At 44.8% G+C, this 57671-nt stretch carries 56 protein-coding genes, 1 rRNA gene and 1 riboswitch (1 of these 58 running past the window's edge); of the genes, 21 read left to right on the forward strand and 36 right to left on the reverse strand.

Features of this window, described 5'->3' with window-relative positions:
- Nucleotides 1–70 precede the first annotated feature (70 nt).
- Nucleotides 71–1622 (reverse strand): 16S ribosomal RNA (locus L7D49_RS03175).
- Between the two features lie 535 nt (nt 1623–2157).
- A complete protein-coding gene (locus L7D49_RS03180; protein WP_238079375.1) occupies nt 2158–3030 on the reverse strand; it encodes a nucleotidyltransferase-like protein in 873 nt (290 codons plus the stop codon).
- A 210-nt stretch (nt 3031–3240) separates the two neighbouring features.
- On the opposite strand from L7D49_RS03180, the gene L7D49_RS03185 reads away from it, so the two are divergent.
- The gene (locus L7D49_RS03185; RefSeq protein WP_238079376.1) at nt 3241–3603 is read left to right on the forward strand and encodes a YgzB family protein; all 363 of its coding nucleotides are present in this window, start codon (nt 3241–3243) and stop codon (nt 3601–3603) included.
- Between the two features lie 81 nt (nt 3604–3684).
- Here the strand turns inward: L7D49_RS03185 and perR are convergent, their stop codons facing one another.
- The 3 genes from perR to bcp all read right to left on the reverse strand — a co-directional run bounded on the left by perR (nt 3685) and on the right by bcp (nt 5684).
- Complete coding sequence (gene perR, locus L7D49_RS03190) at nt 3685–4125, reverse strand: peroxide-responsive transcriptional repressor PerR (RefSeq protein WP_238079377.1); 441 nt, start codon at nt 4123–4125, stop codon at nt 3685–3687.
- A 120-nt stretch (nt 4126–4245) separates the two neighbouring features.
- Nucleotides 4246–5190: a D-2-hydroxyacid dehydrogenase gene (locus L7D49_RS03195; RefSeq protein ID WP_238079378.1), complete on the reverse strand. Its 945-nt coding sequence runs from the start codon at nt 5188–5190 to the stop codon at nt 4246–4248.
- Nucleotides 5191–5207: 17 nt separating this feature from the next.
- Nucleotides 5208–5684 carry a thioredoxin-dependent thiol peroxidase gene (gene bcp / locus L7D49_RS03200; RefSeq protein ID WP_238079379.1) on the reverse strand — a complete coding sequence of 159 codons (477 nt, stop codon included), beginning with the start codon at nt 5682–5684 and terminating at the stop codon, nt 5208–5210.
- Nucleotides 5685–5808: 124 nt separating this feature from the next.
- Between bcp and L7D49_RS03205 the strand changes: the two genes are divergently transcribed.
- Both L7D49_RS03205 and L7D49_RS03210 read left to right on the forward strand, forming a co-directional pair.
- A complete protein-coding gene (locus L7D49_RS03205; RefSeq protein WP_272493161.1) occupies nt 5809–7110 on the forward strand; it encodes a glutamate-1-semialdehyde 2,1-aminomutase in 1302 nt (433 codons plus the stop codon).
- Nucleotides 7111–7233: 123 nt separating this feature from the next.
- Entirely contained in the window at nt 7234–8316 is a 1083-nt protein-coding gene (locus tag L7D49_RS03210) for an FUSC family protein (protein WP_238079381.1), read from the forward strand.
- 40 nt (nt 8317–8356) lie between these two features.
- Here the strand turns inward: L7D49_RS03210 and nikC are convergent, their stop codons facing one another.
- From nikC to mutY, 9 genes are all read right to left on the reverse strand, one after another.
- A complete protein-coding gene (nikC, locus tag L7D49_RS03215) occupies nt 8357–9253 on the reverse strand; it encodes a nickel transporter permease (RefSeq protein WP_238079382.1) in 897 nt (298 codons plus the stop codon).
- 18 nt (nt 9254–9271) lie between these two features.
- A complete protein-coding gene (locus L7D49_RS03220) occupies nt 9272–10276 on the reverse strand; it encodes an ABC transporter permease (protein WP_238079383.1) in 1005 nt (334 codons plus the stop codon).
- A gap of 104 nt (nt 10277–10380) precedes the next feature.
- Nucleotides 10381–11979, reverse strand: a complete 1599-nt coding sequence (locus L7D49_RS03225) for an ABC transporter substrate-binding protein (protein ID WP_238079384.1) — start codon at nt 11977–11979, stop codon at nt 10381–10383.
- Nucleotides 11976–12989 carry an ABC transporter ATP-binding protein gene (locus L7D49_RS03230; RefSeq protein WP_238079385.1) on the reverse strand — a complete coding sequence of 338 codons (1014 nt, stop codon included), beginning with the start codon at nt 12987–12989 and terminating at the stop codon, nt 11976–11978. The genes L7D49_RS03225 and L7D49_RS03230 overlap by 4 nt, the downstream gene beginning before the upstream one ends.
- Nucleotides 12961–13983, reverse strand: coding sequence for an ABC transporter ATP-binding protein (locus L7D49_RS03235; RefSeq protein WP_238079386.1), 1023 nt, complete (start codon nt 13981–13983; stop codon nt 12961–12963). The genes L7D49_RS03230 and L7D49_RS03235 overlap by 29 nt, the downstream gene beginning before the upstream one ends.
- Nucleotides 13984–14123: 140 nt before the next feature.
- On the reverse strand, nt 14124–15869 hold the full coding sequence (locus L7D49_RS03240) for an ABC transporter ATP-binding protein (RefSeq protein ID WP_238079387.1): 1746 nt from the start codon (nt 15867–15869) through the stop codon (nt 14124–14126).
- 61 nt (nt 15870–15930) lie between these two features.
- Complete coding sequence (ntdP, locus tag L7D49_RS03245) at nt 15931–16473, reverse strand: nucleoside tri-diphosphate phosphatase (protein WP_238079388.1); 543 nt, start codon at nt 16471–16473, stop codon at nt 15931–15933.
- A gap of 179 nt (nt 16474–16652) precedes the next feature.
- Nucleotides 16653–17060 (reverse strand): gamma-type small acid-soluble spore protein, encoded by a 408-nt coding sequence (locus tag L7D49_RS03250; protein ID WP_269135842.1) that lies wholly within the window; start codon nt 17058–17060, stop codon nt 16653–16655.
- A gap of 68 nt (nt 17061–17128) precedes the next feature.
- Complete coding sequence (gene mutY, locus L7D49_RS03255; RefSeq protein ID WP_238079431.1) at nt 17129–18184, reverse strand: A/G-specific adenine glycosylase; 1056 nt, start codon at nt 18182–18184, stop codon at nt 17129–17131.
- 99 nt (nt 18185–18283) lie between these two features.
- Between mutY and L7D49_RS03260 the strand changes: the two genes are divergently transcribed.
- Nucleotides 18284–19267, forward strand: coding sequence for a metal-dependent hydrolase (locus L7D49_RS03260; RefSeq protein ID WP_238079389.1), 984 nt, complete (start codon nt 18284–18286; stop codon nt 19265–19267).
- A 37-nt stretch (nt 19268–19304) separates the two neighbouring features.
- On the opposite strand, the gene L7D49_RS03265 is transcribed toward L7D49_RS03260, so the two are convergent.
- Nucleotides 19305–19637 (reverse strand): YfhH family protein, encoded by a 333-nt coding sequence (locus tag L7D49_RS03265; protein ID WP_238079390.1) that lies wholly within the window; start codon nt 19635–19637, stop codon nt 19305–19307.
- The gene (gene recX, locus L7D49_RS03270) at nt 19615–20439 is read right to left on the reverse strand and encodes a recombination regulator RecX (protein WP_238079391.1); all 825 of its coding nucleotides are present in this window, start codon (nt 20437–20439) and stop codon (nt 19615–19617) included. Before recX ends, L7D49_RS03265 begins: the two co-directional genes overlap by 23 nt.
- A gap of 87 nt (nt 20440–20526) precedes the next feature.
- Here recX and L7D49_RS03275 point away from each other — a divergent pair, with 87 nt between their 5' ends.
- The gene (locus L7D49_RS03275; RefSeq protein WP_238079392.1) at nt 20527–21426 is read left to right on the forward strand and encodes a TIGR01777 family oxidoreductase; all 900 of its coding nucleotides are present in this window, start codon (nt 20527–20529) and stop codon (nt 21424–21426) included.
- Between the two features lie 130 nt (nt 21427–21556).
- Nucleotides 21557–22330 carry a delta-lactam-biosynthetic de-N-acetylase gene (gene pdaA / locus L7D49_RS03280; protein WP_238079432.1) on the forward strand — a complete coding sequence of 258 codons (774 nt, stop codon included), beginning with the start codon at nt 21557–21559 and terminating at the stop codon, nt 22328–22330.
- A gap of 393 nt (nt 22331–22723) precedes the next feature.
- Here the strand turns inward: pdaA and L7D49_RS03285 are convergent, their stop codons facing one another.
- Together L7D49_RS03285 and L7D49_RS03290 are read right to left on the reverse strand one after the other, a co-directional pair.
- Nucleotides 22724–23062: a hypothetical protein gene (locus L7D49_RS03285; RefSeq protein WP_238079393.1), complete on the reverse strand. Its 339-nt coding sequence runs from the start codon at nt 23060–23062 to the stop codon at nt 22724–22726.
- 135 nt (nt 23063–23197) lie between these two features.
- Entirely contained in the window at nt 23198–24379 is a 1182-nt protein-coding gene (locus L7D49_RS03290) for an MFS transporter (protein ID WP_336246367.1), read from the reverse strand.
- A 65-nt stretch (nt 24380–24444) separates the two neighbouring features.
- On the opposite strand from L7D49_RS03290, the gene L7D49_RS03295 reads away from it, so the two are divergent.
- The 4 genes from L7D49_RS03295 to L7D49_RS03310 all read left to right on the forward strand — a co-directional run bounded on the left by L7D49_RS03295 (nt 24445) and on the right by L7D49_RS03310 (nt 29519).
- Nucleotides 24445–24831 carry an OsmC family protein gene (locus L7D49_RS03295; RefSeq protein ID WP_238079395.1) on the forward strand — a complete coding sequence of 129 codons (387 nt, stop codon included), beginning with the start codon at nt 24445–24447 and terminating at the stop codon, nt 24829–24831.
- Between the two features lie 800 nt (nt 24832–25631).
- Nucleotides 25632–25808 (forward strand): SE1561 family protein, encoded by a 177-nt coding sequence (locus L7D49_RS03300; protein ID WP_238079396.1) that lies wholly within the window; start codon nt 25632–25634, stop codon nt 25806–25808.
- Nucleotides 25809–25828: 20 nt separating this feature from the next.
- Nucleotides 25829–27367 (forward strand): fumarate hydratase, encoded by a 1539-nt coding sequence (locus tag L7D49_RS03305; RefSeq protein ID WP_269135843.1) that lies wholly within the window; start codon nt 25829–25831, stop codon nt 27365–27367.
- 241 nt (nt 27368–27608) lie between these two features.
- Nucleotides 27609–29519 carry a heavy metal translocating P-type ATPase gene (locus tag L7D49_RS03310; RefSeq protein WP_238079397.1) on the forward strand — a complete coding sequence of 637 codons (1911 nt, stop codon included), beginning with the start codon at nt 27609–27611 and terminating at the stop codon, nt 29517–29519.
- 48 nt (nt 29520–29567) lie between these two features.
- On the opposite strand, the gene L7D49_RS03315 is transcribed toward L7D49_RS03310, so the two are convergent.
- On the reverse strand, nt 29568–30557 hold the full coding sequence (locus L7D49_RS03315; RefSeq protein WP_336246368.1) for a YihY/virulence factor BrkB family protein: 990 nt from the start codon (nt 30555–30557) through the stop codon (nt 29568–29570).
- Nucleotides 30558–30583: 26 nt separating this feature from the next.
- Complete coding sequence (locus tag L7D49_RS03320; protein ID WP_238079398.1) at nt 30584–30955, reverse strand: YtxH domain-containing protein; 372 nt, start codon at nt 30953–30955, stop codon at nt 30584–30586.
- Nucleotides 30956–31211: 256 nt separating this feature from the next.
- Here L7D49_RS03320 and L7D49_RS03325 point away from each other — a divergent pair, with 256 nt between their 5' ends.
- On the forward strand, nt 31212–32597 hold the full coding sequence (locus L7D49_RS03325; protein ID WP_238079399.1) for an alanine/glycine:cation symporter family protein: 1386 nt from the start codon (nt 31212–31214) through the stop codon (nt 32595–32597).
- A gap of 41 nt (nt 32598–32638) precedes the next feature.
- Nucleotides 32639–32860: a DUF1128 domain-containing protein gene (locus L7D49_RS03330; protein ID WP_207963085.1), complete on the forward strand. Its 222-nt coding sequence runs from the start codon at nt 32639–32641 to the stop codon at nt 32858–32860.
- 96 nt (nt 32861–32956) lie between these two features.
- Here the strand turns inward: L7D49_RS03330 and motB are convergent, their stop codons facing one another.
- Nucleotides 32957–33718 carry a flagellar motor protein MotB gene (motB, locus tag L7D49_RS03335; RefSeq protein WP_238079400.1) on the reverse strand — a complete coding sequence of 254 codons (762 nt, stop codon included), beginning with the start codon at nt 33716–33718 and terminating at the stop codon, nt 32957–32959.
- Nucleotides 33702–34517 carry a flagellar motor stator protein MotA gene (gene motA, locus L7D49_RS03340; protein ID WP_238079401.1) on the reverse strand — a complete coding sequence of 272 codons (816 nt, stop codon included), beginning with the start codon at nt 34515–34517 and terminating at the stop codon, nt 33702–33704. The genes motB and motA overlap by 17 nt, the downstream gene beginning before the upstream one ends.
- Nucleotides 34518–34705: 188 nt before the next feature.
- Here motA and L7D49_RS03345 point away from each other — a divergent pair, with 188 nt between their 5' ends.
- The 3 genes from L7D49_RS03345 (at nt 34706) to L7D49_RS03355 (ending at nt 36820) form a co-directional block, all read left to right on the forward strand.
- Nucleotides 34706–35938: an aminopeptidase gene (locus L7D49_RS03345; protein ID WP_238079402.1), complete on the forward strand. Its 1233-nt coding sequence runs from the start codon at nt 34706–34708 to the stop codon at nt 35936–35938.
- Between the two features lie 101 nt (nt 35939–36039).
- The gene (locus tag L7D49_RS03350; RefSeq protein WP_238079403.1) at nt 36040–36177 is read left to right on the forward strand and encodes a hypothetical protein; all 138 of its coding nucleotides are present in this window, start codon (nt 36040–36042) and stop codon (nt 36175–36177) included.
- Nucleotides 36178–36244: 67 nt separating this feature from the next.
- Nucleotides 36245–36820 (forward strand): beta-class carbonic anhydrase, encoded by a 576-nt coding sequence (locus L7D49_RS03355; protein ID WP_238079404.1) that lies wholly within the window; start codon nt 36245–36247, stop codon nt 36818–36820.
- A gap of 96 nt (nt 36821–36916) precedes the next feature.
- Here the strand turns inward: L7D49_RS03355 and L7D49_RS03360 are convergent, their stop codons facing one another.
- Both L7D49_RS03360 and L7D49_RS03365 read right to left on the reverse strand, forming a co-directional pair.
- Nucleotides 36917–37462, reverse strand: coding sequence for a GNAT family N-acetyltransferase (locus tag L7D49_RS03360; RefSeq protein ID WP_238079405.1), 546 nt, complete (start codon nt 37460–37462; stop codon nt 36917–36919).
- A 7-nt stretch (nt 37463–37469) separates the two neighbouring features.
- Nucleotides 37470–39272, reverse strand: coding sequence for a M3 family oligoendopeptidase (locus L7D49_RS03365; protein ID WP_418895846.1), 1803 nt, complete (start codon nt 39270–39272; stop codon nt 37470–37472).
- 161 nt (nt 39273–39433) lie between these two features.
- Here L7D49_RS03365 and L7D49_RS03370 point away from each other — a divergent pair, with 161 nt between their 5' ends.
- Entirely contained in the window at nt 39434–40147 is a 714-nt protein-coding gene (locus tag L7D49_RS03370) for a tryptophan-rich sensory protein (protein ID WP_238079407.1), read from the forward strand.
- A gap of 38 nt (nt 40148–40185) precedes the next feature.
- Here L7D49_RS03370 and thiT read toward each other — a convergent pair whose 3' ends face one another.
- Entirely contained in the window at nt 40186–40743 is a 558-nt protein-coding gene (gene thiT / locus L7D49_RS03375; RefSeq protein WP_238079408.1) for an energy-coupled thiamine transporter ThiT, read from the reverse strand.
- 83 nt (nt 40744–40826) lie between these two features.
- A riboswitch (TPP riboswitch) is annotated at nt 40827–40927 on the reverse strand.
- A gap of 102 nt (nt 40928–41029) precedes the next feature.
- On the opposite strand from thiT, the gene L7D49_RS03380 reads away from it, so the two are divergent.
- Nucleotides 41030–41371, forward strand: coding sequence for a magnetosome magnetite crystal formation protein family (locus L7D49_RS03380; protein ID WP_238079409.1), 342 nt, complete (start codon nt 41030–41032; stop codon nt 41369–41371).
- A gap of 108 nt (nt 41372–41479) precedes the next feature.
- On the forward strand, nt 41480–42226 hold the full coding sequence (gene map / locus L7D49_RS03385; RefSeq protein WP_238079435.1) for a type I methionyl aminopeptidase: 747 nt from the start codon (nt 41480–41482) through the stop codon (nt 42224–42226).
- Nucleotides 42227–42894: 668 nt separating this feature from the next.
- On the opposite strand, the gene L7D49_RS03390 is transcribed toward map, so the two are convergent.
- The 3 genes from L7D49_RS03390 to L7D49_RS03400 are packed head-to-tail and all read right to left on the reverse strand — an operon-like array spanning nt 42895 to nt 45804.
- Nucleotides 42895–44079, reverse strand: a complete 1185-nt coding sequence (locus L7D49_RS03390) for a DEAD/DEAH box helicase (RefSeq protein WP_238079410.1) — start codon at nt 44077–44079, stop codon at nt 42895–42897.
- A 59-nt stretch (nt 44080–44138) separates the two neighbouring features.
- Nucleotides 44139–45626, reverse strand: coding sequence for an amidase family protein (locus L7D49_RS03395; RefSeq protein ID WP_238079411.1), 1488 nt, complete (start codon nt 45624–45626; stop codon nt 44139–44141).
- A 22-nt stretch (nt 45627–45648) separates the two neighbouring features.
- The gene (locus tag L7D49_RS03400; RefSeq protein ID WP_238079412.1) at nt 45649–45804 is read right to left on the reverse strand and encodes a Fur-regulated basic protein FbpA; all 156 of its coding nucleotides are present in this window, start codon (nt 45802–45804) and stop codon (nt 45649–45651) included.
- A 190-nt stretch (nt 45805–45994) separates the two neighbouring features.
- Here L7D49_RS03400 and L7D49_RS03405 point away from each other — a divergent pair, with 190 nt between their 5' ends.
- Complete coding sequence (locus tag L7D49_RS03405; protein WP_238079413.1) at nt 45995–47728, forward strand: methyl-accepting chemotaxis protein; 1734 nt, start codon at nt 45995–45997, stop codon at nt 47726–47728.
- A 43-nt stretch (nt 47729–47771) separates the two neighbouring features.
- Here L7D49_RS03405 and L7D49_RS03410 read toward each other — a convergent pair whose 3' ends face one another.
- The 7 genes from L7D49_RS03410 to L7D49_RS03440 all read right to left on the reverse strand — a co-directional run bounded on the left by L7D49_RS03410 (nt 47772) and on the right by L7D49_RS03440 (nt 55480).
- The gene (locus L7D49_RS03410; RefSeq protein WP_238079414.1) at nt 47772–48986 is read right to left on the reverse strand and encodes a carboxylate--amine ligase; all 1215 of its coding nucleotides are present in this window, start codon (nt 48984–48986) and stop codon (nt 47772–47774) included.
- A gap of 126 nt (nt 48987–49112) precedes the next feature.
- Nucleotides 49113–49808, reverse strand: coding sequence for an RluA family pseudouridine synthase (locus tag L7D49_RS03415; RefSeq protein WP_238079415.1), 696 nt, complete (start codon nt 49806–49808; stop codon nt 49113–49115).
- A gap of 153 nt (nt 49809–49961) precedes the next feature.
- Nucleotides 49962–50426 (reverse strand): hypothetical protein, encoded by a 465-nt coding sequence (locus L7D49_RS03420; protein WP_238079416.1) that lies wholly within the window; start codon nt 50424–50426, stop codon nt 49962–49964.
- A gap of 28 nt (nt 50427–50454) precedes the next feature.
- Entirely contained in the window at nt 50455–50928 is a 474-nt protein-coding gene (locus L7D49_RS03425; protein WP_238079417.1) for a low molecular weight protein-tyrosine-phosphatase, read from the reverse strand.
- 109 nt (nt 50929–51037) lie between these two features.
- Nucleotides 51038–52399: an S-layer homology domain-containing protein gene (locus L7D49_RS03430; RefSeq protein ID WP_238079418.1), complete on the reverse strand. Its 1362-nt coding sequence runs from the start codon at nt 52397–52399 to the stop codon at nt 51038–51040.
- 1193 nt (nt 52400–53592) lie between these two features.
- Nucleotides 53593–54426 carry a glycerophosphodiester phosphodiesterase gene (locus L7D49_RS03435; protein ID WP_238079419.1) on the reverse strand — a complete coding sequence of 278 codons (834 nt, stop codon included), beginning with the start codon at nt 54424–54426 and terminating at the stop codon, nt 53593–53595.
- A gap of 157 nt (nt 54427–54583) precedes the next feature.
- The gene (locus tag L7D49_RS03440; protein WP_238079420.1) at nt 54584–55480 is read right to left on the reverse strand and encodes an STAS domain-containing protein; all 897 of its coding nucleotides are present in this window, start codon (nt 55478–55480) and stop codon (nt 54584–54586) included.
- A gap of 154 nt (nt 55481–55634) precedes the next feature.
- Here L7D49_RS03440 and L7D49_RS03445 point away from each other — a divergent pair, with 154 nt between their 5' ends.
- Nucleotides 55635–55760 carry a hypothetical protein gene (locus tag L7D49_RS03445; protein ID WP_238079421.1) on the forward strand — a complete coding sequence of 42 codons (126 nt, stop codon included), beginning with the start codon at nt 55635–55637 and terminating at the stop codon, nt 55758–55760.
- A gap of 43 nt (nt 55761–55803) precedes the next feature.
- Here L7D49_RS03445 and L7D49_RS03450 read toward each other — a convergent pair whose 3' ends face one another.
- Nucleotides 55804–56601, reverse strand: a complete 798-nt coding sequence (locus L7D49_RS03450) for a 3D domain-containing protein (RefSeq protein WP_238079422.1) — start codon at nt 56599–56601, stop codon at nt 55804–55806.
- A gap of 732 nt (nt 56602–57333) precedes the next feature.
- Between L7D49_RS03450 and speD the strand changes: the two genes are divergently transcribed.
- A protein-coding gene (gene speD / locus L7D49_RS03455; protein ID WP_238079423.1) for an adenosylmethionine decarboxylase crosses the window boundary here: on the forward strand, nt 57334–57671 show its 5' end (the start). It continues 484 nt past the right edge of the window; only the first 338 of its 822 coding nucleotides appear in the window; the start codon lies at nt 57334–57336; its stop codon lies off the right edge, out of view.

The raw sequence follows: 57671 nt of genomic DNA on the forward strand, positions 1-57671 counted from the left end.
TGAACCTTCAAAACTGAACGCAAAACGTCAACGTATGAACCGGAGGTTCATATTCCGTAATTATCCTTAGAAAGGAGGTGATCCAGCCGCACCTTCCGATACGGCTACCTTGTTACGACTTCACCCCAATCATCTGTCCCACCTTCGGCGGCTGGCTCCCGTAAGGGTTACCCCACCGACTTCGGGTGTTACAAACTCTCGTGGTGTGACGGGCGGTGTGTACAAGACCCGGGAACGTATTCACCGTGGCATGCTGATCCACGATTACTAGCGATTCCGGCTTCATGCAGGCGAGTTGCAGCCTGCAATCCGAACTGGGAACGGTTTTATGGGATTGGCTCCCCCTCGCGGGTTCGCAGCCCTTTGTACCGTCCATTGTAGCACGTGTGTAGCCCAGGTCATAAGGGGCATGATGATTTGACGTCATCCCCACCTTCCTCCGGTTTGTCACCGGCAGTCACCTTAGAGTGCCCAACTGAATGCTGGCAACTAAGATCAAGGGTTGCGCTCGTTGCGGGACTTAACCCAACATCTCACGACACGAGCTGACGACAACCATGCACCACCTGTCACCGCTGTCCCCGAAGGGAAAGACATGTCTCCATGCCGGTCAGCGGGATGTCAAGACCTGGTAAGGTTCTTCGCGTTGCTTCGAATTAAACCACATGCTCCACCGCTTGTGCGGGTCCCCGTCAATTCCTTTGAGTTTCAGCCTTGCGGCCGTACTCCCCAGGCGGAGTGCTTAATGCGTTAGCTGCAGCACTAAGGGGCGGAAACCCCCTAACACTTAGCACTCATCGTTTACGGCGTGGACTACCAGGGTATCTAATCCTGTTTGCTCCCCACGCTTTCGCGCCTCAGCGTCAGTTACAGACCAGAAAGCCGCCTTCGCCACTGGTGTTCCTCCACATCTCTACGCATTTCACCGCTACACGTGGAATTCCGCTTTCCTCTTCTGCACTCAAGTCCTCCAGTTTCCAATGACCCTCCACGGTTGAGCCGTGGGCTTTCACATCAGACTTAAAGGACCGCCTGCGCGCGCTTTACGCCCAATAATTCCGGACAACGCTTGCCACCTACGTATTACCGCGGCTGCTGGCACGTAGTTAGCCGTGGCTTTCTGACGAGGTACCGTCAAGGTACGAGCAGTTACTCTCGTACGTGTTCTTCCCTCGCAACAGAGCTTTACGATCCGAAAACCTTCTTCGCTCACGCGGCGTTGCTCCATCAGACTTTCGTCCATTGTGGAAGATTCCCTACTGCTGCCTCCCGTAGGAGTCTGGGCCGTGTCTCAGTCCCAGTGTGGCCGATCACCCTCTCAGGTCGGCTACGCATCGTCGCCTTGGTAGGCCGTTACCCCACCAACTAGCTAATGCGCCGCGGGCCCATCCTGCAGTGACAGCCGAAACCGTCTTTCAGAGTTCCTCCATGCGGAGGAACTGATTATTCGGTATTAGCCCCGGTTTCCCGGAGTTATCCCCATCTGCAGGGCAGGTTGCCCACGTGTTACTCACCCGTCCGCCGCTAACTTCAGGGAGCAAGCTCCCATCTGTCCGCTCGACTTGCATGTATTAGGCACGCCGCCAGCGTTCGTCCTGAGCCAGGATCAAACTCTCCATAAATCTGGCGACCGATCTGCAGCGCATTGCGTTGTCGACTTCACTCGCTCAGTCGGTCACGTACCGTAGTACGCTCCCTCCTTCGCTCGTTCGTCTCCTAGCACTGCACTACATCTCGGTCACCAGCAAGTACTTCTTTAATAGAAGAAACTCCGAAGAAATTCGAGTAGCTCGATTTCTGCTGGCATCATTTAAGATGTCAATTTTGAATCCGAAGATTCGTGTTTGTCGTGTTCCCGACGAGGTCGGGTTTCGACTTTATTGTTGACGTTTTGCTGTTCAGTTTTCAAGGTTCATTGTGCTTTTCTTCAAAAGCGACTTCTCTAATCTACCATTGCTTCCTCTTTCAGTCAAGCACTTTTTTTATTTTGTTTTTTCGCTTGTTTCAGGCTTGCTAAGTTGCTGTCCCAAGCGACGAATATTATATTAGCATGCGGTAACTAGAAGTGTCAACACGAAATCCAAAAAAACTTTTCAAAACCGTTTTCCATCGCCACTTGATTCGGCAAGCGGCGACTTCATACTGGTTCCGATCTCTTTACTGGGAAAGGGTTGCGCTGTAATCCCGGTGGAATACGAATTCATTTTTGGAATCGGATTTAACGATCTCAATTAATCCTTTCTCAACCAAAAACTCAATTAATACTTCTAGGTTAATGGAGTACATCCTCAGTTCCTCATGTTCATGAAGCTCTTGGATCGTCCAGCTTCTTTTAGCAGACATGATATCGAGGATATGCCTTGCTCCATCCATTGTTCTATTATGAATGAAAAACTCGCTGGCTAGGAACATTAATTCCAGTCGCTTCTCAATTGGTTCCTCGCTTAGAATAAGTTCTTCATACAATTTATAAATGGCAGGATCTAATTTCTTCACTTGCGACCACACTGTCACTTCCGGTGATAAGCCAGACTCTATAATCGCCAATCTCGCTAAATGATGGAGAGATTGTACCGCATGATGATAGGAGTCCATATAATCCTTCCGCTCAAAAAACGATTTTCCTTCCATGTAGGATCTGACCAACTTGGACAGTTCAATCCCCATCTTCACTCTTCTTCCATGGAAAGGATATTCTTTTAACTCTTCCTTGAGCTTCTCCACAAATTCGTTTCGATCAAAATAGATCTTGCCGTAAAAAAGCCAATCGACTACTTTTCTTTTCGTGCCTAGTAACAACCATTTTCGAAGTTGCTTTTCACTTATTACATGCATGGCCGCTTTTCCATTGCCATCTGTGTAATGTTTCGTATATATCGGTATCTCATTGTTCGAAGTGATAATAAGTAATATCTCATCAAATGTGTCTGTTACCGGGTCACCATCTGTACGTTTTTCCAACAGGATGACTCCCAAGGTTTCTGGCGAACTGGCCCGTTCTTGATAGATCGGTCTTAAAATCTGCTCCATCCTAACCCCTCCCTGTTTATTCACTTTCGACATCAATTCATCATAATCCTTCTTCACCTATTTCAGCCATGGAGACAATTATAATAGCTCTTCGATAAAAACGCATTACGTGAATTACATAGAATTTATGATATATTAGTTTAGAAGCATTATGGTATTATTTGAATTTCACTACCCGGCAATAGCATCGCCCTTTAGGAGGATTATTCATTGAAACCGTACAAAAATAAAATAAACAGGATCCGTTCGTTCGCACTTTCTCTCGTTTTCATCGGCTTTGTCATCATGTATTTTGGTATCTTCTTCAAAAACAATCAGCTCATTATGTTGATTTTCATGGTGATTGGTATGCTGGCCATTCTAGCGAGTACGATTGTGTACGCTTGGATCGGCACCCTCTCGACTCGAGCCGTTCAAATTGTTTGTCCGAATTGCGGCAAACAGACCAAAATGTTAGGTCGTGTTGATATGTGCGGCCATTGCAGGGAGCCGCTGACACTAGACCCAGCTTTGGAAGGCAAGGAATTTGACGAATCATATAATCGTCCCTCACGTAAAAAGGAAACAGAATAAAAAAATCCGGATCGCCTAGTTTGGCGGTCCGGATTTTTTTATTTTGTTGCAAGTTGAGCGGTTTCAGTAGCCCGCCCAACATTAATTCGCAGCTGCGTTGTTCGCACATTTCGGGCATGTTCCGTATACTTCCAAGCGATGTGAATTGACTTTAAATCCCGTTACGTGTGATGCCAGGTGTTCCACTTCTTCCAGTCCCGGGTGGTGAAAATCGACAATCGTGCCGCATTGATCACAAATAATATGATAATGATCATGTGTCACGAAATCGAATCGGCTGGATGAATCACCATAAGTAAGTTCTTTTACAAGCCCTGCATTACGGAAAACACGGAGATTGTTATAAACCGTCGCAACACTCATATTAGGAAAGTCGTGTTCTAATGCTTTATATATTTCATCAGCTGTTGGATGTGACTCCGAAGAGATTAGGAATTCTAATATCGCATGCCGTTGTGGTGTAATACGTACTCCACTTTCTTTTAATGTGACCAGCGCGTCTTTCAATGCGACTTCAGACATCGCTAACACCCCAATCCAAAAAGATTATCTCTTTATAATTATTATAATCAGTTTACTGAAAAGAGGTGCCTGCTGTCAACAAATCTGCTGAGCGAAGTATCATGTCAGGTCCTTCTATTATCAATAACCTCGTTCAGGATCCAATAAATTAATTAGCTGCCTGTCTCCTGATTGCCAATTCACTAAATTCTCCTTGAAAATTTCAAGGGCTCTTGGAACGTAATTTCTTGAATGGCTTGAAATATGAGGAGAGATGGTTACATTAGACAACTCCCACAATACGCTATCCAGCGGCAACGGTTCCTCTTCAAAAACATCGAGCACAGCATGTCCGATTTTTCCGGACTGTAAGGCTTCCACGATATCTTTTTCCTTAACAAGATCCCCGCGTCCGAAATTCATAAAAACAGCAGTGGATTTCATCGCATCAAAATGCCGCGCCGTCAATAAACCTTTCGTTTCAGGCGTACTTGGCAAAACAGATATGACAAAGTCAGCTTGCGGCAGCGCTTCTTCTAACCTGCTGAATTCAACAATATCATCCATCGAATCGACAGGTTTCCCGGAACGGTTGCAGCCGATCGTCTTAACTCCGAACGCTTTCAGCAGACGCCCAATTTCTGCCCCAATGGCACCCGGTCCGATAATCATCGCAGTAGAACCATATAACTCAACAGAATGGACTTTCTTATTCCATTCCTTTCGTTTTTGGTTTTCATAAATGGCGGGCAGAGAACGGCATAGCGCTAAAATATGCGCCAGCACCGATTCTGCCATTGGCGTCTTATGGATTCCTTTGACGTTGCTCACCACAATGTTCCGCTCTGCAATTGCAGACAACGGCATTTTTTCTACTCCCGCAGAAGCCACCATGATCCATTCTAAGGCGCTTGCCTTGTCCAATATGGCCTCATCGATATCTTCCCCATAAGTCACAATAATATTTGCATCTTCCACTTCTGCTTCCTTAATTGAAGGAGAGACGCTAAATGTTACATTGGGAAATTGCTTTGTCAGTTCTTCATATTGCGTGTCTTTTATTTTGAATGTAAATGCGGCCTTCAACCAGATTCCCCCTAGTTTTACGCGTTGATTAACTGCTCCAGTGAAGTTAAGACTTCTTGAATATGTCCTTTTACAGATACTTTTCGCCATTCCTTCACTACCGTGCCTGTTGGATCAATCAAGAACGTAGAACGTTCAATCCCCATATATTCTTTACCGAAGTTCTTTTTCAGTTTCCAAACGCCATATGTCTCCGCGACAGCATGATCTGCATCGACGAGCAATGAAAACGGCAATCCTTGTTTTTCAATGAACTTTTCATGAGATGCCCCGCTGTCCGGGCTGACTCCTAAAATGACGGCATTCAACTTGCCAAAATCCGCATGGGCATCCCGGAAATCGCAAGCTTGCGTCGTGCAGCCTGGCGTCGCGTCTTTTGGATAAAAATAAAGAACGACGTACTTTTCTCCAGCGAAGTCCTGTAATGACACGAGCTCCCCTTTTTCATCGGGCAATTGAAATTCTGGTGCAGGCATTCCTTCCAACTTCTCCATTATCATCACTCCTTTTCTTTCCTCCATCGTACCGGACACAACGTTCAGTTTCAATTTCTTTGGCGTGAAGCAGTATTTTTGTTTAAAATGGAATAGCAGTTATTTGAACGGAGGCTAAATGAATATGAACAGAACCAAATCAGAAGAAATCTATCGCGAAGCGTGCGAGCATATAGTCGGAGGAGTGAACAGCCCTTCCCGTGGATATAAAGCGGTCGGCGGAGGTGCCCCGACTGTTATGGAACGAGCGGAAGGTGCATACTTCTGGGATGTGGACGGAAATAAATACATCGACTACTTAGGTGCTTATGGCCCGATCATTACTGGCCATGCTCATCCTCATATTACTGAAGCAATCACACAAGCAGCCAAAACAGGGGTCTTATATGGAACACCTACCCCTCATGAAGTGAAATTCGCTAAAATGCTAAAAGACGCAATTCCAGGAATGGATAAAGTACGCTTTGTCAATTCAGGGACTGAAGCCGTTATGACGACGATCCGAGTGGCACGGGCGTATACAGGCAGAACGAAAATCATGAAGTTTGCCGGCTGCTATCATGGTCACTCCGATCTTGTGCTCGTAGCTGCCGGTTCCGGTCCAGCAACTCTTGGAACACCTGACTCTGCCGGTGTGCCTGCTTCCATCGCGCAAGAAGTGATTACCATTCCATTCAATCAACCGGAAGCATACCGTGAAGCGATGGACAAATGGGGAGAAGAAGTCGCTTGTATCCTCGTTGAACCGATTGTCGGCAACTTCGGAATAGTAGAACCGAAGGAAGGGTTCTTGCAAACTGTACATGAAATTGCAAAAGAAAAAGGGGCTCTTGTCGTTTATGATGAAGTCATCACGGCATTCCGTTTCCATTATGGAGCCGCGCAAACGATGCTTGGCTTTACGCCAGATTTAACTGCTTTCGGTAAAATCATTGGCGGTGGATTGCCGATTGGCGCATATGGCGGCAAGAAAGAAATTATGGATGAAGTCGCTCCATTAGGCCCTGCCTATCAAGCTGGGACGATGGCAGGAAATCCAGCTTCCATGCTAGCTGGAATCGCTTGTTTGGAAGTCCTTCAACAACCCGGCGTGTACGAGCAGCTTGATCGATTGGGTGCAAAGCTAGAGGAAGGCATTTTATCGCTGGCCCAAAAACACGGCATTCAAATGACAATTAATCGACTTGGCGGTGCGCTGACCCTTTACTTCACAGACCAAACTATCGAAAATTATGAACAGGCTGAAGCGACTGACGGTGTGACGTTCGGCAAGTTCTTTAAACTGATGCTGGAGCGGGGGATCAATTTGGCGCCATCCAAATACGAAGCATGGTTCCTGACAATCGCCCATACAGAAAAAGATGTAGAGGAAACCTTACAGGCAGTCGACGAGTCCTTTAAAGAGCTTTCCACTATGATAGACTGATTAAAATCATTTCTGGCAGTACAATAATTCAGTTTGTTTAGTTGTAATTCTGAGTACCGCGTATTACCTTATATAGAAGATGATTCTTTCATTTTGAAAATGGATAATAGAAAGGAAAATAACATGAAACTAGGTGCCCGCATATTTAAAACGGGTATTGCAATTGTGTTCGCTTTATTCGTTGCTGAAGTCTTGCATTTGCCTAACCCCGTTTTTGCAGGAATTGCAGCCATTTTTGCAATCCAGCCATCCATATACCGTTCCTATTTAACCATTGTGGAACAGATTCAAGGGAATTTGATCGGGGCTTCAGTTGCAGTTCTGTTTGCTCTCATATTTGGACACCAGACGATTGTTATCGGCCTTGCAGCAGTCATTATCATTCTTCTTATGCTGAAATTCGGTTTGGAGAAATCCATTTCTTTGGCGCTTGTAACCATGATCGCAATCATGGAAATTAAAGGGGATGCCTTCCTGTCATTCGCCCTGCTTCGTCTCTTGACGATTATCATTGGCGTCTTGGCCGCGTTTCTCGTCAATTTGGTTTTCATGCCGCCGAAGTATGAAACAAAGCTGTTCCAAGCGATTCATCAGACGCAAGACGAAATTATCCGGTGGATCCGCCTAGCAGGTCGGCAAGCTTCCGAACATATTGCCACGAAAAAGTCCTTAGACAAATTGAAAGAGCGACTTTCCCAAATTGACCAGCTCTATCTGCTGTTTAAAGAGGAAAGGAACTACTTCAAGAAGGGCACTATGGCGAAAACGCGGAAACTGGTCATATACAGACAGATGATTGCTACATCGGAAAGCAGTTATGATGTGCTGAACAGGCTACATCAATTCGAGAATGAACTGATCGCCTTGCCCGAGCACTTCCGCATGATGATCCAGGAAAGGCTGGATGCCTTGCTTACGTATCATGAACAAATTCATCTGAAGTTTGTCGGCAAGTTGAAATCGGATAAAATGAGTGAAAATCTGAATGGCGAGTTTCTGCAGCGTCATGAGGTAATGGAGATATTTGTGAAGCAGATCGCTGTCACGAAAGAGGAAGAAGAGTTTTCGGCTTATCATCTGCTCCATATTCTTTCGTCCATACTGAATTACGAAGAACAACTGGAATACTTGGATCGACTGGTCGTTTCCAATCAAAAAAGACATGGCCACGATATTAGTAAAGAGCTAAAAGAAGAAATATATTGAGAAAGCCTAGGGATCCAAAATGGATTCCTAGGCTTTTTCATTAGCTTTTCATTTTCGGGTCCAGCGCATCTCGTAATCCATCCCCCATCAGGTTAAAGCCCAATACGGTCAACATGATAGATAAGCCCGGGAAGATCATCGTCCACGGTGCGGACTGCAAGTAATCCTTCGAATCTGCCAGCATTTTGCCCCATTCTGGCATCGGCGGTTCCGCTCCCAGCCCAAGGAATCCGAGTGCAGCTGCTTCCAAAATAGCAGTTGCGACTGCAAGTGTTCCTTGCACAATGACCGGAGCCATCGAATTCGGCAAAATATGAGAGAATAAGATCCGGGCATCCTTCATCCCGATCGCTTTAGCGGCGGAAATATACTCTTCTTCTTTAATACTGAGCACTTTGGAACGAATCAGTCGGCCAAAGTTCGGCACATTGATGATCGCGATGGCAATCAATGCATTTTGCAGGCTCGGTCCTAAGACGGCTACAATCGCAATGGCCAATAATATAGAAGGAAATGCAAGCATAATATCGAAAACCCTTGAAATGATAGTATCCACCCATCGGCCGTAATAGCCTGCCACGATGCCGAGCATACTCCCGACAATGACTGAAAGGACAACGGATAAAAATCCAACAGATAAGGAGATCCTTGCCCCGTAGATGATTCTCGATAGGATATCCCTTCCGAAATCGTCGGTACCGAGCCAATGAGCGGAAGAAGGCGGCTGCAGACGGTCTGCATGACTCTGGTCATTGATCCCTTCCGGCGCAAGCCATGGAGCTAAAATTGCCACCAGAATAAAGAACAGGACGATTGCCATGCCGACAACCGCAATTTTACTTTTCCGGAAGTTACGCCAAGCATCCAGCCATGGCCCGGTCGTCTTATCTATTTTCGCTTCCGCAATTCCATCAACTTTTGGCGTCAATTCAGACATATGTATCGCCCCCTTCGATTAGTCATATTTGATCCTCGCATCAATCAATCCATATAATAAATCGACAACCAGATTAATCATGACGAATATGAAGGCAACGACTAAAATGCCAGACTGGATAACCGGGTAATCACGGAAATTAATAGCCTCGTATATATAGCGGCCGATGCCTGGCCATGCAAAAATCGTCTCCGTCAAAATCGCACCGCCGAGCAGCATACCCATTTGGAGGCCGATTACTGTCAGGACTGGAATAATTGCATTCTTCAACGCATGCTTATAAACGACCCAAAACATCTTCTGACCTTTTGCCCGAGCTGTGCGGATGTAATCCGAACGCATAACTTCGAGCATACTCGAACGGGTCATCCGGGCAATGATTGCCATGGGAATCGTTGCAAGGGCAATTCCAGGCAGTACTAAATGCCGCAACACCTGCCCTAATTGATCGAAGCGTCCTTGGATAATCGTATCAATGACATACAGATGCGTAATGGCATTTACCGGATCTCTCACTTCCTCGCGCCCAGAAGTCGGCAGCCAGCCGAGTTCAATGGCAATCCCCCATTGCCCTAACAGGCCGAGCCAAAAGATCGGCATGGAAACACCGACAAGTGCCAAAATCATTGCTGTGTAATCAAACCATGAATTTTGGAACCAGGCTGAAATGATACCTGCATTCATACCAATTACCACGGCAATGATAATTGCAAAGATTGCAAGTTCCAACGTTGCCGCCAGATGTGGCCAAATTTCGTCTGCCACGGGAAGCCGGGTGCGCATTGATTGGCCTAAATCGCCTTTTAAAATACCACCAAGATAATTAAAGAACTGCGAATACCATGGTTTGTCCAGGCCAAGCTTTTCATTCATCGCGGCTACAGCTTCAGGTGTCGCCTGTTGGCCTAAAATAACTTGGGCCGGGTTCCCAGGAATCGCCCGGATCATCATAAATACGATGAAAGCCATGCCGAGCAACACGGGTATCAACTGTAATAAACGTCTTCCTACATAGCCGACCATTCCTATTCACCTCTTTACCAATTAGGCGGACTCCTTGTAAGAAGGAAAAGGGAGGAAGCTGACAGCCTCTCCCTTTTTCATCCAGCCTATTACGAACTTTTTGCTTATTTCACTTCCACATTCATCAACATATCAGAACCAGTAGGATGTGGCTTGAATCCTGTCAGCCCCTTCTTCGCAGCTAATAGCGGAGTGGAGTGGGCGATTGGAACCCATGGAGCTTCGTCATGAATAATTTCTTGTGCTTGGCGGTAATATTCATTCCGCTTTTCTTCATCTACTTCTGTTTGTGCTTTAATGAAAAGATCGTGCATTTCATCGTTTTTGAAATATGTGTAGTTATTGCTTCCGATATTGTCTTCATCAAGCAAGACATACAGGAAGTTGTCAGCATCTCCGTTGTCTCCCGTCCAGCCTAACATGAACGCATCCGCTTCCCCTTTGCTCGCTTTATCCAAATAGGTCGCCCATTCATAGGAAACGATTTTCGCTTTTACGCCAATATCAGCCAAGTTGCTTTGGATAACTTCCGCTACTTTTTTGCCGTCTGGCATGTATGGACGTGGTACAGGCATTGCCCATAGTTCCATTTCAAAGCCGTCCGCAAGACCCGCTTCCGCAAGAAGTTCTTTTGCTTTTTCAGGATTATACTCATACGCTTCGATATCGTCGTTATAGCCTGAAATGGAAGGCGGCATCGGATTCTTCGCTACATTTGCACGCCCTTCGAAGAACGAATTGATGATCGTCTCTTTATCAATTGCATAGTTCAGTGCCTGACGCACTTCCTTTTTATCAAATGGAGGACGTGTTACCGTCAATCCCAAGTAACCTACGTTCATGGATGGACGCTCAATTAATTGCAGGTCATCATTGCTCTCAATTTTCTCGCCATCAGCAGGATTGATGCCATCCGCCAAATCGATTTCACCTTTAATCAGGGCATTCAATCGTGCAGAGTTATCAGGAATTGATTTGAACACAACCTTATCAAGCTTTGGCAGCCCTTTTTGCCAATAGTCATCGAATTTCTCGATTGTAATCGTATCATTTGCCTTCCATTCTACAAATTTGAATGGACCTGTTCCGACCGGATTCCGTTCGAACTGGTCATCCCCTTGTTCAAATGCAGTCGGGCTGGCAATCGCAAACATGCTCATCGCGATATTTTTCAAGAATGGCGCTTGCGGTCTTTTCAACTTGATGACGACAGTTTTTTCATCCTCTGCCGTAACAGAATCAATCACATGCTCTTCGTCCCCTTTGAATCCGCCAAACATGGAGCTGTAATACGGAAATTTATCCGCATCGCCATTCGCCCAGCGGTCAAAGTTTTTGACGACAGCATCCGCATTGAAATCGGTGCCGTCATGGAATTTGACCCCTTCTCTTAAATGGAAAGTGTATGTCAGCCCGTCATCAGACGTATCCCATTTCTCTGCTAATCCTGGTTGAATCGTTGTATCCTCTTCCCCGAAATTCAATAACGTTTCGAATAAGTTCACTGTTACTTTAAATGTCTCCCCTTCAGTCACTCTTGAAGGATCCAAAGATGTTGAATCGCCTCCACGACCAAAGACGAGGATGGAACTCCCTTTCCCCGATGAACTATTCCCGCCTTCACTGCTGCCACAAGCTGCAAGTATCATAGACAACCCAAGCAGCATGACTAATGATAAGGACAGGATTCTCTTTTTCTTCATACAGACCCCTCCAATTGTTTTATATCATTGCCGGCCTGTTCGTTATACAAATGACAGGCGACAGAATGACCTGATTTTTTCTCATCCAATACAGGTGTAACTTTTGTGCAAATCTCCATTTTATGCGGGCATCTCGTATGGAACGGACAGCCCGACGGCGGATCAGCCGGATTCGGAATATCCCCTTGGATGATGATCTGCTCATTTTTGAAATGAGGATCGGGAATCGGCACAGCTGATAATAAGGCCTGCGTATACGGATGAAGTGGCTCCTCATACAGTTGCTCACTATCCGCGATCTCTACGAGTTTCCCTAAATACATGACGCCGACCCGGTCACTAATATGCCGGACGACACTCAAGTCATGGGCGATGAATATATACGTAAGCTTGAATTCTTTCTGTAAATCCTGCATAAGGTTTAAAACTTGTGCCTGAATGGAAACGTCCAGTGCAGAGACCGGCTCATCCGCTATGATCAATTTCGGGTTTGTCATCAACGCTCGGGCAATCCCGATCCGTTGCCGCTGGCCGCCGCTGAATTGATGCGGAAAGCGTTTAGCATGATAACTGCTTAACCCAACAACTTCGAGAAATTGCTTTACTTTCTCTCTCCGTTCCTTCTTGGAAGCGATCCCATGGACGATCAGCGGTTCCTCGAGTATCCTTGCTATACTATGCCGCGGATTCAACGAAGCGTACGGATCTTGGAATACCATCTGAATGTCCCGTCTCACTTTGCGCATTTCATCATTCGTCAAAGTGGTAATATCTTTCCCATCAAATTCGACCGTTCCAGCTGTCGGAGATAACAACCGCATCAGCAATTTTCCCGTCGTCGATTTTCCGCATCCGCTCTCCCCGACAATGCCTAATGTTTCCCCTTCATTCACATGGAAGGAGACATCATCGACCGCTTTCACATGTCCGGAGATCCGGCCTAGCGGGCCTTTCTTTACTGGAAAGTATTTTTTTAATCCTTCAACTTTCAGCAACGGCTTCTCTTCCATGTGACTTCACCCCTTCCCCGTCATATAAGAAGCATCTCGTTCGATGGGCGTCCGAGGTCGTGTACAATTCCGGATTTTCCACTTTGCAACGGTCAAACGCAAATTCACATCGGGCTGCAAACCGGCAACCCTGTTTAATCGTCCCCGGCCGCGGAACATTTCCAGGAATGGAATAAAGACGGTCCCTTTTTTCACGCAAGTCGGGAACAGACTGGATCAGTCCCTTCGTGTAGGGATGCTGTGGGTGATCGAATAATGTCTCGGTTGGAGCCTCTTCAATGATTTGGCCCGCATACATAACAATGACCCTCTCGCACAAATCTGCCACTACACCGAGATCATGCGTAATCAGCAGGATGGCTGTATGTAAACGTTCATTCAAATCTTTCATTAATTTCAGGATTTGCGCCTGAATCGTCACATCGAGTGCCGTAGTCGGTTCATCTGCGATGAGTATTTTCGGATTGCAAACTAATGCCATGGCAATCATGACGCGCTGCCGCATCCCGCCTGACAGCTGATGTGGATAGTCTTTCATGAGCTCAGACGCCCTTGGCAATCCGACCATTTTCAGCATATCGACCGCTTTTTGCTCAATTTCCTTTTTAGAAAGCTTTCGCTCATGAATCCGGATCGCTTCGGTCATTTGATTGCCAATGGTGAATAAAGGATTGAGCGATGTCATCGGCTCTTGAAAGATCATCGCTATGTCATTGCCCCGAATTTGCCTCATCTCAGCTTCTTTCTTCTCGATGAGATTGGCGCCATCATACAGGATTTCACCGCCTACCACCTTTCCCGGTGGATTTGGCACAAGCCCCATGATGGACAAGGACGTGACACTTTTCCCACATCCCGACTCCCCTACAATGCCTAATACTTCCCCTTCCTTCAATTGAAAATCAATATGGTCGACTGCCGGTACTTCACCCGAATCGGTGAAAAAGGTAGTCTGTAAATCCTTCACTTCCAGGATTGTTTTCTTTTCTACCATCAGATCACCTTTTTCTACTTTTTAGAAATTCTGAAACATTGAATTACTCTTATTATACTTTTTGTAGGTTAAAAGGCAATATGAAATTCCGAAAATAAAAACACCACTGATAATTCTCTTTATCAGTAGTGTTTGATAGTTTATAAATTTTGGACTTGGAACAAGTTATAATAAATACCTTTCTGCTCCATTAATTCTTCGTGCCTACCCGCTTCTTTTAATTCACCATGATCGATGACAATTATTTTGTCCGCATGCGTGACCGTCGATAATCGGTGAGCAACAATGAATGTAGTCCGATCGTGGGCTAAACGCTCCAATGACTCTTGGATGAGCGCTTCACTTTCCAAATCCAAAGCAGAAGTCGCTTCATCCAAAATAAGCAACGGAGGATTTTTCAGGAAAACCCGGGCGATGGCAATCCGCTGTTTCTGGCCGCCTGACAGCTTGACGCCCCGTTCACCGACTTTTGTATCGTACCCTTCCGGCAAGGACTCGATGAAGTCATGGGCATTTGCCGCTTTTGCCGCAGCAATTACTTCTTCTTCGGTCGCATCCGGATTCCCCATCATAATGTTGCTCCGTACCGAATCGCTGAAGAGGATATTATCCTGAAGCACGATGCCGATTTGGTTTCGCAACGATTTCAGCTGGATATCCCGGACGTCATGGCCGTCAATTCGGATCGCTCCCGATGACACATCATAAAACCGTGGTATCAAACTGACAATCGTCGATTTCCCTCCTCCGCTCATGCCGACAAGCGCAATCGTTTCGCCTGGCTGAACAGTGAAGTTAATCTCTTTCAACACTTCCAGCCCTTCTTCTTCGTAAGAAAAGCTGACGTTGTCAAAATCAATGCGGCCCTCAATGACCGGCAAAGGTTTAGCCCCAGGTTTATCCGTAATGTCATACGGCTCTTCCATTAGGTCAAACACACGATCCATGGAAGCAAAGGACTGTGTCAACGTCGTTGAAGCATTTACAAGACGGCGCAGCGGGTTGTACAGCCGGTCGATATACGCAATGAAAGCGACCATTGTTCCGATGGATAATGGTCCATTGATTACTTGATACCCTGCATAGCCGATTACAAGCAAAGGCGCCACATCGGTAATCGTATTGACAACTGCGAATGCTTTGGCATTCCATTTCGTATGGTCAATCGCCTTTGCAAGGAAGTTGCCATTTGTTCCGTCGAAGTTTTCCTGCTCCTTCTCTTCCAAGGCAAAACTCTTAATAACACTCATACCGGCTACCCGTTCATGCAAATAACTTTGTACATCTGCGAGAGCTTGTGACCTTTTACGAGTCAGCTCCCTTAGCTTTCCAAAGAAATGCTTCACACTATATGCATAAAATGGGAAGGCAAGTAATGTAACAATAGTCAGCGGTACATCCATAAACAACATAATGACGACTGCTATGATGATGGTTGCCAGGTCAAGCCATACATTCATCAGCCCGATCATGACAAAGTTTTTCGTTTGCTCCACATCATTTATGACCCGGGAAATAACTTCTCCTGCCCTTGTGTTCGAATAAAACCGCAAACCAAGTCGCTGTAGATGAGAAAATAAATTCTGTCTGATGTCGTAAAGAATTTTGTTGCTGACATACTGTGCGTAATATTGGCGGTAATATTCGACTGGCGGCCGGATGATGAAAAACAGCAGCACGGTGCCCCCAAGCCAATAAAATAAGTAGCGTGTCTGTTCTCCCTTTGTCAGATCGTCCGCTCCGATAATGTCATCGAGGACAATCTTTATTAACAATGGAATGAACAACGGAATAGCAAATTTAACGATCCCAATGACGATGGTCAGGAAAATTTGCCAGTTGTATGGTTTTACAAATTTCATATACCGCTTGATACTTTCTCCCATGCAATCACTCCCTTCCAAAAACAACGGAAAGCCCACTGCTGCGTGCAGGAAGGCTTTCCGGTCATGGTTTTTTCACCTGTTTGTAAAATTCATAACGCGATGTCCAAACTTCTATGAAGTCCGGGGCAAACGGGCCTTTACGCTGTTTTATCCATACGAGAAGCTTATCCAGGTTTCGGCGCAAAATTTGATCGATGACATCCGGATAGTTCATCTTCTTTTTATGGTCCGCGTATTCGTCCTCATCCAGTATGACATAACTCATATCCGGAAATACTTTTACATCGAGATCATAGTCGATGTACTTCAGCGACTTATTGTCGTATACAAATGGCGAGCTCATATTGACGTAATAGTAGACGCCGTCTTCACGAAGCATGCAAATGATGTTGAACCAATGCTCTGCATGGAAATAACAGATGGAAGGCTCCCTTGTCAGCCATGTCCGTCCATCGGCTTCTGTGACGAGTGTCCGTTCATTGGCTCCGATGACAATATTGCGAGTCCCCTTTAACACCATTGTTTCCTGCCATACTCGGTGAATGTTTCCATCGTGTTTGTAGCTATGTACTTGTATCGTTTCTCCTTCTTTTGGAATCGCCATTTAATAACCACCTTCGGCCACCGGAAATTTTGATGCCCTTTTCTATTTTTTTATTATACCAATTGCCTCTTAAAATTTGAACAAAAGCGATTCCAAGTGGAAAAAGAATGAAAACGTATTCAAACCGAAAAAACCGACGGAAGCATAAATGCTCCCGCCGGCCGGTGATGTCAATCCAATTATTTTGTTTGGTTCCCCTGAGTGCCCGAAGCTTTTTGCTTGTTCATCTCAGCACGTTGATTCTGTTCCTTCACGTGATTTACATCAGTTTCGGAACCGAATTCTGAAGTCATGTTCTTGAACTGACCTTGGTTGTTCATTGCTGAACGACTGTTCTGTTCTTTCACATGGTTCACATCCGTTTCGGAGCCAAACTCAGCAGTCATATTCGAGAATTGACCGGAGTTGTTCATTGCTGAACTTTGGTTTTGTTCTCTCACATGTTGCACATCCGTTTCAGAACCAAATTCACTTCCCATAGAAGAGAACTGTCCTTGATTCTGAGCGTTCATCGCTGAACTTTGGTTTTGCTGCCTTACATGATTCGCATCTGTTTTGGCATTTTTGCTGAATGGATTTTTTGTCATGGATTTTCACCTCCGTGAACAATATGATGTGCACGTGAGGCGTTTTTATTCGACGGTATTTTTTTCTATTAGTTTTGGCTTACGACATCCCATAATTTAATGACAGGTATCGGTTTTGGCAACGCTTCAATTTCCTCTGCCGTGAACCATCTTGCCTTTTCTGAGATCGATCCGGCATCCGATGTCACCGCGACATACCCTTTTACTTCCCAAGTTAAATGAGAAAACACATGGTTAAAATCAAAAATTGCTGATACCTCATCCAATTGAAGGCCATACTGATCCTTTATCGCTAGGGCAGTATTTTCTTCTTGCAGTAGTTCGACTGTCGGGAACTCCCACATATTCGCAAGAAGCCCTTTCTCAGGACGCTGTTGCATGAACCACTTGCCGTTTCCGTCCGAAATAGCGAAAACAGCCAATGGGACAATTTTCATTTTTGTTTTCTTTGTTTTAACCGGCAATTCATCTTGCCGCCCTTCCTCAAAAGCAGCACAATATTCCCGGACTGGACAGAGCAGGCATTTTGGCCGTGGTATGCAGATGGTAGCTCCAAGTTCCATTAGGGCTTGATTGAAAGCGGAAGGGTCTTCTCTATAAATCAAATCCATAACAGCCTGCTCGAACGTTTTTCTCGTCCTCGGCAAAGCGATATCTTCTTCAATAAGAAGGATCCTTGATAAGACGCGCATCACATTTCCATCGACAGCATGTTCCGGAATACCGAATGCAATACTTAAGATGGCTCCCGCTGTATATGGACCGACTCCACGCAGAGAAGAAATTTCTTTTCTTGTTGTTGGTACACTGCCGCCATACGATTCCACTACTTCTTTGACACCTTGCTGAAGATTTCGGGCCCTCGAGTAATAGCCAAGGCCTTCCCACATTTTTAATAATTCTTCTTCTTTGGCATTCGCCAAAGCTTGCATTGTCGGAAACTTCGCCGTAAAACGTTCATAATAAGGAATGACAGTCTCCACACGTGTTTGCTGCAGCATCACTTCGGATACCCAGATTAAGTACGGATCCGTAGTTTTTCGCCATGGAAGGTCACGTTTTTCCCTGTAATACCAAGAAACGAGTGCCTCCTGAAATAATTTTTTTTGTTCATTCTTCTGCAACAACTTAACCGCCACCTTGCAAATACTTTTTGTTCGATAAAAAAAGGGTATATACTAATACTAAGAAGACACTGATGAACTGAAGGAAGGAGTGATCACTTGGATACAGGAACACATATTGTCATGAGTGCCGCAGTTTGCGGAATCGCACTTGCGGATCCTGTCGTTTCTTCAGATCCTGTGACCATGACAGCTGTTTTTGTCGGAATAGCCGGCGGTTCCCTCATACCGGATATCGACACCGTTCTAAAATTGAAGAACAATGCCATCTATATCCGGAATCATCGGGGCATCACCCATTCTGTCCCTGCTGTGCTGCTTTGGCCTCTCGTTATTTCAGTGTTGCTTTCGTTTCTGTTGCCTGGCGCAGATTATATCCATGTTTGGGCTTGGACATTTTTAGCCGTATTCCTCCATGTCTTTGTGGACATTTTTAATTCATACGGCACACAAGCCTTGCGCCCATTCTCCAATCGATGGGTCGCTATCGGGGTAATTAATACGTTCGATCCGATAATTTTTGGATTGCATATCATTGCAATCCTCGCCTGGCTACTTGGCAGTAACCCAGTATTCACATTCGCATTACTCTATGCCGTGCTGTTTGGCTACTATTTACTGCGCTTCGCGGTCAAAGCGGCTGTAAAGCAAGCCGTTTGTAACACAGTGCCTGATGCGACAGATATTTTCATTGCACCGACCATGCGGTTTTTCCAATGGCGCGTGGCCGCTTCGAATGAAAAATATCATTATGTGGGACGTGCCTATAAACGGTCCGTCAATATTTATGACCGCTTTGAACGGGAACCATTGCCTGATTCCCCTTATATCGAGGCAGCCATGAAAGATCGGAACATCAAAGCCTTTGTATCATTTTCACCCATTTACCGATGGGCCATCTCGTATGTTGGCGACATAGTGGAAGTCCGCCTCATCGATCTGCGCTACCGGAGCAAAGGGTATTACCCATTTGTGGCAGTTGCCCATCTTAATAAAGACTTGGAAGTCGTCAACTCCTACACGGGCTGGATTTTCTCCGAAGACAAGCTGCGAAAAAAATTAAAGTTTATCCCGAATTCATAAGAGCTGCCTATCCTAACCCAGGCAGCTCTTATTTCTGTCATTTACCGGATTTTAAAGGTTTTAGCATGGAAATCGGCAATGCCTCTTCAGCGCGGGATCCGCTCAGCCGGTATCCCCATGCAAATAGGCCCTTCAAATAATCCACCTTGAAGAAAACTCCTTCATCACCATCGATCCGATACACTTCTCCTGCAACAATCGATTCTCTATCGACCAAGTAGGATTGTACGATAACAGCTTTTCGCTGATAAACTGCATATTCGTTTACAATGCCGAGCTGCTCCGCTTTACGCGCCTTTTCCATAAGGCGGGCAAATTCGCTGCGGAGCTCGTGTTCTGTCATTTCACTATATTTCTTCTGACTCTCCATAATCCTCTGTCTCCTTCTTTTCAATAAACCGGTTAATCCGGTCCATCGGTATGCCTTTTTGATACATCGCCTGCTTCACCCGGTTGATCAATTGATAGCCCGAATGTTTTGATTGATAGCGACGCCATGCTTTCTCACCGATGGAGTCAGTCATCGCATCCCACTCGTCCTCTTCTATTTCCATCTCCAGGTTATCAATGACTTGATTGACCACCTCATAGGAGAATCCTTTACGTAATAAGGCGTTCTGGATTTTTTGTTTTAATTGCGCTGGAGGGGTGGAACGATTTCCGTTGACGGCTTTTTCCGCCAACTTTCTTGCTCGCGCAATCTGTTCCTCATTGGAATATTGCTCGATCACTTGTTGTTGTAATTCCTTCGCGATCCCTTTTTTCTGCATATCTTGCTGAATGGCTTTCGGTCCCTTATTCGAAGTGTTTTTTTGTGTTTGCAATAAAGCCTCCGAAAATACTTCATCATTTAAGAAACCGAGACGCTTCAGTTTGACGATTGCCTCCAGGATAACCGCCTCTCCAAACTCTAGATCCGCGAGCTTCTTCTTCACTTCAAACTCGCTTCGCATCCGGAACGATAAGTAGTGGAGCGCACGATTAAATGCCTTTTCAATTTGGTCTTCGTACTCGATTTCGCCTTTAGCCCAATCATCCACCTGCATCCCTTTCGTCAAACCAAATTTGACGAGCACGGATTCATGGACGCTGAATGCGTATACTTCATCGAGAAATATATTATATCGTTCGCTATCACGTTTTTGTTGTGTTATTTTCGTAATAACAGACATATAGGCATACCTCCCCGCTATTACTAGTATACAACGATGAGACATGGAGGTCAGCTTTCTGATTTAAGTCGAGAGGAGATGGCCGGAATGAGAGTGGTTATTGCCGGTGGAACAGGATTTGTCGGACGTCATCTTGTAGAGTTGCTGCAGGCGCAACAAGACGAAGTCATCGTGCTTACGAGGAAATCATCCCATACTTCGAATGGAGTCACTTATGTGCGATGGCTCGATGAGGATGCTTGTCCAGAAAAAGAAATAGGGACAGCAGATGCCTTTATCAATTTGGCTGGCGTCTCAATTAATGATGGAAGATGGAATCAATCCCATCGAGAAGCGATTTATAACAGCCGCATGGAAGCGACGGATGAATTGTTGAGAATCATATCATCGATGGAACAAAAACCTTCTGTTTTAGTCAATGCGAGTGCAATCGGCATTTATCCGACCTCGGAAACCGCTGTCTATATAGAACGTTCAACAGAAAAAGCAGATGATTTGCTGGGTACAACCGTAACAGCATGGGAAGACAAAGCTACTGCCGCTTCTGAAATGGGTATCCGCACGGTCTTTACACGGTTCGGAACCGTTTTCGGCAAAGAAGATGGAGCACTTCCATTAATGGTCATGCCTTATAAATTGTTCGTTGGGGGCAAGATTGGCAGCGGCAAGCAATGGATCTCCTGGGTGCATGTGGAGGATGTCGCACGCGCCATCCTGTTTGCATTAACACACGATAGCTTGGAAGGGCCTGTAAATGTCACCTCGCCTTTCCCGAAACGGATGAGCGAAGTCGGAAAAGCAATCGGTTCCACAATCGGCCGGCCGCATTGGATGCCAGCCCCTTCGCCGCTAATGAAAATAGCATTAGGCAAAAAAAGCAGCCTCGTGCTGGAAGGGCAATTTGTGCTGCCTGAAGTACTGCAAGAAGCCGGCTTCCAATTTAAATTTCCGGTTCTTGAAGACGCCCTAAAAGACTTGCTGGCGTAAAGTATATTTTTTCAAGAAACGCACATCCTAACAACAAAATCCTTGTGGGCGCTTGTCTTGAATCACGCCCTCGGAGTTTGGAAGAAAAAGGAGTGTGTTACGCGTGGAACATCATGGACCCGGGATTTTAATGGCCGCCTTCATCATCGTCGTTGGTGTACTATTTAATCCTTTTGCTGCTAGAGCTGAAGAGTTTCATTGGGGATTCAAAAAAGCGACCGGCGGCGTTCCGCCTGATGCAGGAGCCGCATTGGAATCCATTCTGGAACGTCACGGCGCCATCTATAAAGGAAAACCCGATGAGAAAATCGCCTACCTGACATTTGATAATGGCTATGAAAATGGCTATACGGAGAGCATTCTCGATACACTCAAAAAAGAGGAAACCCCGGCGACATTCTTTCTCACCGGCCACTATTTAAAAAGCGCCGCGCCTCTCGTTAAACGAATGGTGAAAGAAGGCCATATCATCGGAAATCACTCATATAACCACCCGAATATGGCGAGCGTCTCCCAACAAAAGGTGGAAGAAGAACTGAAGAAGTTTGACGAACTGCTGAACCAGACAGCCGGCGTCCAGCGAACCAACTACTTCCGTCCGCCTGAAGGAGTTTTCAGCGAAGCACTCCTCGCACAGGCAAATGAACTCGGATACCGTCACATCTTCTGGTCCGTCGCCTTTATCGACTGGCATGCAAACAAGCCGAAAGGAAAAGCCTACGCGTACAATGAACTCATGAACCAATTGCATCCAGGAGCGGTCATCCTTATGCACACCGTCTCTCCAGATAACGCGGAAGCACTCCCCGACTTTATTCGCGAAGCCAAAAAATTGGGCTACGAATTCCGGACACTCGATGACCTGGTTCTCGAGTACGAAAATGTTAACTCCATTTTGCATTAAGCATCCACTTTGTGGGTGCTTTTTTTGTTGGAGCGTCGTTTGATCCGTGGCTTGGATGACAGTAAGTCAATATATCCGGACGAACGCCAATAAGTCATTTTGAACGCCAATAACTCTGGATGAACGCCATTAAGTCAGTTTGAACGCCAATATCTCTGGATGAACGCCATTAAGTCAGTTTGAACGCCAATATCTCTGGATGAACGCCAATAAATCAGTTTGAACGCCAATATCTCCGGATGAACGCCAATAAGTCTTTTTGAACGCCAATAACTCTGGATGAAAGCCAATAAATCATTTAGACGTCAATATATCCAGATGAACGCCAGTAAATCCGGTCGAACGCCAGTATGTAGGATTAAACGCCAGAATAGAGAATTGAACGCCAGATAATCAGAACGAACGCCAGAATATAGAATTGAACGCCAGATAATCAAAACGAACGCCAGAATAGAGAACTGAACGCCAGATAATCAAAACGAACGCCAGAATAGAGAACTGAACGCCAGATAACCAAAACGAACGCCAGAATATAGAATTGAACGCCAGATAACCAAAACGAACGCCAGAATAGAGAACTGAACGCCAAATAACCAAAACGAACGCCAGATTATCGGGATGAGCGCCAGATAACCGGTACGAACGCCAAATTAGCTCAACAACGCGCCAAATTACTCTCGGCTCACGCCAAATAATATTTCCCTTATGCCAGTGCCAACTGACTAACCGCAAGAGTTAAAGATAAACGGGATCCATGCCAGTAATTAAATTGAAATGGACTCCAAAAATTAATTCGCCTGGAATCATAAATGACCGTCATATAAGGCGTTTAACAAGCACTCTGACTTTATTCCCAAGTGTCCACTTTCACCCAATCGCACGCTTCCTCCCTCTTCCTCCAACAAGTGCAGCGATAAATAACAATCCAAAGAAGATGGATAAAATCAAAAGAAAGCTCACGTTGGCGAAATGCTCTAAAAACAGACCGCCTATAAATGGGCCAGTCAAGCTGCCGATACTGAAAAAGATTCCGCATAGTAAATTCCCAGTCGGCAAGAGATCCTTCGGCGTTAAATCCGACATGTAGGATATACCGAGCGAGAAGACAGAGCCTAGGCAAATCCCTGTTATGAAAATGGCGATGAGAATAAATAAGACTGTGTTGCCCGCTAAACCTGCAAGCAAGAAGCCGACTGCTCCTCCAGCATAGGTGATCGGAACAATTGTCCGTCTCCCGATTTTATCGGACAACATGCCGAGCGGCAGTTGAGATAAAATGCCACCCAGTGAAAAAGTGGCCAAAATTAGGGAAACTGATCCCAATTCCAAGCCATTTCGCAAGGCATACACGGGGTACATGGCGTTGAGTGAGGATTCCAGAAAGCCATAACCAAATGGTCCTAAAAATGCGATGCCAGCGACTGCGATCGTCATTTTTGCCCGCCCTACAAAATGGCGTCCGCCTGCCTCGTTACTGGATATTACATCTGGAAAATCATTTTTCAATGTAAAGACGAGGGACCAGGCAGCCATGCAAAGCAGGCCGGATATGATGAAAGGCAGTCCTTCGAATACATGGACGAGAGGGGCAAATAACGGGCCAGCCCCAAATCCCACACTGAAAGACAAACCATAAACCGCTATATTTCTGCCAAGACGATGGCCCGGGGATGTGCTCGTTATCCATGTTTGAGTGGAGAAATGAAGAGCATGATCTCCGATGCCAATTAATAATCGCAAGATAAACCAGAAAACTACATGCTTCCAAAGTGGAAACAAAAGGAGCGATCCAAAAACGATGATTCCTCCAAAAATAATGACGGGTTTATACCCAAACCGCCGAAGCGGCGCTTCCATAAAAGGCGAAACGAGGAGTGTTCCGATGTACAGTCCCGTTGCATTTAACCCGTTCAGTGTACTGGATATTCCATCCCGTTCAAAGATGGCTGAAATGAGCGGTAATAACATACCTTGTGAAAAACCTGAGATCGACACGATGATGACTAAAATCCAAAAACGATGCCGTTCTGCCTGATGTGTTCGATCCATAAGCATTCTGCTCCTTAAATATTTGAATTTCTTATACAATGGTAGCATAAGGAGGAATGAAAACGATGAAATTTGAAATGACTGAAAACGGCTTTGAAACCGAAACATCCTATGGAAAACTAGCCATCTCTTCGAATGAGGAATATGGATTCAGACCTTTCCAACTGCTCGTCACTTCTGTCGCAGTATGCAGCGGAGGTGTCATGCGTAAAATTCTCGACAAAATGCGTATGCCCGCCGAACATATTTCGGTGGAGGCTAAGGAAATCGTCCGCAACCCAGATGAAGCCGACCGGATTGAAAAAATCCATCTCCATTTCACAATCAAAGGTTCTTCCATTGAAGATTCGAAAATGGATCGGGTTCTGGAACTAACAAGGAAAAACTGTTCCATGGTCCAATCCGTGCATGAATCCATTGAGATTGTTGAAACTTATGAAATCGCACAATAACAAAAAGGCCCAGTCATATCTGCTAGCAGATGATGGCTGGGCCTTTACGTCTGAGTAATATCTTCACTTTCCATTTGCATAAAGATGTCGTAGTCGGCCGGTGCAATTGCTGCCGTCCGTTCACGGATCCCCTCCTTTGTCATCAGGATGTGATTCGTCTCTACTCCTACGGCCTCCTTTACGATTGATTAAACATAGTATAACACAAAGATTTTATATTTCAAACAATTAGATTATTTTTAATTCTAAATTCCTATATCATTGATGTGGTGGTAATCAAGGAGGCGCTATGTGTAACACTGTATGAGCATTGCATTGTACAGCTCGCATCCCTCACATTTATAATGTATTACCTATGTTCAAACTCGCACTTCCTAGTTCTAATCGATTATAATCACTAAACATATCTCTGCCCCGCTCGGCATCACCAAATTATAAACGGGCAATTCCACTGCCATGTTGGCGAATTAAAAACCTAACTATCCTATCCCTTTCCAGACTTCCGAAGACCTTCTACTGTAAACCTCTTTTATTAACTAACACAAACGGCCAAACAAGGAATAACCATGAATTGCACTTCATTAACAAACTTCCATCGGATAGCAGCTTCCCCACCCGCGCATAACACATCAACACACACCTTTACCACTCCAAACCAAGCATAACCAACTACCAAGGAACGCATAATATCATAAAAGCTACACCTAACCATAAAAACACCTGACAGCTCTCATCGAGAGGACATTGAACAATTCGGCGTTTTCATATAGGATAGAAATGAATGAAAAGAGGTGTCTCGCTTGAATCATCCACAAAACAATGGACAAGTGGATCAGTTAAAAAGCCGTCTTCATCAATTCCTTGAAAAATTGGAATCGATTGAGCCTGAAACGGCGGATCTGCAAGAAATTGATCAACTGATACAATTAGTTGACGAACTCGAAAAACAGATGGAACAGCTTAAAACAGACAACTGAATAAGCAGGGGGAAATTTGAATGTACATAGAAAATCTCGAAAAGAGCATGTATGAACTTGTCTGCGAAACATCGACAAACTTGCCGAAGGATGTCCGCAGAGCGGTAAAAGCGGCAAGGGAACTCGAGAATGCCGGTACGCGTGCGGCCATGAGTCTTGATACGATAGCGAAAAATATTAATATGGCGGACGAGAAGCTTTCTCCGATCTGTCAGGATACAGGCTTGCCTACTTTTAAAATTAAGACGCCAGTCGGTGTAAATCAACTGGAAATCAAAGCGGCCATCCGCCGGGCAATTGAACAAGCGACGAAAGACGGCAAGTTGCGTCCAAATGCGGTTGATTCCTTAACGGGTGAAAACAGCGGCGACAATTTGGGTCTTGGCCTTCCTGTCGTGAAATTTGAGCAATGGGAAGAGAATCATATTGAAGTGAAGCTCATCCTAAAAGGCGGCGGCTGTGAGAATAAAAATATTCAATACAGTCTACCAGCTGAATTGGAAGGGCTTGGCCGCGCCGGACGCGACTTGGATGGGATTCGCAAATGCATTTTGCATTCTGTCTATCAAGCACAAGGGCAAGGCTGTTCTGCAGGATTTATCGGCGTTGGAATTGGCGGCGACCGGTCATCGGGCTACGACTTGGCCAAAGAACAGCTCTTCCGTGAAGTGGACGATGTTAATCCGATTCAGGAACTTGCGGAATTAGAGCGCTACATCTTAAAAACAGCCAATACACTTGGCATCGGCACGATGGGCTTTGGCGGCGAAGCGACGCTGCTTGGCTGTAAAATCGGTGTCATGCATCGCATTCCAGCGAGCTTTTATGTTTCGGTTGCGTACAATTGCTGGGCATACCGTCGGATGGCAGTGGACATCGACGCGAATACCGGCGAAATTCAGCACTGGCATTATAATGATGGCGACAAGCTAACTTTTGAGGAGCCGGCGCAAGATGATTCTGTCCAGTCGTCTTCCAGAGTCGTGGAACTGACAGCACCTATCACCGAAGAACAAATCCGTGATTTGAAAGTCGGAGATGTCGTTAAGATCAGCGGCCGCATGTACACGGGCCGGGATGCCATCCACAAATATTTATCAGATAACGATTCTCCGGTCGACTTGAACGGACAAATCATTTACCATTGTGGACCGGTTGTTTTGAAGAACGAAGATGGTTCTTATGAAATTAAAGCCGCTGGCCCGACTACTTCCATTCGTGAAGAACCTTATCAAGGCGATATCATGAAGAAGTTTGGCATCCGGGCTGTCATCGGAAAAGGCGGAATGGGACCAAAAACATTGGCAGCATTAGAGGAGCACGGTGGCGTCTATTTGAACGCGATCGGCGGGGCCGCACAATATTATGCGGACTGCATTAAAGCTGTTGAAGGTGTCGATCTTCTTCAGTTCGGCATTCCAGAGGCCATGTGGCATTTGCGTGTAGAAGATTTCACAGCTGTTGTGACGATGGACTCACATGGCAATAGTCTGCATGCCGATGTAGATAAATCCTCACTTGATAAACTCGCACAATACAAAGAAAAAGTATTTGCATAAGATGACAAGGCAGCAGTATCTCCAGCTAGATACTGCTGTCTTTTTTTACATTCTTTTTTATGCATATTGGTAACATTTCATAGTTTGCTATGCTATACTACTAACAGATAATAATTATTATAACATCATAATTATTATCATTAACTAACCAATAACCTTGTCACCTATTATTTTATAGGTTTAAAATAAATTCCTTATCGTATTCAACTTGATAAACATTCTCAATTAGGAGGTGCTTAGTTTGACAACTCAACCTATCGAAAAAGAATCCACTTCTTTTCAGTGGACTGCCCATTTAGAATTATTCGCCGCCCTATTATCCGGTCTTTTAATCGCCATCGCCTGGTCTATAGGGAAATCAGGCATGGAAAATGCTTCTATTATTCTATATATCATTGCATTCTTAATCGGCGGCTTTGCAAAAGCGAAGGAAGGCATTGAAGAGACAATTAAGGATAAGCAGCTCAACGTAGAGATGCTAATGGTTTTCGCAGCAATCGGTTCTGCCGTAATTGGCTACTGGGCAGAAGGCGCGATTCTGATCTTCATTTTCGCTGTAAGTGGTGCTTTGGAGACGTATACCCTAAATAAAAGTCATAAAGAAATTTCCGCCCTTATGGGTATGCAGCCTGAAGTTGCTTGGCTGATAGATGCAGAAGGAGCTGTATCTCAAGTATCCACCGACTCCCTTTCCGTGGGCTCCTTGCTGCTCGTTAAACCAGGTGAGCGCATCCCGGTTGACGGCATCATTGTGTCCGGCATGACATCGGTGGATATGTCCGCTATCAATGGAGAATCTGTCCCTGTCTCGAGGGGTGAAGGCGATGAGCTGTTTGCCGGAACGGTCAACATGAGCGGAGCCATTCAGATGAAAATGACGAAGCCAAGTTCCGAGACATTGTTCCAGAAGATCATTCAGCTTGTCCAAAATGCACAAAGTGAAAAATCCCCTTCCCAGCAATTCATTGAACGTTTTGAAGGGACTTATGTAAAAGTTGTCATTGCTACGGTGCTCATTATGATGGTCCTTCCCCACTTCCTATTCGGGTGGGATTGGACAACGACATTTTACAGGGCGATTGTCCTGCTCGTTGTAGCTTCTCCTTGTGCACTTGTTGCTTCCATTATGCCCGCGACGCTCGCTGCAGTTTCTAATGGGGCAAAACGCGGTGTCTTATTCAAAGGAGGATTGCACCTTGAGCATGTCGGCTCATTGAAAGCAATTGCTTTTGATAAAACAGGCACCTTAACAACAGGCAAGCCGATAGTAACAGATTTTATTGTACGAAATGGCAAAGACCCACAGGAAGTACTTGCCTTACTGGCGGCGATTGAGTCACAATCCAATCACCCTTTGGCGATGGCCATTACAAAATATGCAGTGGAACAAGGGGTTCAGATCCCCCGCGCTCCCCATATTGAAGACGTACCTGGCTATGGCATCCGAGCGTTCGTTGGAGCTGATGAGTTTTTAGTCGGAAACCCACGATTTGTCGGTGAAGACGCCGTCCATGGTTTCAAGGAAGACGTGGCAAAGAAGCTGGCCGGTGAAGGAAAAACTGTTATTTACATGAAAGACCAGGAAGGGATTGTAGCTTGTGCGGCTCTTCGTGACACATTGCGTCCAGAAGCTGCCGAAGCCATTCGGGATTTAAAACAGCTTGGCATTAGTCCCATTATGTTAACAGGTGATAACCAATTGACTGCTTCCGCTATCGCCAAGGAAGCGGGTGTTGAAAAATATGTCTCTGAATGTCTGCCGGAAAGAAAGGTAGAAGAAATAAAACAATTGCTGAACGAATACGGTACAGTCGGAATGGTCGGTGATGGCATCAATGATGCACCAGCGCTCGCTACTGCCACTTCTGGCATCGCGATGGGTGATGGAACAGATGTCGCACTCGAAACTGCCGATGTAGTACTTATGCAAAACGATTTAAACCGTTTAGCGTATGCCGTGAAATTATCCCGTAAAATGCAGCGAATTGTGAAGCAAAATGTGTTTTTCTCCATTTCGGTCATCGTGGTGCTCATTTTGTCCAACTTCATGCAGGTCGTCGATTTGCCTCTTGGCGTTATCGGCCATGAAGGCAGCACGATCCTTGTTATTTTGAATGGCCTGCGGATGCTGAATCCGATGAACAAGTCATAAAACAATCCACATAGAATCTATCAATCAGACAGAGAAAAAAGCAATGCCTTAGTGGATGGCATTGCTTTTTTTCTTTGCGATGATCGCTTGTTTGCGTTCAGTCAATACAGCGTTCAACTGGCCTCCAAGCATTAATATGATTGCGGAGAAATAGAGCCAAAGCATGAGAACAATGATTGCCCCGATACTGCCGTACGTTTTGGAGTAGTTTGCATAATTCCCTACATAAAACGAAAAGGCTAGTGACGCTACAATCCAACCGACAGTAGCAAACAAAGCTCCCGGAAAAACGCTCTTCAGACGGATTTTCATGTTTGGCACTGCCCAATAAGTGGCAGAGAAAACGATGAAAATAAGGATTGGGGGTAAAATCCATCGTAAACTTCCCCACAGTTTCATAAATCCTTCTTCCAGTCCAAAATAGGAAAACAACAGCGTTCCGATTTGCTGGCCGAAAACCGGCAGAACGAGTGCAACGATCAAAACGCCGATCAATGCGATGGTGAACACCACTGACATACCTCTAGCCACGAGGAAAGATCTTGTTTCCTCAACAAAATAAGATCTATTTAATGCTTTAGTCAACGCATTCATCCCTTTAGAGGCGGACCAGATGGTTGCGAGCAATCCAATGGATAATAAACCGCCGTTCCGGTTTTTCAGTATCTCATCAATTGTGCTTTTGATTAGCTGATAAACACTGTCTGGTGCATATTCCCTGACAAAAAGGAACACTTGCGATTCATCCAAATTCAAGTAAGGCAACAACGTAATTAGAAAGATTAATAGAGGAAACATAGACAACAGAAAAAAGAAAGCAAGTTGAGAACCGAGACCGGTTACATCTACTTTCTTTATTCTGACTACTAATTCCTTAAAAAATCCGTTTGCCGTCGTCACATCAAACTTTTGTAAATCTCCTTCTTTCACATCGTCCAAGAAATTCATGACTTTCGTATCCTTCATGAATCCATCTTTTTTATCCTGTTCGGCATAAACCGGCTTGCTTGCTTTGAAAGTCTGATTTTCGTTCTTCACATTAGACTCACTCCTTTCAAAGCCTTTTACTTTTTTGTCATATCCTCTTTCGCACTCTGGACAATTTCCTTCACTTCATCTTTTGATTCAACGACGGCATCCTTCGTGTTCATGACAACTTCTTTTACTTGCGGTGTCAATGCTTTCAGCTCTTCCACCTGCTGCTTTATATAGGAGGCATCACCGGCAAGCTGTTCGTATACCGACTGATACTTCTCTTTCTTTTCTTGTATCTTGCTCATCAAGACATCACGGTTTTTGGAATAATAACTGATTTCGGCAGCCATATCCTTTGTCGTTTTTGCCATATGTTGTCTGGTCGCCCGATCGAACAGGCTGATTGCTGCTCCGGCTAGAGCTCCAAATAAAATGAACCTTCCAAATTTGCTATTGCTCACTCTAATACCTCCAATTCCGACTAGTTTTGCATATATTATTATACCCTCTCTAGCCGAAAACAAACAAATTTCGCATGGAGTAAAAAAAGTACTTGACTAACGCGTTAAAGTTTCGGAATATTAACAATAGAACTAGTTATTATTAGTTTGTTAATACAAAGTGAGGATGCTTTGAGAGGGAGTCGATAAAGGGGGAAATGAGAGGTTGGGGTATATTTCACGAGCAAAATAAACTAGAAAAAACGGGGGTATTGAGATGGATGCAATCGCAGGTGCATTAGACAAGATCAGTGGATTGGTTTGGGGACCACCACTATTGATCCTCCTTGTCGGTACAGGTATTTTCCTGACAGCAAGGCTCGCATTTATACAGGTACGGCTATTGCCGTATTCCTTAAGGCAAGTTTTTTCAAGGAAACATGATAAGAAAGCTGATGGGGATATCTCGCAATTCCAGGCACTCATGACAGCGATGGCTGCTACCGTTGGGGTCGGTAACATCGTCGGAGTTGCCGGCGCGGTCGCAGCAGGCGGACCAGGCGCGATCTTCTGGATGTGGCTCGCCGGATTCTTCGGCATGGCAACTAAATATGGGGAAGCTATACTAGCGGTCAAATACCGTGTGAAGGACTCGAGAGGCCAAATGGCTGGCGGGCCGATGTATTATTTGGAGCATGGATTGAAACAGAAGTGGCTCGGTGTACTATTTGCCGTATTTGGAGCATTTGCTGCCTTCGGTATCGGGAATGGTACCCAGTCGAAAGCTGTGGCTGACGTTATGGCCAGTACTTTCAACGTACCTCACTATGCAACTGGAATCGGGCTTCTTCTTTTCGGAGCACTCGTTATTTTAGGCGGAATTAAATCAATCGGTAAGGTTACTGCATTCTTCGTTCCGATCATGGCATTATTTTATTTCATTGCAGGATTAATAGTTGTTGTTCTCAATTTCGATTTGGTACCAGGTGCATTTGCATTGATTTTCAAGGATGCATTTACAGGACAAGCTGTCGCAGGGGGAGCAATTGGTGCGGTCATCCGTTTTGGAGTAGCGCGTGGTCTCTTCTCCAACGAAGCAGGTCTCGGTTCAGCTCCTATTGCCGCTGCTGCAGCGCGTACGGATATGCCAGGGCGTCAAGCTCTCATTTCCATGACACAAGTCCTTTTTGATACTCTTATCATCTGTTCGATTACTGGTGTGACGATCGTCATGTCAAATAAATGGCAAGAAGGCGTAGCAACCGGTTCACTGACAGCTGAAGCTTTTGGCTCTTTCTTAGGAAGCGCAGGTCCGATTGTCGTGGCGATTGGTTTAATCTTCTTCGCTACTTCTACGATTCTTGGTTGGTCTTACTACGGTGAAAAGTGCTTCCAATATCTTTTCCCGAACAACAAGGCAGTTTTCGCTTATCGCGTTATTTTTGTACTATTCATTTTCGTAGGTTCCGTCATTAGTCTTGAAGCAGTTTGGGCACTTGCCGATGTATTGAACGGTCTGATGGCCATCCCGAACTTAATCGGTCTTCTTGGTCTATCCGGAGTTATCGTAATGGAAACAAAACGCTTCCAAGCGAAAATCAAAGAAGAAAAAGAAGCGGAGCGGTTGGGCAAATCATCAGCTGTTGACACAACGTCAAAATAATGAAATGATAAATCCTAAGCTGAAGAAAGGTAGGCAACCACATGGATTTATCAAACCCGACACAAGAAAATATTTCATACATGGTGGAGCAAATTAAAGAAAAACTCCGTATGGTCAATGTTGATGCGATGAAAGCTGAAAACTTCAACACATCACGTTACGAAGATCTTCACTATATGTACGAAATGGTCATGAAACGGGATACATTCTCACCAAATGAAATGCAGGCAATTGCTGCAGAACTTGGATCACTTCGTGAATAGCAAGACGGGCCGCCCCTGTGCATGACGCACTATGGGCGGCCCATTTTTTATCCCGAAAAAAAGCTTACGCACCCTAGCAAGGGCAGCGTAAGCTTTTTATTCAACCGGAGTACCGTCTTTCAGCACTAGTGGCTGGATCAACACTTCGACTCGTCTGTTTTTGCTTCTGCCTTCCGGCGTATCGTTTGAAGCGATCGGCTGGAATTCACCGTATCCTTTTGTACTAAACAGCCGAGGGTCGAGGTTGCTGTCGCGTACTAAGATTTTTAAAAAGTTGTAGGCCCGCATCGAGCTCAAATCCCAGTTGGAATCAAACTCGGCGGTATGGATCGGAATATTATCCGTATGGCCTGTAATAACGATTTGTCTCGGTTTTTCAAACACAAGCAGGTCGCCGATGTCCTTCGCAAGATTTTCGTATTGCGGGCTGATCGTCGCCATTCCCGTTTCAAACAAAATGCTGTCACGGATAGTGATGAGCAGTCCTTCATCCGTCAGCTTGGTCTGAAATTGATTCTCCAACTCATGAACTGCGATATATTCATCCAGTTTATCTTGGATCTCACTTAATGAACGCTGGTCCTCCAAATAAGAGGAGTTATCATTCTCCTGCCCTGCCTGGTCTTTTGGAACCGGTACAGTCGTTGGGGAGGAGTTGTCCATCACCCCACGCCCGCCATCGAAAATTTCGTTGAAAACGGAGGAGATTTGGCTAAATTTCGCCTCGTCCACTGAACTGGATGCAAATAGCACGATGAACAGCGCTAAAAGCAAAGTTAATAGATCCGCATAGGGCAATAGCCAAGATTCATTAATATGTCCCTCTTCGCTTTTCCTTTTCTTACGTCTCTTCGACAACCTGGCCAGCCTCCTTGCCTTCTGAATTTTTCGCAGCCAGTTTGCGACGTTCTTCCATGGATAGATATGAGGCCAATTTTTGTTCGATTACACGTGGTGCTTCCCCTTCAAGAACCGATAAGATTCCTTCGATCATCATCATCTTTTGTCTAGCTTCCTCTTTAGACTTACGTATCAATTTATTTGCAAACGGATGCCACAAAACATATCCCGTAAAAATACCAAGTAGTGTCGCGACAAACGCAGCGGAAATCGCATGGCCAAGTGCATCGATGTCATTCATGTTTTTCAAAGCAGCAATCAAACCAACAACCGCACCAAGTACACCGAGTGTCGGTGCATATGTGCCCGCCTGGCTGAATATTTGGGAGCCTGCCGAGTGTCTCTCCTGCATCGCTTCCACTTCTTCCGTCAAGACATCACGAATATAGTCAGCGTTTTGGCCATCAATCGCTAGGCCCAACCCATTCTTCAAAAAAGGATCTGAAATTTCATCTGCCTTCGCTTCGAGGGAAAGCAGCCCTTCCCGTCTTGCAATATCCGCCCAGCCGGAAAACATCCGGATCAGGTCTGCATCTGAAGTGAGCTTCTGTTCTTTGAACAAGACACCGAATAGTTTAGGAATCCGTTTCACTTCGCTCTTTGGGAACGCGATTACAACAGAAGCAGCCGTTCCGGCAATGATGATGAGGATTGCAGCCACATTCACCAGGTTATCCGGAGTGACACCCTTTAACGTCATACCGACCAACAATGCCACAACTCCGAGTATCAATCCAAATACCGTTGTTAAATCCATAATTGTACCTCCCATATCTACCTATCTACTTCTTCTTATTTCGACATTTTAAGCGAGTTCTTTAGATAACTTCAGTAACATTCTTGAAATATTTATTCCATGTACATTCCTTTTTCACAATTAATATTTGCTCTAGGGCATATTGAATTGGTAGAATAATTACAAAGACTGAAAGGAGTTTTTATATTATGTCTACTTTTAATGAAAAACTGGCAAACTACGCTGACTTAGCGGTTAATGTAGGTGTCAATATCCAGCCCGATCAAACGTTATACATAAGCGCCTCGATCGAAACTGCAGAGTTCGTGAGATTGGTAGTGGAAAAGGCATATGATGCCGGTGCGCGCCATGTGATCGTTGACTGGGCCGATGATAAAATAGCTCGGTTGCGGTATGAAAAAGCACCTGCTGATTCCTTCTCCGATTTTCCGGAATGGAAAGTTTTAGAACGTGAAACGCTTGCGAAAAATGGTGCCGCTTTCATGAGCATTGTCTCTCAAAGCCCTGACCTTTTAAAAGGCATTGATCCATCCCGTATTGCGGATGCGCAAAAGGCGGCTGGCCAAGCACTTAACAAATATCGTCAAATGATGCAGGCCGACAAATTTAGCTGGACTGTCATCGCGGCTCCTTCAAAGGATTGGGCGGCTAAAGTCTTCCCTGAACTGCCGGAAGACCAGCAGGTTGATGCGCTGTGGGATGCTATCTTCAAAGCAGTCCGCGCGGATGTAGAAAATCCAGTAGAAGCTTGGAAGCAACACGATCAAACGCTCCATACGAAAGCAGATTATTTAAATGAAAAGAAATATAAGACGCTGCATTACACAGCGCCTAATACAGATTTAAAGATTGATCTTCCAGAAGGACATATTTGGTGCGGTGCCGGCAGTATCAACGAACAAGGAAATACGTTCATGGCCAACATGCCGACGGAAGAAGTCTTCACTGTTCCGCATAAGGATGGCATAAATGGCTATGTCACCAATACAAAACCATTGAGCTATGGCGGTAATATTATTGACGGATTCAAAGTGACATTTAAGGATGGTAAAATTGTGGAAGTGTCAGCAGAACAAGGCGAAGATGTCTTAAAACGCCTGATCGACACAGATGAAGGTGCCAAGAGCCTTGGAGAAGTTGCACTTGTTGCCCATAATTCACCGATTTCAAATTCCGGTTTACTGTTCTACAATACTCTGTTCGATGAAAATGCATCTAACCACTTGGCAATCGGAAGTGCCTATGCATTCTGTATTGAAGGCGGAAAGACAATGTCTACCGAAGAATTGCATCAGCATGGGTTGAACCAAAGTATTACACATGTCGACTTCATGATCGGCTCAGCGGAGATGAACATTGACGGCATTTTAGAGGACGGCACTACTGATCCAATCTTCCGTAATGGGAACTGGGCCTTCTAAAATACGCCACAATTACTTGGAAACAACACTTAATAAAAATTATCTTTTGTAGTATAATAGGGGTTGCATGGAACTATCATTGATAGAGAGGGGTCTTGAAGATGGGCTTAATGTTTACAACAGTCATCGGTTATATGGTCGTCCTCGGAATCGCTGCATACTTTACAATGCACTACCTTGGAAGGGCTCTTAATTCTTCAGATGCTGAGAAGATCGACCCGAAACCAGACGTGAAATAAGAGTTGCCAATAGGCGACTCTTTTATTTTATAAAAAACTTATTTTTCCGAAGAACGGAGGCTGTATTATGACCATTTTATCTGAAATTCTAGAGTTTAACAGAGAGTTTGTAAACGAGAAGCAATATGAGCAATATGAGACTACGAAGTTTCCTGACAAACGAATTGTAATTCTAACTTGTATGGATACCAGATTGACGGAATTACTCCCTAAAGCGATGAATTTAAAAAACGGTGATGCAAAGATAATTAAAAGTGCCGGCGCTGTCGTCACCCACCCGTTTGGGGGCATCATGAGAAGTATTCTGGTTGCTGTCTACGAATTAGGAGCGGATGAAGTATATATCATCGGTCACCATGATTGTGGCATGAGCTCAATCGATACAGACTCCATTGTCTCTAAAATGGTCAATCGGGGTGTCGATGAAAGCCTGTTCTCTACATTGAAATATTCTGGTATTAATATGAAAGAATGGCTGCGCGGATTCAGTGATGTAACTGAAAGTGTAAAACGAAGCGTAGACGTTGTCCGCAATCACCCACTGATGGATAAAAGCGTGCCTGTTCACGGCCTTGTCGCTCATCCTGACACAGGTTTGCTTGATATGATCGTTGACGGCTATGAACTTGCCGCCAAACAATGACACGATATTTCCCGGGAAATGAAAAAGTCGATTCCTTTTTTACAGGAATCGACTTTTCATTTTCGAAAGGATTTTCCGCAATGCGGCCTTGCCCTTTCAATACTCATCTTCCAGCATAGCGTACATGTAATGGTCTTCCCAAACACCATTAATGAACAGCAGCTTGCGCAATAAACCTTCTCTTGTATATCCCGCATTTTCCAACACTCTGACCGACCCGAAGTTTCGGGGAGAAACGAAAGCTTCGACTCGATGAAGGGAAACCGTCTCAAAGGCGAACTTTGTCACGATTTTGACCGCTTCCGTAGCTAAACCTCTTCCCGTCTCCCTTTCATCAATCGAGTACCCTACAAAACCGCTTGAAAAAGGCAATCTTTTAATACTATAAAGGGATATATGACCGATAAGCCGGCTCGTATCCGAGTCGAATATACCGAAATTGTATTCCCGACGATCCCTCATCTGATAGAGAGATTCCCGAATCTTGTCACGCTGAACAGATACCGAGTAATAACTCTTATCATGACGCGGTTCGAACACTGTCCAGTATTCTTTGTTTGCAATGAGCAACTCGGTAAAAATACTCGCATCCTCTTCCGTTAATATCCGTAAATAACATGTTTGCCCTTCAAGCAGTATCAATGACCATTCACCTTTCCTTGGCAGTTAGATTTAAGAACTCCTCCACATCATTCACGCACAGCGCTACGCCCTTCGCCCAGAATTCCTGCTTTGTAATATCCTCGCCAAGGTGTTTCATAGCAAGATCCTCAACAGACATGACTGCTGTGTCACGTAACAATGCAATATACTTCTGTTCAAATCCTTCCCCTTCTGCCAGCGCTTTAGCATAAATGCTCAACGAGAACAGATAACCGAATGTGTAAGGGAAGTTGTAGAACGGCGTTCCTGTAATATAAAAATGGAGCTTAGATGCCCAGAAATGAGGATGCGTCGTGCTTAGTGCACCACCGTATGCTTCCTCTTGTGCCTCTGACATCAGTTGGTTCAATCGGGAAGCCGGTACAACGCCATTCTTACGCTCCTCATAAAATCTTGTTTCAAATAAGAAACGAGCATGAATATTCATGAAAAACGCGACACTGCGCTGGACTTTATCCTCAAGCAATGCGATCTTTTCTTCTGTGTTTTCGGCAGCCTTCACGGATGCATCCGCCACAATCATCTCGGCGAACGTAGATGCCGTTTCGGCAACGCCCATAGCGTACTGGCGGTTCAATGGATGGACCGGACGAAGTGCGTACGAATGGAACGCATGCCCAAGTTCATGTGCCAGCGTAGCAACATTCGACATGGAGCCGCTGTACGTCATGAAAATCCGGGATTGCTCAGAAATCGGCATACCTGTGCAGAAACCGCCAGGGCGTTTATTCGGACGATCCTCTGCTTCGATCCAGCTATCTTCGAATGCTTTGCGTGCAAAAGCTTCCAGCTCAGGACCAAATGCGCCAAAATGCTTTAAAATAAATTCCGCACCTTCCTGGTACTCCATCTTCTTTGTAGAAGAAGTGACCGGTGCATCTAAATCGAACCAGTCCATTTTGTCGGTTCCAAGCAATTCAGCTTTCCGGTTTAAATAATCTACGAACGGTCCCTTATTCGCACTGATGGCACCCCACATAGCATCGAGTGTATCCTGACTCATGCGGTTGCGCATCAACGGTTCCATCAAGACAGAATCCCATCCCCGCTTTTTATACGTGGCAAGTCGGAAGCCTGCTAAATGATTCAACGTCGTTGCAAAGAAGTCCTCTTTTTCTGTCCAAATATCCTCTAAAGCTTCAAATGAAGTCTTCCGGACAGCACGCTCCTCATGAGAGCTTAAATTGTTTGCTTGTCCAACCGATAGAATTTTCTCTTCACCATCCACCGTCACCTTAACCTTAATATCACCGACTAATTGGTTGTAAAACTGACCCCATCCATGGTAGCCGTCCACGCTCAAAGCTGTAATCAGGCTTTCCTCTTCTTGAGACAGCTTCATCTTCACTTCTTCTCTCCATTCGTTAAGGATGAAAGTGAAGTCTTTCAATTGATCTGTCTGCAGCAATTGCTCCCACACGTCAGTTTCCGTTTGAGCTAGCTTTTGTTGCAGCCCAAGATCAGCTGTAGCAAATCGTGCGCTTAAAGACATGGTTTCCGCTTGCAGTACAAGCGCTTTCTTATCTGTCGTGTCAGCTGCGAGGAAGCATCCGATAACAGCTCCCGCTTGTCTCAAATGCAACGTCGTGTCTTTTACCTCTTCAAGCAGTTGCAGAACCCGATCGGCATCTTCTTTTGAATTCGGTGTCTGGAAAGCCTCAATGCTTTTTTCCAATACACTTATTTTATTCGATGCTTCGTCCAAATGCGAGCGAAGTTCTTCCGACTCACTGCCCCCTTTAAAAAACACATCAAGATCCCATACTTGAGAATATGCTAATTTAGTCAACGTCATTTCCCCCAAATCATTTAGTTATTTTTTCAACAATTCCGGTTTTATTATACCATGAATATTCGGGAATCGAAATAAACGATTTGTTAAGGAATCTTCATACTTTCACGGGCACTTTTGCTCATTCCTCTGTATACTTAGGGATAGGAGGATTACGTATGGCAAAATCACTTATTATGGCGCTTTCCCTGCTTGCACTCATCCTATTGACTATTATCGGGAACTTCGTCTCCATCAATGGAAGTACAACAACTGAAATTACCAATCGGATCCCCGTTCTTTTTATTCCGGCTAACTATGTCTTCATCATATGGGGCGTCATTTACGGGTTGCTCTTTTACTGGATCTTCAAAGGGACTTCCGATAAACGTCTGAGAGTAAGAAGAACTGTACTTTTCACTTCCGCATGCGCTTCTCAAATCGCTTGGATCCTGTTATGGCATTTCGAATTGTTTAGCTGGGCGCTTCTAGCCAAAAGCATGTTGGTGGTCCTGTTATTGCTCCTCTACTTCACGTACCCGAAACGAGAGAACACAATAACCGGCCGTGTACCGATTGCCGCGTTCCTTGCCTGGGCTTCATTCGGATGGATTACCAATCTTAGCTATTTGCTAATGCTTCATGAATGGAGCGGCTGGGGTTTAAGTGACCCCCTCTGGACGGTTATTTACATGACGGTGGCAACAGCTGGCGCGTTACATTTTATGTACCACCACAGAGATTATGTATGTAATCTGATCTTCATTTGGAGTTTCATCGGAATTGCTGTGAAAAATGGGACGGAGGAATTGTTCGTTTCGGCAGCCGCCATTTTCTTGACGGCCGTGCTGGCAGCAAGCTTCCTGTTTGTCAGAGAGATGAAAAGGGAATAAAAATGCCACTCTTCCTTTGTAGAAGAGCGGCATTTTTTCTATGTGCGTTGTATGAGGCGCGGTGCAGTTGTGAACAATAATACAGCAGCCGCCGCACAGATGATAATGGATGGGATCATGTACCAACCGTTATATACAAGCGAATATATCCAGACAGGCTGATCTCCGGCGTATTCAGAAAAGAATACCACGCCGCCGATCACATGTGCCATATATCGGAGAAGACCTCCCAAGACGGTTCCTACAATGATTGCAGCTGCCATGGAACCTTTCTTGCCGGCCTTTCTGCTTTTATTAAGCCACCCGAATGTGACTCCAGCCAGCCCGACGAATGTATAAGCACCAAAGTAGTCAAGGAAGGCTTGAACTGGGTGGATGACATAGCCTCCTATAATCGCTTGTAGAATCCCAGTCAATAGTCCCGTTAACATTCCTCCAACTATCCCCCAACGATATGCCATAATGATGACCGGCAGCATGGAAAGAGTCACGGACCCTCCTTGGGGCATCTTAAACAATGTAAGATTGTCGAGCACAAAAGAAAGTGCTCCAAGTATTGCAACTTCCAACAACAACTGTAGACGTTTACGATCCAATCTACTTCTCCTCCTCCTAGTTTTGGAGGGATACGGGCAGACAAAAAAAAGACATCCCGGATAGAACCGAGACATCAGATCATGTCAGTTTCCATCCACATCCCTACGCAAGTATGAACTTACAGGTTCGAAGGGTCAGGACAAAATGTCCACTCTCAGCCAAAGGGCCCCCCTTGTGGTCTTGTAATTCAATTGTCGACTTCATTGTATATGATAAATGACTTATAAACAAGATGATTAGAAGAAGCGTTTATTCTCTAAGTCTTCTGTTAACGGAGGTATTTCCATGGACAATAATAAAATCCTTTCCGCTCTATGCTATTTCAGTATTTTTTTCGCACCACTTCTACTGCCCGTCATCGTTTACTTTATTACAAACGACCGGGAAGTGAAAACACACGCCAAACGTTCATTGATTTCCCATTTGGCGCCTGTTGTCGTCCTTATTGCAGGGTTCGTCATCCTGTCTCTTTCTCTCGTCTCCTTTGAGAATCGAATGACCAGCTTAATGACCGGCCAATTTGATTTCTGGAGCCTGGTTCCATTCCTCTTCATGGCTGTTTACGGCGTCCTGTCACTCGTAATCATCGTTTGGAATGTATACCAAGGGGTAAAGGTGCTGAGATAAGACAGCCCCCTTTGCATACAATAAAAAAAGCATCATCGCTTTGCGAACTCCCATCGTATGATATAGTAGTGGATGGAAAAGTAAGGCGGAAGAAAGGACTTGGAAACGATGATAGTAAAAACAAATGAAGAAATAGAAGCGTTGAAAAAAATAGGGCGCATTGTCGCTGAAATACGGGAAGCCATGAAAGAAGCAGCTGTCCCTGGCATTACAACAAAAGAACTGGACGAACTCGGCGGACGCCTGTTCCAAGAAAAAGGCGCAGTCTCAGCTCCAATCGACCAGTATGATTTCCCTGGGTACACATGCATCAGCGTCAACCATGAAGTAGCGCATGGCATTCCAGGCTCCAAAGTGATCCAAGACGGCGACCTCGTCAACATCGACGTATCCGGCTCATACGGCGGCTACTTTGCTGACACCGGCATCTCCTTCGTGGTCGGCACCCCGGATGAAAGAAAACAAAAACTGTGCGACGTCGCCAAAACTTCATTCGATCGCGCCATGACAAAAGTCAAAGCCGGCTCCCGTCTGAATCAAATCGGAAAGGCTGTCGAGCGTGAAGCAAAAGAGCACGGCCTCACCGTCATCAAAAACTTAACGGGCCACGGAATCGGCACATCCTTGCACGAAGAGCCCCAGCATATTCTGAACTACTATGATGCATGGGACAAAGCCTTGATGAAAGAAGGAATGGTCCTCGCCGTGGAACCCTTCATCTCGGAAAAAGCTGAACATATCGTCGAATTAAGCGACGGCTGGACATTCGCGACACCAGACAAATCACTCGTCGCCCAAATCGAACACACCATCATCGTCACCAAAGACGAACCAATCATTTTGACGCAATTGTAATAGAAAAAGACCGACATTGTTCGGTCTTTTTTTATTGGATTCTCCGGTTAATAGAGAGTGCGGGAAAATATACGAGCGGTTAGCGAGGATATACGAGAGGTTCGGAACCACTTACGAGCGGTCATTTGAATAATCGAGAGGTCTGGGAATTATACGAGCGGTTGCCCAACTTATTCGAGAGGTATAGAGAATATACGAGCGGTTACCTCACTAATACGAGCGGTTCGGACATTAAGCTTAAACAACATATAAAACGAGAATCATCTTTGATTTCCAGTTGCTAATAAAAGGCGTGGAAAATATACGAGCGGTTCGCGAGGATATACGAGAGGTTCGGAACCAGATACGAGCGGTCTTTTGCATAATCGAGCGGTCTGGGAAATATACGAGTGGTTGACTAACTTAATCGAGAGGTACGGAGAATATACGAGCGGTTAACTCACTTAATCGAGCGGTTCGGAATTTCTCGAGATATCAGCTAGGGCCGCAGTCACAGCTAGGGTTCAAAGGAAAACGTACGAGCGGTTACCCAACGTAATCGAGCGGTTCGAAAATATACAAGCACTCCCCTGTTTAAACGAGCACTTAACTAAATATACAAGCATTCCCCAAGCTTAATCGACCCACCCAATCAAAAAGGAGACCCTCTCAGGCCTCCTGTTTCCTGCTTATTTTCGTTTTTTCTTGCCTTGCGCTTTACCTGCGTTTGTTTTTTGGCTGGATGGCTGGGCTTTTGTTTTTGCGTTGCCTTCCATCAGCTTGCCTTGATACCAGATTTTCTGAACGGGCTTGAATTCTTTTGTGAGTTTTCGGTAGTCCTTCTCTTCTGGATAGGATAACAGCGTCAGGACTTCGCCGTCTTGTCCGGCACGGCCTGTGCGGCCCGACCGGTGTAAGTATTGTTCAATCGTATGCGGCACGTCGACGTGGATGACGTGTGTTAATCCATCGATGTCCAACCCTCTGGCTGCCAGGTCCGTAGCGATGAGGATGTGGATGTCCCCTTTTCGGAAGGCCTCCAATGTTTCTTGCCGTTCGAATTTACGCATATCCGAGTACAATACGGCAATCGGGGCTTCATTGTATTGTAGTTTGATTTCTTTCATGCGGAGCTGGTCGACATTGTTCATGAAGGCCAGGGCATGGATTCCTTCTACATGGGAAAGCCCGCGCAACAAATTCGTTTTGTCGCGGGCGTCTGTTTTGATGAAGGAGTGGACGACATTTCCTGTGAGTGGCATATCTTTGATCGACACTTGCAAACGGATTGGATCGTCCATCAGTTTTTTGGCGACGATTTCAATTTCGTCCGTAATGGTTGCAGAGACGACAATGACTTGACGTTTCGGGCTGGATGCTTCGATCAAGTTTTTCACGAGTACGCGATAATCTCTGGAGAGCAACTGGTCTCCTTCATCCAACACGATGTATTCGATGTCGCTCATCTTCAATCGTTTCGCTTTTACAAGTTCGACGAGACGGCCGGGTGTTCCAACTACAATCGTCGGCTTCTTTTTCAGACGTTCGATTTGGCGCTGCATGTTGGCTCCGCCAATCAATTGAGTTACTGTAATATCGGTACCTTCCACCCATTCTCGGATGACATTTACAATTTGGATAGCCAATTCCTGTGAAGGCGCCATAATGAGGGCTTGCGTTCTTTGTTTCGAGCCGTCCACTTGCTGCAGAATCGGTAACACATAGGCAAGTGTTTTTCCGGTTCCTGTCGGCGACTCGGCAACAATGTCTTTCCCATCCAACATTTCAGGTATCATCTGATTTTGAATAGGCGTTGCCTCGGCAAACTTCCATTTTCTTTTGATTTCATCGTCCATTCTATCTAAAAAGGACATGTGCATCCCCGCTTTCCAATATTCCTCTTAGTTAATAATGGACTTGATTTGATTACATTTCAACTACTTTCCTTACTGGAGCTCGCTTTTATCTCACTTGGCTTTTTTCTTCCCTGAATCTTTTGTTCATATGCATAGGCGTAACCGATGAGATCATACTCCGAAAAGGCCGGTCCGCAAAACGTCAGGCAGAACGGTTCCCCTTTTTCTGTGAAGGCAGACGGCACCGTAATGGCGGGATATCCGGCTGCCGCACTGAAGCTGCATCCATGATCCTGCGGGAGGACGAGCACATCAATTTCATTTTCATCCAATGCTTTGTCGAGAGCTGTTTCCTTCGCTAAATGCCGATTGCGCAAAAGCGCTTCCAAGTATGCTGGCTCGGTTAGCGTTCCACTCGTTCTCTCCACTTTCTCCAGCATCACTTGTCCGAAACGAAGGGTCTCATCCGGGTGGTTTGTATTGTATTCAATAATATCTTTCAATGAACGGATTTTATTCGTGTCCGGCGTTTGGGCCAAATACTGGTTCAGCGCGACCTTAAATTCATATAGGAGCACATCGTAGCCGAGGTCATCCTCCATTGCCCCGAGATCAATATCATCTTTGATAATGGCTCCGGCCAGTTTCAATTGTTCCAATGCCTGATTGAATAAATCAGTTTGCTCAGATGAAATTTCACGCTCAAAGATTTTCCGCGGGATGCCAATGCGAACGTCGTTCAACGCATCTTTGCGCAAAGCCGACAGCCAGTCCGTCTCTTGGTAACGCACAGCCTTTCTCGTAATGGGATCAGCTTTGTCATAGCCGACCAGGACGCCAAATGTGATGGCGGCATCTTCCACAGTTCTTGCCATCGGCCCTGCTGTATCCTGTGTAAATGATAGCGGAATAATGCCGTTGCGGCTGATCATTCCGACGGTTGGCTTAATTCCCACTAATGCATTTTGTGCAGATGGATTAATGATCGAACCAGATGTCTCCGTACCAATTGCAACTGCCGCCATATTTGCAGCGATTGCCGCCGCTGATCCCGAGCTGGACCCGCCCACATCAAACGAGCCATACGGATTCAGCACCTGCCCGCCTCGCGAACTCCATCCATTCGTCATGCGATCCGACATGAAATTCGCCCATTCCGTCATATTCGTTTTGCCGAGAATGACAGCACCCGCTTCGCGCAGCTTACATACTAAAAACGCATCCTCCGCCGCATGAAAATCCTGCATGGCTAAGGATCCGCAGCTTGTGTGCATTCCATCTGCCGTATTCATATTGTCTTTCAATAAAACCGGAATCCCATGCAGAAGAGAACGAGGCCCCTTCTCTCTCCTTTCTTCATCGAGCGCACATGCTGACTGCAACGCCTGGGGATTGATCTCCAGTACTGCCTTCAATTCATTATTTTTTTGACGTATCGCATCTAAATAGAGCAAGGTCAATTCCTCGGATGTCAATTGTCCCTCATTCATCTTCGTTTGCATATCGCGGATTGTCGCTTCTTCGAGCCATTTCTGGCTAAGCTGCTGCAATGCTTCGTTTAACATTCCATCACCCCGAACCCCTCGTTTAGTCGTTTACTTTCTTCATATATTGTTTCATCAATTCATATAAGGACAATTCATACAGTTGCTTTCCATTCACTTTAAATATGCCATTATCGACCAATGTATCAATGATTTTATCACGTTTTCTGTCAAATTGAATATCTTCGATCTTTCTCATCTTACTTTTTCCTCCTAACAAATCTGCCTTTATGTAATTCCTCATTTACTATTCCTGTAAACCTTTTCAACGGTTTGTAGAAAAGATTGAATTCAATTTATTTTCATTCTAAACTCTTCAATTTTAGGTAATTAGTGCGATATATAAAGTATAGACCTAAATATGTATGATTTAGGAAGGAGACTGAGGGATGAGGCATTCCGTACGTAATAAATTGGTTGCTTTAGGTGCGCTGGTCATTTTAATTCCATTGCTCGGTGTGGGTATTGTAAATTACTTTATTGCCAAACAAGAACTGGATCAGGTTGGGCAGCTTGGTTTGGAAAATGGGACGTACGCCATCGTCGATATGATCGGCATATTGGACAATGATGTGAAGAATGGCCGTCTTACATTGAACGAGGCACAGGAGATAGCCCGTGAAATAATGATCGGCAAAAGGAGTCCGAATGGAAAGCGCTCCATTACCAATCCAGCTAAATATGGCGAGAACTTTTATTTCTATGCGATCACTGAAGATGGCCTTCTGGAAGCACACCCAAGCATGGAAGGGGACAATATTTATGACTTCCAGTCCGACGACGGCCGTTATTTTATAAGAGAAGTGATCGAGAAAGCGCAAGAAGGAGGAGGATTTGTAAAATACGATTGGCCGACTCCGACAAATCCTGATATCGTCGCTCCCAAAATCACATACAGTCTGGTCGATCCACATTGGGGGTGGATCATTGCAGCGGGAACCTATGAAATGGATTTTAATGCAGGTGCACAAAAGGTCCTTTATTTTACATTAGGCACCATCTTGATTGCCTTGATCATCGGCATCGGGTTATTCTGGTTCTTCTCCGGCAGGATGACAAGCTATATTAGAAAAATTATGCATATGACTTCCAATATCGCTGAAGGGAAATTATCAAGCCCTTCCATCCCGGTCCGCACGTCTGATGAACTCGGCATTCTGGCCACTAATGTGAACGATATGAAAGAAAGCTTAAACGAGATGGTTGGCCATACGCGTGATTCCTCGATCAAAATGCGAGGTTCTTCCGAGATGTTAAGCGCCATTACAGAAGAAACGACAGCTGCAGCGAATGAAATTCACCATGCCATCAATGAAATATCCAAGGGGGCTATCGTCCAGGCGGAAGAGGCGGATACCGCCATCGGAAAAGTCGAGCATCTATCTGATTTAATCAACCAAACCACGACCCGCTATGCGCAAATCCTTACGGAAATGAATGACATGACCAAACTCCAAAAGTCAGGTACAGAACAGGTGGGACAGCTAGGAATGAACTCAGAATCATTCCGCCATGAAATTGATGGACTTCAGCATAATTTCATCCAATTGGCACGGCGCATGAATGAGATCCAGGCAATCGTCCAAACGATTTCTGCCATCTCGGAACAAACCAATTTACTGGCTCTTAATGCCAGCATCGAAGCTGCCAGGGCTGGCGAGCATGGCAAGGGCTTTGCCGTCGTTGCGAATGAAGTGAAGAAATTGTCGGAGGAAACGAATGATGCGACCAATCGGGTTCGGGATTTACTGTCCCATATTAAACAAGACACAGGGTCTGCCGAGCAGCAAATGGAACAGACGCTGAAGTTGGCAATCGGTCAGGCGGATCTTGTTAATGAAACTAAGTCTGCGTTCGATATGCTGTCATCCTCCCTTCATGATATTTCCTCCTTGCTTTCCGCTATGGAGCAGGACATGAACATGATGGATGATAACCGGCAAGTCGTCGTGCAGGCCATTTCCCAAATTGCATCGGTAGCCGCCCAGTCCGTTGCTGCCACAGAGGAGATTAACGCTTCCGTCGATGAACAGAAGAACGCAATTGAAAGCATTATGCACTCTTCCTTGGAATTGCACAGCGAGGCGGAACGGATGCATGAGCTCGTCGAGCGTTTCACCTAAAGTAAAAATCCTCCTGCCCGCGAGCGAGTAGGAGGATTTTTGATTACCATGTATTGTTTTTGTACTTTTTATAGTAGTTCACCTGGCGCATGAACAAATATAATTTCCGTTTGAAGCTCTTGTCATGCTTATAGAATAAAGGGTTCGCATACTTGCCCTGCCGGAGCAGCTCTTTAATTTCCTCACGGACGTCCGGGTTATCAACAAATTTGCGCAAGACAATTTTCGGCACGACCGTAAACAGAAATTTCTCTTTCAAAAGAGTGAGCGGCTTTGATTTACCGTAAATCAAGTCGTCGACAAAATTCCGTGCCAAGTTATGTCCGCAGGACGTGATGTAATAGCTGGAGCGTCCTTGGCGAATGTTCACCTCGAACACTTTAAACTTCCCGTCACGATGATCATACTTCAAATCAAAGTTTGCGTAGCCCACATAATCCAGAGCTTCCAGGAAATCTTTCAGCTTCAGCATCATTTCCTCATTGTACCGGGTGATGACTGATGTATAATTGCCGATCGCCGTCAACGTATGCTCCTGCAGGACGACTTGTCCAAACGTGATCAATTCCGTATTACCTTTGCTGTTTATGTAGAAAACCGAGTCCCACATATACGTATCATCACCAGGAATAAAATCTTGGATGATGAGATCTTCTGTGTACCCGCTCGCTTTTATCGTCTGGATGACTTTTTGAATTTCTTCATAGGAATCCACTTTGTACACTTTTTGCATTCCCGGGAATGGATTCTTATAATAGAGAACGCCATTGCTCGGTTTAATGATGACAGGGAACATGACTTCCTCTTCAAACGGCTTGTCCTCTAAGCAGGAGTGGAAATAAGTTGCAGGCGCATCAATGCCATGCTCTGCACAAAGCTCGTAAAAATTCTTTTTGACGAGCAGTTGGTTCATCAAATCTTCCTGGATGTAATTAAATACGTAATCTTCCCGGAGCGCCTCCTGATTTTCAATGATCATTCGGACATACAAATCGTTCGTCCCGATGAGGATCAACTTCTTTTCCGGCTCACGATATTTTGCCGCCACTTCCTTCAGAAAACGAACGAACACTTCTTTTTCGCCAAGTTGCGCATTGTATTCGATCACTTGGGGAATTGTGCTCAAATTTGTAAAAGATAACGGTTCCTTGCCGACTAGAATCGGATGGATGCCATACTCTTCATGAAAAGAAATGGCCATATTATATGCATTTATGTCTGTTCCGATAATAATCGGAATAAAAGGATGGTTTGTCATTGGTGCCCTCCAGCTAACTATTGTCTTTTTAAGTGTAGGGTTCCTGTTTTCAGCTGTCAATGTTTAACGGGAGCAATGGGAAGATGGTGCTACTGGACTTCCAAAGCCCTCACATTGCCATGTACCTTATCTCGCATACATGCTTGTTTCCTTCTGAAGCGCATTCCAAGGATGGACATTCGGAGGCATGGACTCAAACGAGAGCCATTCCTTTGTAGTCGGATGCGGGAATTCCAGTCGATGTGCCCACAAGGCAAGCTGCTCACCTGGCCGGTTGTGCTTCTCTCCGTATTTTTGATCTCCATACAATGGTGTTCCGCTTTCCGCTAATTGCACCCGGATTTGATGCGATCTCCCCGTTTGAAGTGTCACCGCAACTAAACTATGATTCCGCGCATGATCTAACACTTCATAAGAAAGAATCGCCCGCTTGGCCCCTTCCCGCTTGGAATTTGTCACATAAACCTTATTCTTCTTCGTATCTTTCCATAGGAAATGTTCCAGCGTCGCTTCCCGCTTGCGGGGTTGTCCATGAACAACTGCCAAGTACTCTCTTCCCATGTCCCCTTTTCGTAAAACATCAGCCAGACGAGAGGCCGCTTTTGACGTCTTGGCGAATACCATCACACCGCCAACCGGCCGATCCAGACGATGTACGAGCCCAAGAAACACATTGCCCGGTTTTTGGTAGCGTCTTTTGATATCATCTTTAAGCAGGGATAACAAATCGGGGTCTCCACTTGCATCCTCTTGCACAGGCACATTTACTGGCTTCTCCACGACTAGCAGATGATTGTCTTCATATAAAATGTGTATGTGCATTCCGCTCTGCCCCTCTTCTCCCTAACGTTGGGCAAATCGCCTGTAAATCACTTGTTATCATTGTCAATCTCCTCCATTCGTGTTCAGTATACTATAGCTCTATTACTTTTGGGCATAATAAAAGAGATTGCGATAAACGGCAATCTCTCCCTACTACTCTTGAGCTAATCCTTTGTAATACACGGTTTCTAATTGCAACCCTTCGCCCGTCCTGTTAAACACAAAAATATGGCGGGACACCCCATTCTCATAAAACTCAGAAGGCTTATGCACTTTCATATCCAATAGCACATCATACACTTCGTCACCCTTTGAACTAAACTCCGGGTCACTTGTTGCTTCCATGCTCACAAGCTTTATGTCCTGAATCGTATGGATCCCTTCCTTCTCGGCTTGTTTTTCTTCGTCAAGCAGGAATGACAGCAAATCCTCTTTCACTTCAGCATCATAATGGAAGAGCTCCACATATTCGTTCCAGTTTCCCGCTCTTATATTCTCGATATACTGATGAACGATTGTTTCTGCCTCGCTTTTGGGTGAGACTAAAACTTTTGACGTAAAAACCAACAAAATGATGAATACGATCAAACCGAAAAACTCAAGTGCTACTCTTTTCACTTGCTCCCCCCTTGTCGGCGATGCTTCCTTAAATCGAATGCTCCATCCTGATTTTATCCAATAAAATCCGGCACCCCTCTATCACCAAATCATATGTCTCTTGAAAATCTCCTGTAAAATACGGATCTGGTACATCCATGCTGCGTTCAGTTAAGTCAAGCAGGCGGAAAATCTTCGGGTGATCCGGTTGCCCAAGAAGATCCCGCACGTTCCGGATGTTGCTAGTGTCCATTCCGATGATGTAGTCAAATTGGTCAAAATCAGTACGGCTGACTTGCCGTCCCGCCATCCCTTCAGTAGAAATGCCATACTCCTTCAACTTAGCAACCGTTCCTTTGTGAGGCGGTTCTCCAATATGCCAGCTACTTGTCGCTGCCGAATCAACTGAAATAGCGCCATCCAACCCCTCTTCCATCACCATATGCCGAAACACAGCTTCCGCCATCGGGGAACGGCAAATGTTGCCAAGGCAAACGAATAATACATGGACTTTTTTTTGCATGCCCACTCCACTCCTTTCACATCTTCTTTTCATCTTGGCATATTTGTGAAAAAACTTCAAAAACATAACAAAAAAACCTCCGCTTTCGCGAAGGCTCCTCTGTTTACTGTCAGTTCCCTTTACCGTATTGAGCGCGCTTTGCTTCGCCAATCGATTTTCCGTACTCTGACATTTGTTTTCCATACTCTTTGTTCTGTTGCTGCTTTTCTTGCACTAAATCCTTTTTCGTATTGATCAATTCTTGTGCTTTCGCTTCATCACCATTGCGTTTTGCTTCTCCAATGGATTGTCCGATCTCGGACATTTGCTTGCCGTATTCTTTATTTTGTTGTTGCTTTTCTTGGATTAAATCTTTTTTGGCATCAATCAATTCCTGCGCCTTGCCATAATCGCCATTACGCTTTGCTTCCCCGATGGATTGACCAAGATCGGACGACTGTTTGCCGGACTCTTTGTTTGTCCCATCCGCCTTACCGTTAGTTTCGTTTTTTGATTTCTCCAGCTCTGAAATTTGCTTGCCAAATTCTTTGTTTTGATCCTTTTTATCTTGGATGACCGCTTTCTTTTCAAGAATCAATTGTTGTACTTTATCATAATCGCCAGCACGTTTTGCTTCTCCAATCGCTTTACCGATATCTCCCATTTTCACGCCAAGCTCTTTCGCTACTTCTTTTTTCTTCTCAATTAATTGCTGCTTTTGCGCTTTTAATTCCTGTTTGTCAGGAATGGCAATTGGGTCCACTTTAAGCAAGGCTTCCTCTTTTGCCAAACGAAGACTTTCTATTGCATCAGCTGCCTCTATTTCCACTTTATCCGCAACCACTTCTGGATTGACGGATACTTTTCCGCTATCGGCAATCCGTTTGAAGAAAGCGACAGCATGAGCGCGTGTCAATTGATCGGTAGCGCCGAACTTCTCAACAGGCGTCTTCCCAGTCGGATTGCTTCCATTGGTAATGCCTTTATCAAATAAGTAGGTAACCGCGTCTTCCAAATCACTGGAGTTATTTTGCAAGTAGGCGAAAACTTGAGCAATTAACCCACGGTTAACAGGATTCTTTCTGAAATTGACATCATCATATCCAAGCAGTGGAATTTTGTAGTGAGCCAATCCTTCGTATTTTTGGTTGGCCCATTTCGAATCTGCTGTACTGGATTCAACCTCTTTCCCCAGCTCTTCATAAAAACGGGTAAGCATTGTCGTGAATTGCTCTTCTGTCAACACATCATTCGGTTTGAAAGTTCCATCCGGAAACCCTTTGATCAAACCTGTGGAAGCAGCCCATTCAATGGAATCTGTCGCCCAGTATCCTTTTGCCACATCTTTGAATGCTGTTTGTTTTTGCGTGACAGCTGCAGCCTCTTTTTCAGCAGCATGTACAGGTGAATATGCACTGATCGCGGTCAGCGAGATTGCACAGACAGCTACTGTCTTCAATGCTTTTGACCATGTCGATTTGTTTGTATCCATACTTTTCTCCTCCTTTTGAATCAGAGAGTCTGGATGATAGCAAGCAGGATGTATAATGACTAAAGACCCTCTCATTATTTCTATAATATACCTATCTATCCATACATGACAATCACCAAATCGCAAATTTCGACATTTTTCTCGTTCTTGGCAATAAAACACAAACAATTACAAGTTCGGCTGAGCGCGAGAAAACCGATAACATAATGCAGATAGCGAATGAAATCACCATAAAAAGAGCAAGTAAAAACGCACAGTTTTTCGACTGTGCGTCCAGGCTGTAGACAAAAGGGATGGAAATCAATGATTTTCATCCCTTTTGCTTTAACACATGTATTTTAACTGTTAGTCGACTGAAATAACGTTGATTTCCGTTCCTGGCGGACGCTTTCCGGGGGCTTGCCCTCAGCCTCCTCGTCGCTTCGCTCCTGCGGGGTCTTCACGCTGCGCTGATTCCCCAGGAGTCGCCGCCCTGCACTCCAATCAACTGGAGATCCTTTAGACAGGTATATCATTACAGCCTTCATAGCCAGCGCGTTCTCCATGTCCAACTGGACAACTGTTTCAAATTTATAAAACCAAAAGCCAAGTTCGGAAGTACCCACTTTCAGGATCTGTTGTGGACTCTTTGATTTCCTTAAAGCAAAGCGTTTGGAGCATAAGTGCCCGCGGAAAGCGTCCAGTCGTAGCGCAAATCAACTTTCCTACTAGTTCTTTCATTGTAAACGAAAGAAGACTGTACTCAACCTCCGAAGTTCCTGGAGGTTGTTTACAGTCTGAACGCACAGTTTTTCGACTGTGCGTCCTTTCACTTCCTCAATTTCTTGATCTAGATTTACTATTACTGCTTTACAATCGCTATGTTTGTTTATGCAAACGAAAATCCATAACCGTTCACAAATATCCCTGCGGGGAATTTCGGTCGCCTTCCATTGTGTAATTTGAACTTACTTCTGGTTTTGCATCTATGTTTTCCCGATGAATGTTACTATTTCTTTTACGTCTCCAATCAAACAGCAGACCAAAAATGATGAGCGCAAGAATAGGCATCAGGAATATCAACATTCTATAATACACCTCCTGCTTTATTTTTCCTTATAGTTATTAGTATGTTCTTAATGGATCCAAATTTCATTTCCAGTCAATTAGTAATTCTAGCTCGTGTGTAGCTATTACCGGTTTCCCATGTCACTTCATTCCTTAGCTAAATACATCTCCTCCGGTTTTTCAGAGAAATCGGAGATGATTCCGTCAACCCCGTATTTTTGGGCCTTCCAGATTAAGCGGCGGTCCTTTTTCGACCAGACGAGCACTTTTCCACCATGCTCATGCACGAGATCGACCATCCGTTTGTTTGTAAAGGATACATTGAAATTAATATAGTTGGCAAAAGCAGTATATTCCTCAATTCTCTGCTGGGACATGAATGAATCGGTAGGGCGAATCAGTATTGCGATTTCTACGTCAGGAAGAAGGCTATGTATTTTTTTCATTGATTCCACATCAAAGGATTGAATAATAATTCCGCTTAAATCTTCATACCGCTCAAGTACCTGTGCTACTTTTTCTTCAATTCCAGGATAGGTGTCCGGATTCTTGATTTCAATAACCAGTCCAACTTCACTGTAAAACTCATCGACCAGTTCTTTCAATGTCATGATTGGCTCTCCAGCAAAGTCTTCCCCGAATAACTTCCCCGCATTTAGCGTTCTCAGCTCAGCCAGTGTCAGATCCCGGACATACCCCTTACCGTCCGTTGTGCGGTCAACTTTGTCGTCATGCATGACGATCAATTCATCGTCCTTTGAGAGGTGAACATCACACTCCAAATAATCGGCCTGCAGATCAACCCCTTTTTGAAAAGCGGCTCTTGTGTTTTCAGGCGCATACGCTGAAGCTCCTCTGTGCGCCACGCTAATCATGTCTTTTGGCGCAATCCTAATTTTCGTCTGGTTATTATATCCGACAAGCACGAATAGACAAGCGATAGCTAATACCGTAACAAACAGGGCTCTCTCTTTTCCCATTCCCCTCAACCTCTTTTTCTTTTCGAAATATCCGAATTATCTTTTTATTAGTATATCATAATTCCTTAGTATTGGATACCCCTTGGATGAAAAGAACTACAAAAAAAGAACAAGTGAAATAGATTTCCACCTGTCCCTTTCTACTTTATGAAGCGGCTCACTTTTCAAGTACCAATGTTTCTGATTCTGTTTCTGTCAGCAGTTTTCCTGACTGGCTTTGCAATACTTTTTTTAATCCTAATTGCAAGGTCCCGAACGTTTGGACATCTGAAAAATCGAGTCCTAATTGGATGGCCGTCTGTACAATTTCCGGGCGCATTCCTGAAATGGTCGATTGGATACCGAGCAATCTCAACACTTGCGTGATCTGGTGTATTTGCTGCGCAACAAGCGTGTCAATTGTTGTGACGCCAGACAAATCAATGAACAGATGGGCAACGCCTGTCTCCGCGCATCGTTGAGGCACAACATCAAATAATGCTTGCGCACGCGTCGCATCAATTTCTCCAATCAATGGAAGAACACCGATTGTCGGAGTGATTGGAATGACAGGAGCACTCAGTTCGACGATCAATAATTCCTGAGCAGACAGACGGTTATTGACAAGGCGATAATAGATCTCAGCAAAACGAGTGATTAATTCATCAAAAGCCTCATTGATTAACGCGCACCATTTGAGTGCGTGCTGAGGCTTCATTTCCTCTGAATGCAAATCAATGAATTGCTCAACAAATCGCCAATAAATGATCTTCACTTTCCTCAATGCATCCATCACTTCGTAAATGGGGGTGTTTGTGCTTGCCCTACTTTCCGCTACCTCACTCGCCCATTCTTCCTTTTTCTGCTCAAATTGCTCTGGCTCAGCCAGCAACTTGCTTGCCACCGTCAAATTGGTTAAACGGTTTTGTTTTCGCAATAACGTTTCGGCTGCTTCTCCCGCCTTAGCGGAATAAATTGAGCCTGCTTGTGTTTCTCTCAATGCCAGCCATTGATCCGAAATGGCATTGCTTTGTTCCACCAAATAGTCGTGCAACTTTTTATCCAATTTGTCCATCCGTACGACACCCTCTATTTCTATGTAGTTTGTACTTGGAATTACTTTTCAGTATACCACTTACCTTTAGTACGGGCATGCTTTACCTCTCGCCGGTTTACTTTTCGCTTGCATGGGGAAAAGTAATATAAATAGTACCAAAGGAGCGGTTAAAATGAAAATCGGAAAACTAATAAAGACCGCCATCAAATGGGCACCCGTTGTCTACCCGGTCGTCAGGAAAATCATGAAAGAGAAAAAACAGGTAGAACGTCAAAGAAAAGGCTATGCGCCTAGATAAAAAATGCGGCTGATGAGAGTTTTTTTCATCAGCCGCTTATTATTTAATTCAATACTTTGACTTTGACCTTTTTGACGCCCCACTCCATCGCATTCTCATAAGATGGAATAAATACATCAATTTTATGGCCTTTGATTGCTCCGCCTGTATCCCCGGCAATTGCTTCTCCATACCCTTCTACCCAAACTTTTGTCCCCAGTGGAATAATACTTGGATCCACCGCGATAACTTTTTGGTCTGGATTGGACCGCAAATCGATACCGTAGGCCGTCGTTCCGGAACAGCCCGTGCAATACGCTGTATACGCCGTTGCGGTCACGATCAATTCTGTTCCTCCGCCTGCTGGCTCACTCCCCGCTGAAGTAACGGCTGCCGATTTTGCTTTGGCTGCCTGTCCACTAGTTGATGGAGAATTTGATGGAGAAAATGAAGCGGCAACTGACTTAGGCTTGTTCGTTACAGCTTTCTCAGGTGTATCGTCATCCATATTGCTGCTATCGATGATCAGTTCTTCTCCCGGGTGAATCACATCGCTTGTCAAATTGTTCATACTGATCAAATCATTTAATGAGATGTTGTGATTCAAGGCAATGCGGTATAAATTGTCTCCTTGCAAGACAGTGTAAGTTTCCGGACCTGTGTCTACCACATACGACGGGAAAAACAATGCAAAGTCAGGCAGCAGTCCATCATAAATTGGTATTGGAAAGTTACTTGTACTTGACTCTTCAGTACCTAATGGCACAAAGTCATCCTGTACCTCTGCCGCTTCTGCAGTGGCAGCTGCTGAAATAATTGCCACGCATGCAATCGCATTCATTATTAACCTTTTCAGATTCATAAAAATCCTCCTTTTTTACACTCCCTGATTCATTTCTAAATGAATCGAACTCCCTTATGGCGCCGTTTGCCAGCTGTCATATCGAGTCGGGATGAGCAGCCGTTTAACGAACCGGCTTTTATTTCCACCTAGTATTGCCCTTGAAATTTGTAAAATAAACATATAGTTGTAAAATATCGAAATCACACTCTAATTGTTTCTCGTATTACGTACTCTGGGAATTTCAAGGAAACTATAAGGAGGAATTCATTTTCGACTCTTTTATCGAATGCATAGTTAGGTATTTCCTGAGTGACCCGGTTTTTATACATGCAAAAAGCACTTCAGCCTGTATAGCTGAAATGCTTAGGAGTTTATACAAAAATATCTCATGCTGGGGATGCATACGATGAGTGGAGAATCGCCTTTGCTTTCTTTGATTCTTTTACTGTTTATATATCGAGAAAAGCTCGAAAATGATCCTTTGCAAAGTCTTTCCTTCTATATAATTCCCTTTTGGTTTTCCTTGCAGAGAATATGTTTATTCACAAAAAAATAAAGGTATCCTATTTATAAGCACGGACCTTTTCCTAATGGGTAATTATTAACAACTGACAATTTTTGAAACGGTATTGACTAGGTAAAAATATCCTTTATAATTAAATAAATTTCATAATTTATCGTTCGGGACCCTCTGGAACACGAGGGTCCTCAATTATGAAATGTAGCAGTGATCTATAATAGAGAGGCGTGATGTTAGGGTTGGAAAATAAGCTGACGTTATACGGCTTTAACAACCTCACCAAAACACTTAGCTTCAACATCTATGATGTGAGCTATGCAAAAAGTGAGCGAGAGCAGAAAGATTATATCGCCTATATTGATGAACAGTATAATTCTGAACGGCTGACCAATATTTTGCGCAATGTCACAGACATAATCGGCGCCCATGTGTTGAATATCAGTAAACAGGATTATGATCCACAAGGAGCCAGCGTAACGATCCTCATTTCAGAGGAGTCCATGCCAGTCGGGTTAATTGATAAATCATGCAATCAAGGACACGCCGATATCATCGCAACACGTGATTC

It is taken from the genome of Sporosarcina cyprini, assembly GCF_022048975.1.
Classification (GTDB): domain Bacteria; phylum Bacillota; class Bacilli; order Bacillales_A; family Planococcaceae; genus Sporosarcina; species Sporosarcina cyprini.

What these genes read in the sequence shown, in the direction of transcription:
- L7D49_RS03430 (WP_238079418.1), bottom strand. Translation starts at nt 52,399, where the DNA reads ATGGATACAAACAAATCGACATGGTCAAAAGCATTGAAGACAGTAGCT.
- L7D49_RS03210 (WP_238079381.1), top strand. Translation starts at nt 7,234, where the DNA reads ATGAAACTAGGTGCCCGCATATTTAAAACGGGTATTGCAATTGTGTTC.
- L7D49_RS03250 (WP_269135842.1), bottom strand. Translation starts at nt 17,060, where the DNA reads ATGACAAAAAATCCATTCAGCAAAAATGCCAAAACAGATGCGAATCAT.
- L7D49_RS03405 (WP_238079413.1), top strand. Translation starts at nt 45,995, where the DNA reads ATGAGGCATTCCGTACGTAATAAATTGGTTGCTTTAGGTGCGCTGGTC.
- L7D49_RS03415 (WP_238079415.1), bottom strand. Translation starts at nt 49,808, where the DNA reads ATGCACATACACATTTTATATGAAGACAATCATCTGCTAGTCGTGGAG.
- L7D49_RS03445 (WP_238079421.1), top strand. Translation starts at nt 55,635, where the DNA reads ATGAAAATCGGAAAACTAATAAAGACCGCCATCAAATGGGCACCCGTT.
- L7D49_RS03230 (WP_238079385.1), bottom strand. Translation starts at nt 12,989, where the DNA reads ATGGAAGAGAAGCCGTTGCTGAAAGTTGAAGGATTAAAAAAATACTTT.
- L7D49_RS03240 (WP_238079387.1), bottom strand. Translation starts at nt 15,869, where the DNA reads ATGGGAGAAAGTATCAAGCGGTATATGAAATTTGTAAAACCATACAAC.
- L7D49_RS03350 (WP_238079403.1), top strand. Translation starts at nt 36,040, where the DNA reads ATGGGCTTAATGTTTACAACAGTCATCGGTTATATGGTCGTCCTCGGA.
- map (WP_238079435.1), top strand. Translation starts at nt 41,480, where the DNA reads ATGATAGTAAAAACAAATGAAGAAATAGAAGCGTTGAAAAAAATAGGG.
- L7D49_RS03355 (WP_238079404.1), top strand. Translation starts at nt 36,245, where the DNA reads ATGACCATTTTATCTGAAATTCTAGAGTTTAACAGAGAGTTTGTAAAC.
- L7D49_RS03235 (WP_238079386.1), bottom strand. Translation starts at nt 13,983, where the DNA reads ATGGTAGAAAAGAAAACAATCCTGGAAGTGAAGGATTTACAGACTACC.
- L7D49_RS03390 (WP_238079410.1), bottom strand. Translation starts at nt 44,079, where the DNA reads ATGTCCTTTTTAGATAGAATGGACGATGAAATCAAAAGAAAATGGAAG.
- L7D49_RS03290 (WP_336246367.1), bottom strand. Translation starts at nt 24,379, where the DNA reads ATGGATCGAACACATCAGGCAGAACGGCATCGTTTTTGGATTTTAGTC.
- pdaA (WP_238079432.1), top strand. Translation starts at nt 21,557, where the DNA reads ATGGCCGCCTTCATCATCGTCGTTGGTGTACTATTTAATCCTTTTGCT.
- L7D49_RS03275 (WP_238079392.1), top strand. Translation starts at nt 20,527, where the DNA reads ATGAGAGTGGTTATTGCCGGTGGAACAGGATTTGTCGGACGTCATCTT.
- L7D49_RS03265 (WP_238079390.1), bottom strand. Translation starts at nt 19,637, where the DNA reads ATGGAGAGTCAGAAGAAATATAGTGAAATGACAGAACACGAGCTCCGC.
- L7D49_RS03205 (WP_272493161.1), top strand. Translation starts at nt 5,809, where the DNA reads ATGAACAGAACCAAATCAGAAGAAATCTATCGCGAAGCGTGCGAGCAT.
- L7D49_RS03410 (WP_238079414.1), bottom strand. Translation starts at nt 48,986, where the DNA reads ATGACAAACCATCCTTTTATTCCGATTATTATCGGAACAGACATAAAT.
- bcp (WP_238079379.1), bottom strand. Translation starts at nt 5,684, where the DNA reads ATGGAGAAGTTGGAAGGAATGCCTGCACCAGAATTTCAATTGCCCGAT.
- L7D49_RS03395 (WP_238079411.1), bottom strand. Translation starts at nt 45,626, where the DNA reads ATGTTAAACGAAGCATTGCAGCAGCTTAGCCAGAAATGGCTCGAAGAA.
- L7D49_RS03220 (WP_238079383.1), bottom strand. Translation starts at nt 10,276, where the DNA reads ATGGTCGGCTATGTAGGAAGACGTTTATTACAGTTGATACCCGTGTTG.
- L7D49_RS03180 (WP_238079375.1), bottom strand. Translation starts at nt 3,030, where the DNA reads ATGGAGCAGATTTTAAGACCGATCTATCAAGAACGGGCCAGTTCGCCA.
- L7D49_RS03450 (WP_238079422.1), bottom strand. Translation starts at nt 56,601, where the DNA reads ATGAATCTGAAAAGGTTAATAATGAATGCGATTGCATGCGTGGCAATT.
- L7D49_RS03370 (WP_238079407.1), top strand. Translation starts at nt 39,434, where the DNA reads ATGGCAAAATCACTTATTATGGCGCTTTCCCTGCTTGCACTCATCCTA.
- L7D49_RS03425 (WP_238079417.1), bottom strand. Translation starts at nt 50,928, where the DNA reads ATGCAAAAAAAAGTCCATGTATTATTCGTTTGCCTTGGCAACATTTGC.
- L7D49_RS03380 (WP_238079409.1), top strand. Translation starts at nt 41,030, where the DNA reads ATGGACAATAATAAAATCCTTTCCGCTCTATGCTATTTCAGTATTTTT.
- L7D49_RS03325 (WP_238079399.1), top strand. Translation starts at nt 31,212, where the DNA reads ATGGATGCAATCGCAGGTGCATTAGACAAGATCAGTGGATTGGTTTGG.
- L7D49_RS03345 (WP_238079402.1), top strand. Translation starts at nt 34,706, where the DNA reads ATGTCTACTTTTAATGAAAAACTGGCAAACTACGCTGACTTAGCGGTT.
- L7D49_RS03400 (WP_238079412.1), bottom strand. Translation starts at nt 45,804, where the DNA reads ATGAGAAAGATCGAAGATATTCAATTTGACAGAAAACGTGATAAAATC.
- L7D49_RS03440 (WP_238079420.1), bottom strand. Translation starts at nt 55,480, where the DNA reads ATGGACAAATTGGATAAAAAGTTGCACGACTATTTGGTGGAACAAAGC.
- nikC (WP_238079382.1), bottom strand. Translation starts at nt 9,253, where the DNA reads ATGTCTGAATTGACGCCAAAAGTTGATGGAATTGCGGAAGCGAAAATA.
- L7D49_RS03225 (WP_238079384.1), bottom strand. Translation starts at nt 11,979, where the DNA reads ATGAAGAAAAAGAGAATCCTGTCCTTATCATTAGTCATGCTGCTTGGG.
- L7D49_RS03435 (WP_238079419.1), bottom strand. Translation starts at nt 54,426, where the DNA reads ATGGGAAAAGAGAGAGCCCTGTTTGTTACGGTATTAGCTATCGCTTGT.
- L7D49_RS03330 (WP_207963085.1), top strand. Translation starts at nt 32,639, where the DNA reads ATGGATTTATCAAACCCGACACAAGAAAATATTTCATACATGGTGGAG.
- L7D49_RS03305 (WP_269135843.1), top strand. Translation starts at nt 25,829, where the DNA reads ATGTACATAGAAAATCTCGAAAAGAGCATGTATGAACTTGTCTGCGAA.
- ntdP (WP_238079388.1), bottom strand. Translation starts at nt 16,473, where the DNA reads ATGGCGATTCCAAAAGAAGGAGAAACGATACAAGTACATAGCTACAAA.
- perR (WP_238079377.1), bottom strand. Translation starts at nt 4,125, where the DNA reads ATGTCTGAAGTCGCATTGAAAGACGCGCTGGTCACATTAAAAGAAAGT.
- motA (WP_238079401.1), bottom strand. Translation starts at nt 34,517, where the DNA reads ATGGATTTAACAACGGTATTTGGATTGATACTCGGAGTTGTGGCATTG.
- L7D49_RS03295 (WP_238079395.1), top strand. Translation starts at nt 24,445, where the DNA reads ATGAAATTTGAAATGACTGAAAACGGCTTTGAAACCGAAACATCCTAT.
- recX (WP_238079391.1), bottom strand. Translation starts at nt 20,439, where the DNA reads ATGTCTGTTATTACGAAAATAACACAACAAAAACGTGATAGCGAACGA.